The 52,124-nt window shown below is 63.4% G+C and carries 40 protein-coding genes and 2 tRNA genes; 20 read left to right on the top strand and 22 right to left on the bottom strand.

Annotation, left to right across the window (positions count from 1 at the left end):
* The 4 genes from VGP39_RS00915 to VGP39_RS00900 form a co-directional block, all read right to left on the bottom strand.
* Positions 1 to 525 (bottom strand): TRAP transporter small permease (locus VGP39_RS00915; RefSeq protein ID WP_327566227.1); only part of this gene is annotated, 525 nt, incomplete at its 3' end.
* Positions 522 to 1,544, bottom strand: coding sequence for a TRAP transporter substrate-binding protein DctP (dctP, locus tag VGP39_RS00910; protein ID WP_327566226.1), 1,023 nt, complete (start codon positions 1,542 to 1,544; stop codon positions 522 to 524). The genes VGP39_RS00915 and dctP, both read right to left, overlap by 4 nt.
* Before the next feature lie 801 nt (positions 1,545 to 2,345).
* Positions 2,346 to 2,690 (bottom strand): DUF6481 family protein, encoded by a 345-nt coding sequence (locus VGP39_RS00905; RefSeq protein ID WP_327566225.1) that lies wholly within the window; start codon positions 2,688 to 2,690, stop codon positions 2,346 to 2,348.
* Between the two features lie 50 nt (positions 2,691 to 2,740).
* Positions 2,741 to 3,088, bottom strand: coding sequence for a GrlR family regulatory protein (locus VGP39_RS00900; protein ID WP_327566230.1), 348 nt, complete (start codon positions 3,086 to 3,088; stop codon positions 2,741 to 2,743).
* Positions 3,089 to 3,221: 133 nt separating this feature from the next.
* Here VGP39_RS00900 and VGP39_RS00895 point away from each other — a divergent pair, with 133 nt between their 5' ends.
* On the top strand, positions 3,222 to 3,689 hold the full coding sequence (locus VGP39_RS00895) for an FKBP-type peptidyl-prolyl cis-trans isomerase (protein WP_327566224.1): 468 nt from the start codon (positions 3,222 to 3,224) through the stop codon (positions 3,687 to 3,689).
* Between the two features lie 58 nt (positions 3,690 to 3,747).
* On the opposite strand, the gene VGP39_RS00890 is transcribed toward VGP39_RS00895, so the two are convergent.
* From VGP39_RS00890 to VGP39_RS00860, 7 genes are all read right to left on the bottom strand, one after another.
* Positions 3,748 to 5,058: a hypothetical protein gene (locus VGP39_RS00890; protein ID WP_327566223.1), complete on the bottom strand. Its 1,311-nt coding sequence runs from the start codon at positions 5,056 to 5,058 to the stop codon at positions 3,748 to 3,750.
* 6 nt (positions 5,059 to 5,064) lie between these two features.
* Complete coding sequence (locus tag VGP39_RS00885) at positions 5,065 to 6,330, bottom strand: hypothetical protein (protein ID WP_327566222.1); 1,266 nt, start codon at positions 6,328 to 6,330, stop codon at positions 5,065 to 5,067.
* A gap of 364 nt (positions 6,331 to 6,694) precedes the next feature.
* Positions 6,695 to 7,096 (bottom strand): VOC family protein, encoded by a 402-nt coding sequence (locus VGP39_RS00880; protein WP_327566221.1) that lies wholly within the window; start codon positions 7,094 to 7,096, stop codon positions 6,695 to 6,697.
* A 20-nt stretch (positions 7,097 to 7,116) separates the two neighbouring features.
* Positions 7,117 to 8,265 carry an acyl-CoA dehydrogenase family protein gene (locus tag VGP39_RS00875; RefSeq protein ID WP_327566220.1) on the bottom strand — a complete coding sequence of 383 codons (1,149 nt, stop codon included), beginning with the start codon at positions 8,263 to 8,265 and terminating at the stop codon, positions 7,117 to 7,119.
* 86 nt (positions 8,266 to 8,351) lie between these two features.
* On the bottom strand, positions 8,352 to 9,725 hold the full coding sequence (locus tag VGP39_RS00870) for an MFS transporter (RefSeq protein ID WP_327566219.1): 1,374 nt from the start codon (positions 9,723 to 9,725) through the stop codon (positions 8,352 to 8,354).
* A 148-nt stretch (positions 9,726 to 9,873) separates the two neighbouring features.
* The gene (locus VGP39_RS00865; protein WP_327566218.1) at positions 9,874 to 10,092 is read right to left on the bottom strand and encodes a hypothetical protein; all 219 of its coding nucleotides are present in this window, start codon (positions 10,090 to 10,092) and stop codon (positions 9,874 to 9,876) included.
* Between the two features lie 325 nt (positions 10,093 to 10,417).
* Complete coding sequence (locus tag VGP39_RS00860; RefSeq protein WP_327566229.1) at positions 10,418 to 10,615, bottom strand: hypothetical protein; 198 nt, start codon at positions 10,613 to 10,615, stop codon at positions 10,418 to 10,420.
* Between the two features lie 238 nt (positions 10,616 to 10,853).
* Between VGP39_RS00860 and VGP39_RS00855 the strand changes: the two genes are divergently transcribed.
* A complete protein-coding gene (locus VGP39_RS00855) occupies positions 10,854 to 11,054 on the top strand; it encodes a hypothetical protein (protein WP_327566217.1) in 201 nt (66 codons plus the stop codon).
* Positions 11,055 to 11,128: 74 nt separating this feature from the next.
* Here VGP39_RS00855 and VGP39_RS00850 read toward each other — a convergent pair whose 3' ends face one another.
* On the bottom strand, positions 11,129 to 12,076 hold the full coding sequence (locus tag VGP39_RS00850) for a glycosyltransferase (protein WP_327566216.1): 948 nt from the start codon (positions 12,074 to 12,076) through the stop codon (positions 11,129 to 11,131).
* On the opposite strand from VGP39_RS00850, the gene VGP39_RS00845 reads away from it, so the two are divergent.
* Positions 12,065 to 13,324 carry a sulfotransferase gene (locus VGP39_RS00845; RefSeq protein WP_327566215.1) on the top strand — a complete coding sequence of 420 codons (1,260 nt, stop codon included), beginning with the start codon at positions 12,065 to 12,067 and terminating at the stop codon, positions 13,322 to 13,324. The two genes, VGP39_RS00850 and VGP39_RS00845, sit on opposite strands and share 12 nt — an antisense overlap.
* A gap of 39 nt (positions 13,325 to 13,363) precedes the next feature.
* On the opposite strand, the gene VGP39_RS00840 is transcribed toward VGP39_RS00845, so the two are convergent.
* Positions 13,364 to 13,440, bottom strand: a tRNA-Arg gene (locus VGP39_RS00840).
* A 284-nt stretch (positions 13,441 to 13,724) separates the two neighbouring features.
* Between VGP39_RS00840 and VGP39_RS00835 the strand changes: the two genes are divergently transcribed.
* The 6 genes from VGP39_RS00835 (at position 13,725) to VGP39_RS00810 (ending at position 24,920) form a co-directional block, all read left to right on the top strand.
* Positions 13,725 to 18,938, top strand: a complete 5,214-nt coding sequence (locus VGP39_RS00835; protein ID WP_327566214.1) for an alpha-2-macroglobulin — start codon at positions 13,725 to 13,727, stop codon at positions 18,936 to 18,938.
* 80 nt (positions 18,939 to 19,018) lie between these two features.
* Positions 19,019 to 21,133, top strand: coding sequence for a penicillin-binding protein 1C (gene pbpC / locus VGP39_RS00830; protein WP_327566213.1), 2,115 nt, complete (start codon positions 19,019 to 19,021; stop codon positions 21,131 to 21,133).
* A gap of 50 nt (positions 21,134 to 21,183) precedes the next feature.
* Complete coding sequence (locus VGP39_RS00825) at positions 21,184 to 22,929, top strand: glycosyltransferase family 39 protein (protein WP_327566228.1); 1,746 nt, start codon at positions 21,184 to 21,186, stop codon at positions 22,927 to 22,929.
* Positions 22,930 to 23,775, top strand: coding sequence for a phosphatase PAP2 family protein (locus tag VGP39_RS00820; RefSeq protein WP_327566212.1), 846 nt, complete (start codon positions 22,930 to 22,932; stop codon positions 23,773 to 23,775).
* A gap of 70 nt (positions 23,776 to 23,845) precedes the next feature.
* Positions 23,846 to 24,598, top strand: a complete 753-nt coding sequence (locus VGP39_RS00815; RefSeq protein ID WP_327566211.1) for a glycosyltransferase family 2 protein — start codon at positions 23,846 to 23,848, stop codon at positions 24,596 to 24,598.
* Positions 24,591 to 24,920: a lipid-A-disaccharide synthase N-terminal domain-containing protein gene (locus VGP39_RS00810; protein WP_327566210.1), complete on the top strand. Its 330-nt coding sequence runs from the start codon at positions 24,591 to 24,593 to the stop codon at positions 24,918 to 24,920. Before VGP39_RS00815 ends, VGP39_RS00810 begins: the two co-directional genes overlap by 8 nt.
* 166 nt (positions 24,921 to 25,086) lie before the next feature.
* On the opposite strand, the gene metC is transcribed toward VGP39_RS00810, so the two are convergent.
* Positions 25,087 to 26,295, bottom strand: a complete 1,209-nt coding sequence (metC, locus tag VGP39_RS00805) for a cystathionine beta-lyase (RefSeq protein WP_327566209.1) — start codon at positions 26,293 to 26,295, stop codon at positions 25,087 to 25,089.
* A gap of 332 nt (positions 26,296 to 26,627) precedes the next feature.
* Between metC and VGP39_RS00800 the strand changes: the two genes are divergently transcribed.
* Genes VGP39_RS00800 through VGP39_RS00785 form a run of 4 tightly spaced genes read left to right on the top strand, consistent with a single transcriptional unit; the run spans position 26,628 to position 31,159 of the window.
* On the top strand, positions 26,628 to 27,644 hold the full coding sequence (locus VGP39_RS00800) for an amino acid ABC transporter substrate-binding protein (protein ID WP_327566208.1): 1,017 nt from the start codon (positions 26,628 to 26,630) through the stop codon (positions 27,642 to 27,644).
* Between the two features lie 21 nt (positions 27,645 to 27,665).
* Positions 27,666 to 28,874, top strand: a complete 1,209-nt coding sequence (locus tag VGP39_RS00795; RefSeq protein WP_327566207.1) for an ABC transporter permease subunit — start codon at positions 27,666 to 27,668, stop codon at positions 28,872 to 28,874.
* Positions 28,871 to 30,406 (top strand): amino acid ABC transporter permease, encoded by a 1,536-nt coding sequence (locus VGP39_RS00790; protein ID WP_327566206.1) that lies wholly within the window; start codon positions 28,871 to 28,873, stop codon positions 30,404 to 30,406. The genes VGP39_RS00795 and VGP39_RS00790 overlap by 4 nt, the downstream gene beginning before the upstream one ends.
* Positions 30,407 to 30,418: 12 nt before the next feature.
* Positions 30,419 to 31,159, top strand: a complete 741-nt coding sequence (locus VGP39_RS00785; RefSeq protein WP_327566205.1) for an amino acid ABC transporter ATP-binding protein — start codon at positions 30,419 to 30,421, stop codon at positions 31,157 to 31,159.
* 140 nt (positions 31,160 to 31,299) lie between these two features.
* On the opposite strand, the gene VGP39_RS00780 is transcribed toward VGP39_RS00785, so the two are convergent.
* From VGP39_RS00780 to VGP39_RS00765, 4 genes are all read right to left on the bottom strand, one after another.
* Positions 31,300 to 32,337: a cysteine synthase A gene (locus tag VGP39_RS00780; RefSeq protein ID WP_327566204.1), complete on the bottom strand. Its 1,038-nt coding sequence runs from the start codon at positions 32,335 to 32,337 to the stop codon at positions 31,300 to 31,302.
* Between the two features lie 96 nt (positions 32,338 to 32,433).
* Entirely contained in the window at positions 32,434 to 33,663 is a 1,230-nt protein-coding gene (locus VGP39_RS00775) for a cyclopropane-fatty-acyl-phospholipid synthase family protein (protein ID WP_327566203.1), read from the bottom strand.
* Positions 33,664 to 33,717: 54 nt separating this feature from the next.
* Positions 33,718 to 34,623, bottom strand: a complete 906-nt coding sequence (locus tag VGP39_RS00770; protein ID WP_327566202.1) for a DUF1365 domain-containing protein — start codon at positions 34,621 to 34,623, stop codon at positions 33,718 to 33,720.
* Between the two features lie 2 nt (positions 34,624 to 34,625).
* The gene (locus VGP39_RS00765; protein ID WP_327566201.1) at positions 34,626 to 35,939 is read right to left on the bottom strand and encodes an NAD(P)/FAD-dependent oxidoreductase; all 1,314 of its coding nucleotides are present in this window, start codon (positions 35,937 to 35,939) and stop codon (positions 34,626 to 34,628) included.
* 271 nt (positions 35,940 to 36,210) lie between these two features.
* On the opposite strand from VGP39_RS00765, the gene VGP39_RS00760 reads away from it, so the two are divergent.
* The 6 genes from VGP39_RS00760 to VGP39_RS00735 all read left to right on the top strand — a co-directional run bounded on the left by VGP39_RS00760 (position 36,211) and on the right by VGP39_RS00735 (position 46,525).
* Positions 36,211 to 37,761: an efflux transporter outer membrane subunit gene (locus VGP39_RS00760; RefSeq protein ID WP_327566200.1), complete on the top strand. Its 1,551-nt coding sequence runs from the start codon at positions 36,211 to 36,213 to the stop codon at positions 37,759 to 37,761.
* Complete coding sequence (locus tag VGP39_RS00755; protein ID WP_327566199.1) at positions 37,751 to 39,145, top strand: efflux RND transporter periplasmic adaptor subunit; 1,395 nt, start codon at positions 37,751 to 37,753, stop codon at positions 39,143 to 39,145. The genes VGP39_RS00760 and VGP39_RS00755 overlap by 11 nt, the downstream gene beginning before the upstream one ends.
* Before the next feature lie 53 nt (positions 39,146 to 39,198).
* Positions 39,199 to 42,354 (top strand): efflux RND transporter permease subunit, encoded by a 3,156-nt coding sequence (locus VGP39_RS00750; protein ID WP_327566198.1) that lies wholly within the window; start codon positions 39,199 to 39,201, stop codon positions 42,352 to 42,354.
* The gene (locus tag VGP39_RS00745) at positions 42,354 to 45,458 is read left to right on the top strand and encodes an efflux RND transporter permease subunit (protein WP_327566197.1); all 3,105 of its coding nucleotides are present in this window, start codon (positions 42,354 to 42,356) and stop codon (positions 45,456 to 45,458) included. The genes VGP39_RS00750 and VGP39_RS00745 overlap by 1 nt, the downstream gene beginning before the upstream one ends.
* 204 nt (positions 45,459 to 45,662) lie before the next feature.
* On the top strand, positions 45,663 to 46,400 hold the full coding sequence (locus VGP39_RS00740; RefSeq protein ID WP_327566196.1) for a tRNA-uridine aminocarboxypropyltransferase: 738 nt from the start codon (positions 45,663 to 45,665) through the stop codon (positions 46,398 to 46,400).
* A gap of 51 nt (positions 46,401 to 46,451) precedes the next feature.
* A tRNA-Cys gene (locus VGP39_RS00735) sits at positions 46,452 to 46,525 on the top strand.
* Between the two features lie 58 nt (positions 46,526 to 46,583).
* Here the strand turns inward: VGP39_RS00735 and VGP39_RS00730 are convergent.
* Positions 46,584 to 46,796: a hypothetical protein gene (locus tag VGP39_RS00730; RefSeq protein ID WP_327566195.1), complete on the bottom strand. Its 213-nt coding sequence runs from the start codon at positions 46,794 to 46,796 to the stop codon at positions 46,584 to 46,586.
* A gap of 80 nt (positions 46,797 to 46,876) precedes the next feature.
* On the opposite strand from VGP39_RS00730, the gene VGP39_RS00725 reads away from it, so the two are divergent.
* The gene (locus VGP39_RS00725) at positions 46,877 to 47,107 is read left to right on the top strand and encodes a glyoxalase (RefSeq protein ID WP_327566194.1); all 231 of its coding nucleotides are present in this window, start codon (positions 46,877 to 46,879) and stop codon (positions 47,105 to 47,107) included.
* A 62-nt stretch (positions 47,108 to 47,169) separates the two neighbouring features.
* On the opposite strand, the gene VGP39_RS00720 is transcribed toward VGP39_RS00725, so the two are convergent.
* The 3 genes from VGP39_RS00720 to VGP39_RS00710 all read right to left on the bottom strand — a co-directional run.
* Positions 47,170 to 47,349, bottom strand: coding sequence for a hypothetical protein (locus VGP39_RS00720; RefSeq protein ID WP_327566193.1), 180 nt, complete (start codon positions 47,347 to 47,349; stop codon positions 47,170 to 47,172).
* Positions 47,350 to 47,520: 171 nt separating this feature from the next.
* Positions 47,521 to 50,436, bottom strand: a complete 2,916-nt coding sequence (locus VGP39_RS00715; RefSeq protein WP_327566192.1) for an AMMECR1 domain-containing protein — start codon at positions 50,434 to 50,436, stop codon at positions 47,521 to 47,523.
* Positions 50,436 to 52,124 (bottom strand): RiPP maturation radical SAM C-methyltransferase (locus VGP39_RS00710; protein ID WP_327566191.1); only part of this gene is annotated, 1,689 nt, incomplete at its 5' end. The genes VGP39_RS00715 and VGP39_RS00710, both read right to left, overlap by 1 nt.

Raw genomic sequence — 52,124 nt, 5'->3', positions numbered from 1 at the left:
CAGAAGCTGCAGGACTATTTGCACGCACAATAGCGTCATGCCTGATGCCATCAGGACGTAAGGAATCGCTAAGGGTGCCGACCACATCGAGTTCGTCACCTGGCCATCGACCCACGCTTCATGCGCCAGCGTCCAGGATTTCCAGGAGAAGAACGCGCAAAATACGAAACTGGCGACATCCACCAGCCAGAGGCGGATGCGGTTGACCAGCGGCGACAGCAACCCGACGAACGCCTCGATTCCGATGTGTCCGCGCTGCCCCTGAACATAGGCTGCGGTCATGAATGTGGCGCCGACCAGCAGAAACACCGCGGCTTCGTCCTGCCAGTAGTTTGGGCTGTGAAACAGAGCGCGGCTGAGGACGCTGTAGCTCAGGATCGCGCTCGCCGCGACCAGAGCTACCCCCGCGAGAATGACAATGATCCAGTTGCAAAAGGCGAGCGCGCGATCTAGCGCCGCCACGAGCATGTTGTCCGTGGCGGCGGCTGGTACGTCAGGCTGATCCGGAAGCGGACCATGCATCATGCGGAGACGTCGGTTGCGAGTTTCAGGAGATTGGCCGCGGCTGCGCTCTTGCCGGTGTAGTCCTTCCAGGCGGTATCGCGGGCGATGTCGCGCCACTTGCCGACCGTCGCCTGATCGAGCGCGCTGACCTTGGCGCCAGCCTTCTCATAGACCTTGGCGACCTCGATGTCGTCGTCCTGCGCGCCCTTCTTGCCGAAGGCTTCCATCTCGGCGCCGACGGCGACAAGGATGTCCTGCTGGTTCTTCGGCAGCTTGTCGAAGATCGCCTTCGACATCAAAAGCGGCTCGAACATGAACCAGTAGGAAGCGCCCGCACCCGAAGTCAGCGATTTTGCCACTTCCTCGAGCCGGAACGAGATCAGGCTGGTGGAGGAGGTGATGCCGGCGTCGCAGGCGCCGGTCTGCATCGCCGCGTAAAGTTCATTCGACGGCACTGACAGCACGGCCGCGCCGGCGCTCTGCAGCACCATGTCCATCTCGCGCGATCCGCCGCGGACCTTGAGGCCCTTGACGTCTTCCGGCGCGACAACCGGCCTCGAGCGGCTGGCGACGCCGCCGGCCTGCCATACCCAGGTGAGGATGACGATGCCCTTGTCGGCCAGGAAATCGGTCAGCGCCTTGCCGACCGGCTGGTTCTTCCAGCGCAGGCCCTGGTCGTAGGTCGAGACCAGCCCGGGCATCAGGCCGATATTGGTTTCCGGCAACTCGCCGCCGGCATAGGGCAGCGGGTACAGGCTGATATCGAGCGCGCCTTTGCGCATTGCGGAGAATTGCGCGTTGGTCTTGATCAGCGACGAGTTGGGATAGATTTCGGCGGCCAGCTCGCCGCCACTGCGCTTTGTGATCTCGGCGGCGAACACCCGGCACAACCGGTCGCGGAAATCGCCCTTGTCGATGGTCCCGCCCGGGAACTGGTGCGAGATTTTCAAGGTGGTCGCGGCATGCGCCGTTCCGGTTCCCAGGCGCAGGATAGCGGGGGCGGCGAGCGCGGACGCGATGACGTGTCGGCGTGTTATCATGGATGTCTCCCTTATGCTTTTCTCTATTGGGAATACGGGCGATGTCGATGCGGCATGTTAGCCCGTCGGCTCACGTATTTTCTCTCATCTGATAGTTTGAGGCAGTGCGGGGGGCGTGCATCATATTGTTGCACCGCACATGCACCGAGATTCGGGATGCGAATGCCGGACTAACATATTTTGTCCGAGCGAACCCAGCCCATCGCCCACGTCCTCTTCAACAACACGTCAACGCGTAGATTATTTCATGGGTCAGAAACGAAGCCCCTCGTCGCAGATTTCGTCTCCGATTCAAACAGCCACACTTCCACATTCTCGCGGCGCAAGGCGTCCGAGGTTTGCCAGTCCCTCGCGAACCCAAGCGAGGGGGTGGAGCGGCGGGAGGCGCCAGGGCACCAACGGGCACCCCTTGAGGCGGGATTAACGTACCCACCTCGCGCGGCAAGGCTACCGCGCGCGCCCAGTGACGTAGGGCGCAGCGCCTCCCGGCGCTCCACCGGCCACCGGCCTGTCGACCGTTCCGGGGCGCCCCGGTCCGGCCAGCTCTCGCTCTGTCCGCTCGGGATCGCTTCTAGAAAGCGCCCCTCATCGGACAGGACGGTTATGAGTCTATCATCCCTTAGGAACTTATCAATAGGAATTTCTAGGTCCTTTAAATAAAATTTCAGGCCCCGCCAAGCGCCAAGGCCCAATAAACACCGATCTCGATGCCGCATAGGCATCTATCCCTCGGCAGGCACCGTCGCTCAGGCGGACGGTCGTAGGTTATGGATCCCGGAGTTCGCGGGACGCGACCATGCACTACTTCCGCTTCTTACGGGCGGCGTAGCGGGCGTCGCGTGCGGCCTTGCGCTCGGCTTCCAGCGCCACTTCGCGGGCCGCGGCCTCTTGCTTTTCGCGGGCGGCGGCGGCCGCCGCTTCCTCGGCCAGGCGCGTTTCCTCGGCCTTCTTCGCAGCCTTCTCGGCATCGCGGGCGAGCCTGGCTTTGGCGCGCGCGGCGGCCTGCGCTTCGCGCTCGGCCTGACGTTGTTTCACCGCTGGATCGTCGGCGCCGGGCTGCGCGCGAAACTTGTCCAGAATATTCTTCCTGGCTTCCTGCGCCGCCTTCTGGCGGTCTGCGAAGCTGACTTCCTTGAATCCACTCATCTAGATGGGCCTTGCTGCTTTCGTTGTTCGTTGTGAGCCGCGAGATGCGTCTAATTATCCGCTAGCTTGCGCAATGTCGCGCGAAAACTGACGCTGCGGCTGCCGACCAGCGAGGTACCAAATACTTCCGCAGTGTCATCCACGAAGGTTCCGGAAAAGCCGGTGGTGACCTCGCGGCCGCCGAATACCGGCCGCGCGGCGCTCTCGCGATACGGCGTGTGCTGATTGGTAACCAATTCGCCCTTACACGCGCTTCCCTTGAAGGTATAGGAGCCAACCGACCAGAAGTAGGGATCGCCGCCCAGAATAACGCCATCCCGTGCGATAATCACCCCGCTGGCCCGGCCCTTTACGCCGTCGCGCATCTGGATATGAACCGAGTATAATCCGTTCTTCATGTGCGATATGACCGGCGGGAAGCGATTGGGTTCCTTTGGCGTGTCCAACTTGAAGTCTGCCGCAAAAAACAACGCTTGTATCGCGGTACGGAGCCTGAAAAAGACAATCGAGAAAACTCGACAAGGAGGAAAGATGCCGACCGCCCGACGTGCCAGCGCCTTGGCCGCATTTTCACTGATAGCGGCATTGCCCGCCGTCGTCCTGAACGCTCCCTTTCACGCCGCAACGGCCCAGACCGCAGGAAAACCCATGACCACAGCCTCAGGCTTGCAGATTACCGATAGCAAGGTCGGCACCGGCGCGACGCCGAAACCCGGCCAGACCTGCGTCATGCACTACACCGGCTGGCTCTATGAGAACGGCGTCAAGGGCAAGAAGTTCGACTCCTCGGTCGACCGCAACGAGCCGTTCGAATTCCCGATTGGCCAACGCAAGGTCATCGCCGGCTGGGACGAGGGTGTCGCGACCATGAAGGTCGGCGGCAAGCGCACTTTGATCATTCCGCCGCAGCTCGGTTATGGCGCGCGCGGCGCCGGCGGCGTGATCCCGCCCAACGCGACGCTGATGTTCGACGTCGAGCTGCTCGACGTGAAGGGGTGATACGCGCCGGTATCTGATCTAGCGCGGCCTTGCTCCGAATCTGCCGAACGTTGTCTTGCTAGGCGCGAGCCTTACGTGATCGTTTGTTGGCCACCTTGGCCCGGCGGCGACGCGGAGCAGCGGCGGCAACCAGTTGCGGCTGGCGAAAAATAGAGCTTCCCGGAAATTCGCCGGCTTCGGGAGCTTCCGGGCAAAAGAAAATTCCGGCCGCCTGTGCTTTGAGAAGCGATGCCATACCAGGCTGTGGCGCGGTCGTACTGCCGCCGAAATTTGAGTCTCCGAGCCAGTCAGGCATGGTCAGAGTGAACAGGACCCTGGTCGGCGTGTCCTGGAAACTGACGAAATTCAGTCCAAGCACGAGGTCGCTGCCAGCTAGTGGTGGCTCTACGAATTCATATCCCTGACGGAAAAACCTGTGAGAGTCCGGCGTTTCGAACCGATCGTCATGATCGTGATTTGCTCTCTGAACGTGACTGAAACGCATATCGTCGGTCACCAGCGGTGGTTCCCGGAACGGAGCGTTGGCGGGATCGGTCGGAGCTGAGGTTCCGGAGAACGGACAGCCATTCATGGTCGATGGATTTCCTGCCGCATCGACCGAAACAAGCGGGCATCCCGTGAGCTTGGAGCGCCCGACCACCAGCTCCTGCTGGGTTTGGGAAAGTTTCTGCCAGGCCGCCAGATCGACGGCCAATCTCACAAAGCAAAGGTAAGTGCCGCCTTCGGTCCACCGGTTTTCCGGAAGGCCCTGTCGCTTGACCGCAATCGCATGGAGCCTTGGCGTTCCGCTTCTCAGATTTGACACGCCGTCATGAAAGTCGATCCAGCTTCGCCCGTCTTCGCGATTAAAACCGGTAAAGCTGGCCGTCATTTCCAGAAGCGGCTGCGACGTCGTAGCACTAAGGGTTTTCTTCAGAAGCTTCCATGTTTCCACGATAACCCTGTTCACCGCCAAGGACGTATCGCCGATAGCCTGCACCATGATTTCTTCGGTGGCCGGGTTTCGGTCAAGGCCGGGCGCAAAGTTAATGGATGCACCTCCCAAAATGGGAGAAATTTCCGATCTTTGCGGGGGCCAAAACTGATTTTGCTCTGCAAGCTCGGAAGGAAGCCCATGATTGGCCCCGGGGATTTTAAACGCTTTAGGGCCGTACCCCCAAAGGATCGTCAGCCCCGACGCGGGTAGATCGATGCCGGGAAGATCGGCGATCCGGCCGCGCCGCAAATCGTCATGCACCTTCCACAAACGATCGAGTGCCGGCGCTATCTCGGCCACCGTTGCCCCTTGGGTCACCCGAAGAAACATGATGGCAAAGCACGGCCCTGGCGTGGCGCCCGAGTCCCAATAGATTCCTTCCTGGAGCGGCAACGTCGTTTACCTCAGCCGCAGCACGGGAGACAGGGTGTGCTCCGTTTCCCAATCCGCACGTGCCAGTGCTACTCCGGTGCATACGTCGGCCATCGTGCAGTCGAGCGGTTGCGCGGCAGGGATGTCGATCCATTGGGGATTTACGCTGGACGCGGGTTCGACCATGACGCCAGGTCCAACTTCGATGCCGCGGACCAATCTATATCCACCACTGACCGGCTGTTGCGTCGCCCCAATTCTTTCCATGATGTCATCAAGGAACGCCGGGCTATCGTCCGGTGGCCCGAACTCCAGCCTTTGCCACATGCCCGGGCCACCGCGCCTCCAGCGGATCCAGTCTTGCGGCACAGCCGCGCCGTTCCAGGTAAACGCTCCCGAGTTGAATCCCCTGATGTACATACCGAGAGGATCAGCGAGGGCCATACGGGAACTCTTGGCTGCATTCCCGTTTATCTGGCTGATAACCTGATTGTACGCACCTCTGGCTGCATGCGGATCGGCATTCCGGCAGGCTAGAAAGTCCGTCTGTTGAGAACGAAATATTTCGTAGTTCTCGGCCCTTCGCCGACCTTGCGGTCCGTTAACGGCATAGGGTCGGGCGCCAAACATCACAATATACACCAGGTCATCCAGGCCATTGATCGGCTGGCGCATGAAAAGGGCGTTCTCGCGATTCAGGCTGCCGATCGGATTAGCCGGCACGTTTGCATCCTTAAGATCGTCATGCTGGCCATTCCCCGCTACCTGCGTTGCGAAAGCAATCCTGCGTGTTGCCGGCGAAAGATGGGTGGGATCGGCATTGTTCGAGCCGTAAAGTTCGGCATAGCTGACGTCACGTCCCAATACGTCTTTGGCCATTGCGCGCAGCTGAACCGGATCCACCGATGCTACCGTGGTCCAGTATTCCGCAAGCTCGGTTGTCGCGGTAAAGCGCTTGGGTCTGACCTTGCCCGTTTGATCGGTTGCGTAGATAAGAGTGTATTCCAGATACTCGTTCTGAAACGAAGTTCGCCCCCGCTCACCCCAGTCGGACAGCCGCTGCGCCCAGGTCTCGTCAAGGCAAGTCCGGGGTTCAGCCGGAGCCCCCGACCATCTGACCGCGTCGGTGAAGGCGGCGTTGGTCAACTTGCCGGGGTCATCGATAAAATAGGGCTTGGAGTCGGCGAGACCGCGGCCCCAAAGATCGTCGAAATTAAACTTGATCTGCGCGTTCCACGCGTCAATCACAGCCTGGCTTGCTTGGTCAGCTTTTCCCGGAACGGAATAGGGCATGATTCAATCTCTTCATCGAAAAACTTCATGAAAAAGTGCGCGCGCCCCAACAAAATGGGCGTCCGGGCAGCATCGTCGAGGGCGACGCGAAAGTCAACTTTGCGGGGTAAGGTCGGCGGCTATTGGTGGTTGAGCGCGGCACAATTTCTGCGAAGCGGGGCCGGCTGCGTGCCCGCGGCGTTACTTAACGACGGGACCAATTTTTGACGTCCGAGCGGCGTGCACGGCTGCACGAAAAGCGGAATGGACCGGTCGGCCGATCCCAATATGGCGCCCACACCCGACAGCAGGGAGCGGGCATCATCCATGATGCCGACGAGGCTGATGGCAGAAACCTCTCGACGGAGCCTGACAGCTCGTCGTTTTACGACTTCGCGAAATTCAGCTCCACGCCGACGCCGTCGGGGTCGTAGAAAAAGAACTGCGTGTCGCCGGTGCGCGGCACAATGCTCTCGCGGAATTTTACGTCGTGCGACTGTAGCCGCTGGCGCACGCCGTCGGCGTCGGTGGCGGCGAAGGCGATATGGTCGAGGCGGCCGGTGTCCTCATATTTTTTCTCGGTGCCTCGCACCACGATGCCTTCGCGCGGCTTGCGGGTGCCCATCAGGTGCACGGTGGCGACGCCGCCGGAATAGAGCCAGTAGCCCGGAAAATCGAGCGGCGGACGCTCGCCGTTCTCCAGTCCCAGTACGTCGCAATAGAATTCCCTGGTGCGCTCCAGATCGGAGGGCTCGATGGTGTAATGCTGCAATCCGCCGAGGGGCATGGTGTTCTTCCTTTTTGTTTTCAGACGAAGGTGAGGTCGGCTTCGGCGCCCATCATCCAGGCGCCGACGGTTTCAAAATGCCGGAGCTGGCCCTGCAGCTGCTGGGTCACCGTGTGCATGTCGCGAAAGCGGCGCTCCAGCGGATGGCTCTCGAAGATCGCGGTGGCGCCCGCGGCATTCCAGGCGAAATCGACCGCCTCGCGCGCCTTGTGGATGGCGTGCGTGGACGCCATGCGGATGATGATGCGTTGTTTGACGGTGATCATCGAGCCTGCGGAAAGGTCCTTCCAGATCTCCGCCATCGATTGCAGCAAATAGGTCCGCGCGGCGCGCAGATTAACCTCTGCCACGGCAAGGTTGGTCTGCACCGCCGCATTGTCGCGCAATGGCCTGCTGGCGCCGCGTGGCACCTTGTTGCGCGCCACGTCGACAAAGCCGTCGAGCGCGCTGCGGGCGATGCCGCAGGCGACGCCGGCGAAGCCGACCTGGTAGCAGGTGCCGTTGCCCATGCGGTAGAGCGGGCCGCTCTCGCGGCACTCCTTGTCGAAGTCGCGGGTGATCGAGTGGTCCGCGCGGACGAAGAAGTCATTCAGCGCGAACTGGTCGCTCGCCGTGCCGCGCAGGCCGACCGTGTTCCAGATGTCGGTCCACTCCACGTCCTCGGTGCGCACCAGCATGGTGCGCTCCAGTTGTTCGCCGGTCGTGGCATCGCGTCTGGGCGAGCCATCGGCTCGATAGATCGGGCAGTGGGCGCCGAGCCAGGTCGCGTGGCGGCCGCCGGAGGCAAAAGCCCATACCCCGCTGACCCTGTAGCCGCCCTCGCATTCGATCGCCTTGACCTTCGGACCGGGACCCCAGGCGAGCACGGCGCGGGGATCGCTGCCGAAGATCGCCTGCGCCACCGGCAGGTCGAGATAGGCCGCCGACATGGCGCAGCCGCCGGCCTGGCTGAGGCACCAGGCGGTGGAGGCGTCCTCCTGGGCGATGGTTTCAATCACATGGAAGAAGGTGACGGGATCGGTCTCGATCCCGTCGGACGAGCGCGGCAGCAGCAGGCGGAACAGCCGCGCCGCGTGCAGGCGGTCGAGCAGGGCCGGCGGCAGCCGGCGGGACGCCTCGATCTCGTTCGAGGCGGCTGCTACCGCCGGACGGACGGCCTCGGCTCGCATGATAACGCTCCGGTCGCCCGCAAGCTCGGCAGAAGTCGGGGTCATCGCGTCCAAGGCAATCCTCGTCGAACGGGTGCAGCTATAAATCAGGCGGTGACGGCCAGTTCCTTGTCGATCTGCTCGATCGATTTGCCCCTGGTCTCGATTCCGAAGAAATAATACACCGCTCCGGCCATTAAAAACCAGCAGCCGAGATAGACGAACGCGGTCGGAATCTGCGGCAGGGGAACATCGGGCTTGAGATAATTGCCGGAGCCGACGATCAAGGCAAGGCCGACCGGCCCGATGATCTTGCCGATGCCGCCAAAACCATAGGCCGAACCCATGCCGGTGGTTCTGAGGTGCGAGGGCCAGACCTCCGCCGCATACGGCCCGACGATGGCAAAACCCCCGTCGGCGAAGAAGAAGGTCACGGCCAGCAGCAGCCAGAATGCAGACATGCCGAACAGCATCGCGTCGTAATTATAGCCCGCGATAATGGTCAGGACGCCGGCGCCGAAGCCGAGCAGGCCACCCGCGTTGCGCCGTCCCATCAGTTCCGAGAAGAACGAGAAGGAGAGCCGGCCGATGAAGCCGCAGACGGTGAGCAGGATCATCATCTTGGCGGCTTGCTGCGGCGTCACTTTCAGCAGCAGCACGAACAGCGACGGCGCCCACAGCGTGATGCCGTACACGCCGGTCTGCGCACCGGCATTGCCGAGCCAGGAAACAAGCAGGCTGCGCGGATATTTGAACAGGTCGAGCCAGTTGCTCTTGAGGATCGGGCCGGCATCGGCGGCGGTCGGCAGCGGCAGCGCGGCGGGCTGCATCTGCAGCGCCCAGGCCAGCGACTTGCGCGCCTCCTCATAGCGGCCCTGGCGGCACAGCCAGCGCGGCGATTCCGGCACCCAGATGCGCACCAGCAGCACCAGCAGCGCGGGCAGCACGCCGATCGCGAACAACAACCGCCACTGGTCGCTGCCCATGAAGGCGCCGAGCACCGCGCCGAGGCCGACGCCGAGCGGGATGACGCAGGTCACCAGGCCCCCAACCCAGCCGCGCTTGGAGGAGGGCATGAATTCCTGCACCAGCGGCAGGTCCACGCAATACAGCCCGCCGACGCCCACGCCGACGAAAAAGCGCATGATCGACAGATAGATCCAGCCATTGTCTGGTGTGAAATAGAGCAGGCCGGTAGCGATGGAGAAGTTCAGCACCGTGCCGATAAAGACCTTGCGGCGGCCGATGCGGTCGGCGAGCCAGCCCCAGACATAGGCGCCGATGATGGCGCCGATGCCCGAGCTCATCAGCACGACCGCCGACTCGCCGAAGGTGAGCTTCCACGGCCCGATCAGGAAGGCGAGCACGAAGCCGATCAGGAAGTAATCGAAAAATTCCAGGGCGTCGCCGATGATGGCCGCGGTGAGGATCTTGATCTGGTTGCCGGTCAGCCGCGTCTGCCGATCGAGTATCTCGAACATGGCGTTTTCCCGTGGCGCATGTTCGTTTTTGAGCGGGCGCCGCGCCTACGCCCCACCAGTGCCGGCAATGCTACGCCGCCGCCAGGGGGGAAGGAAGTGGCATGGTCATCGAGGCAGGCATGCGGCAGAGGTGGGCGGCGTCAGGGGGTTACGCCGCGGTAGACCACGCCGCCATGTCGTCCATCGAAGGGGCGATCGAAGGCGCCTGCTCGCCCTCCAGCTCGGCAAACCGCTCGAGCAGCAATCGCAGCCGCTGCGGAATCTCGGCGGATTCCTTCTCGATCAGGAACCGCAGCCGTTCTCCGATTTCATCGCAGATCGCGCGGCAATGTCCGCTGTCCAATAGTAAGGCTTCCCGGCTCGACATGACCCGTTCCTGTCTCCCAATGCCGGGCGACAATAAGCCTCAAATTTTAAGCAGCAGGCGGCGATTTCGCTCGAATTTTTCGCCGGGCCGTCACCAGACGTTAATCAGGCGGCTCCGGGAATCAGAACACCGCGGATGCCATCGAAGCAACCGCGTCGGCGCGAACGGGACTAAAGATGGCCGCCAAGGGGCCCGCAGCCGCCTGTCAGGTCAGGCAGGCGACGTAGACGATCGCGACACTGAGCACGGCGGCGATCGACCAGAAGGCCGGGTCAATTCCTGTATTCCCTACCTGATCGGTGTTCGTCGACATAGCGCGAACTCCTCAGCGCACGACCGAAGCGTCTGAACTTGTGACCGCCACCGGCTTGCCTGCCTTGACGACATGTGCGGTCTGGGCAGCGCCGTCGGAATTGGTCCGCGCCGAGATGCCGAAACCGGCCACCGCGATACCCGCCACCAGGGCGAGAACGACGATTTTGAGATGGGTCGAACGGTCTGCACTGTAAATGGAATGGTTCATTTGAAGCTCCCCGATCGCCTTTTTCGGCGTATCCTTGAGCGGAGAATGGCCTGCCGACCGTTTCAGGATGATTGCGTCGGGAACCGAAAATGGTTTCGTGGCTAAGGAGAATTGTTTCGTCCGGGGGCCGAAATGGCTTGAAGAGGAGCTTGTGACGGAACAAACCGGCGTTTTTCCGTAGGAGGCGGCCGATGCGGGGGTTAGGATTCTGCGCCGGGCCGCGACGAACATTGGAGCCATGCCGATGCCGAGCAATCTTTCGCCTTCAGAACTGGACGACCGAATCGCGGTGCTACGCGACAATATCCGGCAGTTGATCGAGCAGGCCGCCGGCGCCTCCGGCGGCCAAAACGAGGAACGCACCGCCGACCGGATCGCGCAGCAGACGGACGAGCTCGACAAGCTCGTTGCGGAGCGGGAGAAGTTGGGGCGGAAATAGTAGTCCGGCCGTTTGCGCAGTTGCCGCATCGTGCAAGGTCAGCGGACGCGGCCGGATTTGAACGGCTCAGCCCGTTACCCGGCGAATCCGAGCGCGGATTCCCAGCTCGCGAGCGACCGCGAAAGCTCATATTCCAGGACGCGTTCGCGCGCCGCCATCCCGAGTCGCCGCCGCAGCGGTGCGTCCGACAGCATCAGGCGCAACGCGGCCGCGAGCGCCACGGGATCGTCGACGGGTACGACGAGGCCGGTGACGCCCTGCTCAACCAGCTCCAGCAGCCCGGGCGTGCCATCGCTCACGATCACGGGGACACCGCAGCCCATGGCCTCCAGTAGCGCATTCGGCATGCCTTCGATGCGCGAGGGGAGCACGAACACCTGGGCGGTCTCGTAATGCGGCAGCGGATCTTTCACCAGGCCGCACCAGTCGATCCGCTCGGCGATTCCCAGCCTTGCCGCCTGCGCCCTGAGCGCCGCTTCGAGCTGTCCCTCACCCACGAGAGCAAGACGACATTCGCGATACTGTTCCGCACACAATGCAAATGCTTCCAGCAGGACATCCGGAGCCTTTTCCGGAACCAGGCGAGCCACGCTCAGCACCACCGGCGCCGTTGTGTTGTCGTACTCGCGAGCGCTTCCATGCCCGCGCTCGACCCACACCGGATTGGGAAGAAACGCAAGATTACCGGCGGCGACAAACCCACGCATGTGGCGCACCAGGGCGCGACTGTTCGCGGTTACCAGATGCGCTCGTTCATATAGTTTGGCAGTGAGCCCGCCCCAGAGCCAATTCCTGCGCATCGCCTTGGCGTCGCCGCGCTCCGAAACGACAACGCGCCGCCCAAGACCCTCGGCCGCCACGAGCGTGATCACATTGAGAGGCGTGCCCATTGACACGACAAGCGGCGCATTGACGCGCACCAGGATGCGCCGCAATGCGCGCACGTCGAGCGCGAACATGGCTGCGAGGTAGATCTTGAGCGGCGCCCGCAGCAGCAGCACGTAGAGCCCATGGCCGAACATACGCGCCGGCCGCCAGCTTGCGAGCCGCGACCGGCGCAGCTCCGCGAGAAACCGGTCGCGCAGAGCGAATGCGCGTCTCAGCCACGTCATGAGGCTGGACACGGCATCGCCCTGAAACACCACATGCTGGACGGAACCCTCGAGCGTGAAAAAACGCCGATCGTGGCGCGTGACGACGCATACCTTCCTGCCGCGCCTGCTCCATTCGTTGGAAAGTACCGAGACGACGCGCTGGATTCCACCGGCCCCGAGGCATTCACACACGAACACCAGATCCGCGCAAAGGCGCTCCGGCGTCTGCGTCGGGGGGTCTGCAATTGCGACCGCTTGCGTACTCGCCACGTAGGTTTCCTTGTCGACGGCTATCGAGCGCGGTACTATATGTTCGGCGATTGCATCACGGAAGCGTTTGCCGCCATGCCTTTACCGAATTTTTTGATTGTTGGCGCGCCGAAGTGCGGCACCACATCGCTTTACCAGTACTTGCGGCAGCATCCCGATGTGTACATGAGCCCGCTCAAGGAACCGCGCTACTTCCCTTGCTTCGGCGTATTGCCGGGAGAGCGCGTCGAGCGCAATCGTGCAGAGTACGAACGGCTTTTCGACGGCGCAAAGGCCGAGCGCGCCATCGGAGAAGCCTCGCCGAATTACCTGCACGCGCCGGAAGCGCCGGAGCGGATCGCGGCCGAACTGCCGAACGTGAAGGTAATCGTGTCGCTGCGCAATCCGGCTGACCGGGCGTATTCGAGTTATCTCGGGCGGGTGCGGCGCGGCGTCGAAAAACGGCCGATCGAAGCTGCGTTGCAGCCGGGCAATTATTACTTCGATACAAGCCTGTACCACGATGCTCTCGCGCGCTACTTCGCGACGTTCGGCAACAGCCGCGTCAAGGTCGTTTTGTTTGACGACCTCGCACGCGATACCGCCGCCGCGCTGCGCGATCTCTGCGCCTTCCTGGACATCGCTCCGAATGCGGCGATCGACACCCAGGCGCGGCACAACGTCGGCCTGATGCCGAAATGGCCCGCGCTAGACAGGATCGCGGTTCACGCCGCCACCGCAGCGCGCGATCTGCTCCCGGTCTCGATGCGCGGAACCGGCCTTGCGACGCGCTTGCGGCGTCTGTGGTTGCGACCACCGCCGCCGCTGCCGGCAGCCCTGCGCGCTTCGCTGTTGCACGCATTCGAGCCCGACATCCGCCGCACGGGAAAATTGATCGGCCGCGACCTGTCGGGGTGGCTTGCGTGAGCAGGGGAGGTGACGCGCTGGCTATCTGATTGAAATGATTGGCGATCCCAGCAGGATTCGAACCTGCAACCCACGGAGTAGAAATCCGTTACTCTATCCAGTTGAGCTATGGGACCGTGCTTGTCCTGATAGCACCGCCAATATGAAAAATCCGCTTCCCTGCCAAGCCTGAGCCGAACCAATTTGCTCTGGCGTGCGACAACGCTTGAGCGCGGGCTCTGTTGCTTTCGGTCTCGCCGTCCAACGACGCGCCGCCCCCGGCCGGCAGGTGGCCATGAACCAGTTACGGCTAACGTCGCATGCGACTTTTTCGCTATCCCATTCCCGGCCATCAGTCCGTCACCTTTTCGCGCATTTCTGTCCATCAAGCGGCGTTCGTCCGCCCCCCAAGGAGTCCATCATGATCGGTTTGGTTCGCGCCGCAGCACTTTGCGCAACGCTGGCGCTTGGCCTCATCTCGGCGCAGGCGGCGGATAAGGCCTTCAAACGCGACGATCTCGCCGATTCGGCCGTGAAGCTGGAAGCCCAGATCAAGAGCGAGGCAGGTCCCGTCGCAAAGTCGTCGGCGACACTGCGGACTGACGCCGACGCCGCCTTCAAACGCGGCGACTACCGGATCGGCCTTCAAATTCTTGTACAGATCGCCGCGGTGGCGCCGGAGGACAGCGCCAACTGGCTGCGGCTGGCCCGAACCATTTTCCAGATCCGCTCCGCCACCTCAAGCGAGCAGACTTTTCTGTATGAGCGCGCTTCCACCGCCGCCTACATCGCCTATCAGCGTGCCGGCAATGCGGGGGAGGAGGCGGACGCCCTAGCGGTGCTTGGCCGCGCGCTGTCCGACCGCAAGCTCTGGCGCCCGGCGCTGGATACGTTGCGGCTTTCGCTCGATATGAGGGAAGTCGCGGAGGTCCGCGGGGCTTACGAAAAGCTGCGTAACGACCATGGTTTTCGGCTGCTGGACTACACCATCGATTCGGATGCGGCCTCGCCCCGCGCGTGCTTCCAGTTCTCCGAGGATCTGGCCAAACGCACCGATTTCTCGCCGTTCCTGGCGCTCGCGGGCAGCGACAGGCCGGCGCTGTCGTCGGAAGAAAAGCAGCTCTGCGTCGAGGGCCTCAAGCACGGCGAGCGCTACAACATCAACCTGCGCGCGGGCCTGCCGTCGACGGTGAAGGAAAGCCTGCCGAAGTCAGCCGAGTTCAATATCTATGTGCGCGACCGAAAACCGTTCGTGCGTTTTACCGGGCGGGCCTATGTGCTGCCGCGCACCGGCCAGCGCGGTATTCCGCTGGTCAGCGTCAACACGCCTTCGGTGTCGGTGCAGGTGTTCCGGATCGGCGACCGCAACCTGATCAACACGGTCATCGACAGCGACTTCCAGAAGGCGCTGTCCAGCTACCAGCTCGGCGACCTCGGCAATGAGCGCGGCGCAAAAGTATGGTCCGGGGAGCTTGCGACCGCGACCACGCTCAATCAGGACGTCACGACCGCATTTCCGGTCGATTCTGCGCTCGGCGATTTGCAGCCCGGCGTCTATGTGATGACCGCCAAGGCCAAGGGGCCCGGTTCGGGCGGCGATGACGATGGCTCATTGGCGACGCAATGGTTCATCGTGTCCGACCTCGGCCTCACGGCGTTTTCGGGCAATGACGGCATCCACGTGTTCGTCAACTCGCTGGCCTCGACCGATGCGATCGCAAAAGCTGAAGTGCGGCTGGTGGCCCGCAACAACGAGATTCTGGCCACCCGCAAGACCGACGACTCCGGCCACGTGCTGTTCGAGGCAGGCCTCGCGCGCGGCGAGGGCGGTCTGTCGCCGGCGTTGCTGACGGTGGCCGGCGAAAAGGCCGACTACGCCTTCCTCAGCCTGAAATCCAGCGCCTTCGACCTCACCGACCGCGGCGTGTCCGGCCGCGCGGTGCCGGCGGGTGCCGACGCCTTCGTCTATGCCGAGCGCGGCGTCTATCGCTCTGGCGAGACGGTCTATCTCACCGCACTGTTGCGGGACGGGCAGGGCAATGCCGTGACCGGCGGGCCGCTGACACTGGTGATCGAGCGCCCCGACGGCGTCGAATTCCGCCGCGCCGTGCTGCCTGACCAGGGCGCGGGCGGCCGCAGCCTGACCTTGCCGCTGAATTCCGCGGTCCCGACCGGGACCTGGCGGGTGCGCGCCTTCACCGATCCCAAGGGCTCGTCGGTTGGCGAGACCACCTTCATGGTCGAGGACTATGTCGCGGATCGGATCGAGTTCGAATTATCCAGCAAGGACAATCAGATCAAAGCCGAGGCTCCTGTAGAACTTAAAGTCGACGGCCATTTCCTTTACGGCGCCCCGGCATCAGGTCTGCAGCTGGAAGGCGACATGCTGGTCGCACCGGCTTCGAGCCGGCCCGGCTTTGCCGGCTACCAGTTCGGCGTCGCTGACGAGGAGACCACCAGCAACGAGCGCACGCCGATCGAGAACCTGCCGGTAGCAGATGCGAATGGCGTCGCGACATTTCCGGTCAGTCTGGCAAAGCCGCCGTCCTCAACGCGGCCGCAGGAAGCCCAGTTCTTCATTCGCATGACGGAAGCCGGCGGCCGCGCGGTCGAGCGCAAGCTGGTGCTGCCGGTGGCGCCGGGGGCGGCCATGATCGGGGTGAAACCGATGTTCGGCGACAAGAACGTGGCGGAAGGCGACAAGGCCGACTTTGACGTCGTATTCGTCGCGCCCGACGGCAAGCCGCTTTCGCGGGGCGGGCTGCGCTACGAGCTGCTCAAGCTGGAATCCCGCTATCAATGGTATCGCCAGAGTTCCGCCTGGGAATACGAGCCGGTCAAATCCACCAAGCGCGTGGCCGATGGCGATCTTGCCATCGCCGCGGAAAAGCCGTCGCGGCTGACGCTGTCGCCGCAGCCCGGCCGCTATCGGCTCGACGTCAAATCGACTGAAGCCGACGGGCCGCTGACCTCGGTACAGTTCGATGTCGGCTGGTATTCCGATGGCAGCGCCGACACGCCCGATTTGCTGGAGACCTCGATCGACAAGCCGGAATACCAGTCCGGCGACACCATGGTGGTGTCGGTCAATGCGCGCACGGCCGGCAAGCTGACCATCAACGTCCTCGGCGACAGGCTGTTGACGACGCAGTCGACCGACATCAAGGAAGGCACCGCGCAGGTCAGGATTCCGGTCGGCAAGGACTGGGGCACCGGCGCTTATGTGGTGGCGACGCTGCGCCGGCCGCTGGATGCCGCGGCGCTTCGGATGCCCGGCCGGGCGATCGGCCTGAAATGGTTCGGCATCGACAAGAAGGCCCGCAGCCTCACCGTCGGCCTTTCGCCGCCGGCATTGGTGCGGCCGAACACCACTTTAAAGCTGCCGGTCAAGCTTGGCGGGCTTAATCCCGGCGAGGATGCAAAAATAGTCGTCGCCGCGGTCGATGTCGGCATTCTCAACCTGACCAATTACAAACCGCCGGCCCCTGACGATTATTATCTCGGCCAGCGCCGCATGACCTCGGAGATCCGCGACCTCTACGGGCAATTGATCGACGGCATGCAGGGCGCCCGCGGCCAGCTCAAGACCGGCGGCGATTCCGCCGGCGCCGAGCTGCAGGGCAGTCCGCCCGCGCAAAAACCGCTGGCGCTGTATTCCGGTATCGTCACCGCTGGCGCGGATGGTTCGGCCGAAATCAGCTTCGACATTCCGGAGTTCGCCGGCACCGCGCGGGTGATGGCGGTGGCATGGACCGCCACAAAACTCGGCCGCGCCACCACCGACGTCATTGTTCGCGATCCGGTGGTGCTGACGGCGACGCTGCCGCGCTTCCTGCTCAATGGCGACAAGGGCACCATAAGCATGGATCTTGACAACGTCGAGGGTGCGGCGGGTGACTACACCATCCATGTCAAGACCTCGGGACCTGTGAAGGTGACGGGCAATTCCGCCACCACGGTCAAGCTCGCCGCCAAGCAGCGCACTTCGATGGCGCTGGCGCTCGACGCCTCCGGCGGCGCCGGCACCGCGCAGCTCGACGTCGATATCAAGGGGCCGAACGGGCTGACGCTGGCGCGGCACTATGTGCTGGACGTCAAGGCCGCGACGCAAATCCTGGCGCGGCGCTCGATCCGCACGCTGGCGAAGGGCGAAAGCCTGATGCTGACGTCGGACATGTTCTCGGATCTCGTGCAGGGCACCGGCGCGGTGTCGATGTCGGTCAGCCTGTCCACGGCGCTGGACGCCGCGACCATCCTGAAGGCGCTGGACCGCTATCCCTATGGCTGCTCCGAGCAGATCGCCAGCCGTGCGATGCCGCTGCTCTATGTCAATGACCTCGCGGCCGGAGCGCATCTTGCCATGGACACGGCGGTCGACCAGCGCATCAAGGACGCCATCGACAAGCTGCTGGCGCGGCAAGGCTCGAACGGCTCGTTCGGGCTGTGGTCGGCGGGCGGCGATGACGCCTGGCTCGACGCTTATGTGACGGACTTCCTGACCCGCGCCCGTGAAAAGGGATTTGCGGTGCCGGACGTGCTGTTCCGCAACGCGCTGGATCGCATCCGCAACTCGGTGGTCAATGCCGACGAACCTGAAAAGAACGGCGGGCGCGATCTCGCCTATGGGCTCTACGTGCTCGCGCGCAACGGCACCGCCCCGGTCGGCGATCTCCGTTATCTCGCCGACACCAAGCTGAACAACCTCGCCACGCCCATTGCAAAATCGCAACTGGCGGCGGCGCTGGCGCTGGTCGGCGATCGAAGCCGGGCGGAGCGGGTCTATGCCGCGGCGCTGGAGAGCCTCGCGCCAAAACCGGTGCTGGAATTCGGCCGGGTCGACTACGGCTCGGCGTTGCGTGACGCCGCGGCCCTGGTCTCGCTTGGCAGCGAAGGCAATGCATCGAGCGCGACCATCACCCAGGCGGTGCAGCGCGTCGAGGCCGCGCGTGGGCTTACGCCCTACACCTCGACCCAGGAAAATGCCTGGCTGGTGCTGGCGTCGCGCGCGCTGTCCAAGGAAACGCTGGCGCTCGATGTCAACGGCAGTCCGGTGAAGACCGCGCTGTACCGCAGCTACACAGCCGCCGAGATGGCGGGCCAGCCGATCAGGATCGCCAACACCGGCGATACGCCGGTGCAGGCGGTGATTTCGGTGAGCGGTGCGCCGGTCACACCGGAGCCCGCGGCATCCAACGGCTTCAAGATCGAGCGCAATTACTTCACGCTCGACGGCAAGCCGGCCGACGTCGCGAAGGCGAAGCAGAACGACCGTTTTGCGGTGGTGCTGAAAGTCACCGAAGCCAAGCCGGAATTCGGGCACATCATGGTGTCGGATTATCTCCCGGCCGGTTTCGAGATCGACAACCCGCATCTGGTGTCGTCCGGCGACACCGGCACGCTGGACTGGATCGAAGACGGCGAGGAGCCGGAAAACACCGATTTCCGCGACGACCGCTTCACGGCTGCGATCGATCGCGGCAGCGACGACAAGGCGGTGTTCACCGTGGCGTATGTGGTGCGCGCGGTATCGCCGGGCAAATACGTGCTGCCGCAGGCCTATGTCGAGGACATGTACAACCCCTCGCGCTACGGCCGCACCACCACCGGCAATGTCGAGGTGCGCGCGGCGAAATGAGTGCACCACGCACCCGCACTTCCCCGTCATGCCCGGGCTTGTCCGGCGTATCCACGTCTACTCTTTGCAGCAGTAAAGACGTGGATGGCCGGGACAAGCCCGGCCATGACGGAGTTGGTGGTAGCCGGCCAATCAGAACATTTGCAATCGCGTTGGCCCTTGTTTGTATTTTGAGCATGAGCGCATTTGGTGCGTGGGTTTGGTCCCTCGGGCCGCTGCCGCTGGCGCAGGCGCAACAGGTCTCCACCAGCGTCGTCGATCGGAACGGCAAACTGCTGCGCGCTTATGCGATGGCCGATGGCCGCTGGCGGCTGCCGGTCGATGCACGGACCGGGGTCGATCCCCGATACCTGAAACTGCTGCTGGCCTATGAGGACCGTCGCTTTCGCTCGCATGCCGGGGTCGATCCGCTGGCGCTGGGCCGCGCGGCGCTGCTAGTGGTGACGCGTGGTCACATCGTCTCCGGCGGCTCCACCATCACCATGCAGCTCGCGCGATTGATGGAGCCGCGGCGCGAGCGCTCGATTTACGCCAAGTTGCGGCAGATGGTGCGCGCCATCGAGATCGAGCGGCAGTTGAGCAAGGACCAGATCCTCGATCTGTATCTGGCTCTGGCGCCGTTCGGCGGCAATCTCGAGGGCGTTCGCGCCGCCTCGCTCGGCTATTTCGGCAAGGAGCCGAAACGCTTGTCGCTGGCGGAGCAGGCGTTGCTGGTGGCGCTGCCGCAGTCACCGGAAACCCGCCGCCTCGATCGCCATCCGGAAACGGCGCGCGTTGCGCGCAACCGCGTGCTCGACCGGATGGTTGAAGAGGGCGTTGTCTCGCCTGACGATGCCGTGCAGGCCAAGGCCGTACCGGTGCCGCGGCTGCGCAAGCCGATGCCGATCCTGGCGCCGCATTCCGCCGATCAGGCCGTCGCCAATGTGAAGGATGCGCCGGTCATCGCGCTGACGCTGGATTCCAGCCTGCAGAAAGTTCTCGAGTCGCTGGCGCGTGACCGCGCACCAGCGTTGGGGCCGGATATTTCCGTCGCTATCGTCGCGGTGGACAACGACAGCGGCGATGTGCTGGCCCATGTCGGCTCGCCGGATTATTTCGACGAGCGGCGGGCGGGACAGGTGGACATGACGCGCGCGGTGCGCTCGCCGGGATCGACCCTAAAACCGTTCATCTACGGCCTCGCCTTCGAGGACGGTTTTGTGCATCCGGAAAGCCTGATCGACGACCGGCCGGTCCGGTTCGGCTCCTACGCGCCGGAAAATTTCGACATGACGTTTCAGGGGACGGTGCCGGTGCGCAAGGCGCTGCAACTGTCCCTTAACGTGCCGGCGATCGAACTAATGGACCGGGTCGGCGCCAGCCGGCTGTCGTCGCGGCTGAAGCAGGCCGGCGCCAATCTGGTGCTGCCGAAGGATGAAGTGCCGGGCCTCGCGATGGGGCTCGGCGGCGTCGGCGTCAGCCTGCAGGATCTCGTGCAACTCTACTCGGGCATCGCGCGCCTCGGCAGCACAAAACCGCTGCGCGAAATCGTGTGGAAGGACGACGTGCGCGAACCGCTGCGCCTGATGGATCAGGTCGCGGCCTGGCAGGTCGGCAATGTGCTGATCGGCACGCCGCCGCCAGAGAACGCCGCGCACAACCGGATCGCCTTCAAGACCGGCACCTCCTACGGCTATCGCGATGCGTGGTCGGTGGGCTTCGACGGACGCATGACGATCGGCGTCTGGGTTGGGCGTCCCGATGGCGCGCCGGTCCCGGGCCTGGTCGGCCGCACTGCCGCAGCGCCGATCCTGTTCGATGCCTTTGCCCGTACCGGAAAACTGCCGGCGCCGTTGCCCAAGGCACCGAAAGGTACGCTAGTAGCGAGCAATGCAAAGCTGCCGCTGCCGCTGCGCCGGTTCCGTCCCGCAGGCGAGCTGGTCCGGACCGGCGGCGAGCAGGCGCTGCGCATCCAGTTTCCGCTGGACGGCTCCCGGATCGACGCTGCGAGCATCGGCGAAATGCGGTTTTCCGCACTGCCGGTGAAGGTCGCCGGCGGCGTGTTGCCGATGACCATGCTGGTGAATGGCGTCTCCGTCGGCGAAATCGACGGCCGCCGCCAGCGTCTGATCGATCCGCCCGGGGCGGGTTTTGTCCGGCTGACCGTCCAGGACGCCACGGGTGCGGCGGACACAGTTGTGGTCAGAATTCAATAGCGACCGGCTAACCGGTTGTCGCCATGGCGGTTTCAGCGTATGCGGAACCGATGGTCGAGACCTATGCACGTCCGAGATTTGGAGAGCCGCGCGAGCCGAAGAGCCGGGGGATTCCGGCCAGCGTGCTTGTGAAGGTGCTCGACTTCGTCACTGCGAGCCATGCCCGCGCCATCGCGTTTCTCCTGGTCTGCGGATTGCTGTTCTTCCTGCCGGGATTCTTCAACATCCCGCCGATCGACCGCGACGAAACCCGGTTCGCACAGGCGACCAAGCAGATGGTCGAGACCGGGGACTTCGTCGATATCCGTTTCCAGGATGACGTGCGCTACAAGAAGCCGGTGGGCATCTACTGGCTGCAGTCCGCCGTCGTCCAGAGCGCAAGCAAGCTTGGCCTGCAGCGCGCCCAGGTCCGTATCTGGCTCTACCGCATTCCCTCGCTGATCGGCGCGATCGGCGCGGTGCTGATGACCTACTGGACGGCGCTCGCCTTCGTCACCCGGCGCGGGGCGGTGCTGGCCGGGCTCATCATGTGCAGTTCGGTCCTGCTTGGCGCCGAGGCGCGACTGGCAAAGACCGACGCCGTGCTGCTGCTGACGGTGATCGCGGCGATGGGTGCGATGGCACGGGTCTATTTGTCCTGGCAGCGCGGCGAGGATCCCGCGCATCCGCCGTGGACCTGGCCTGCGATTTTCTGGACGGCGCTGGCCGGCGGCATCCTGATCAAGGGACCGCTGATCCTGATGTTCGTCGGCCTGACCATGGCCACGCTGGCGATTCTCGACCGCACCGCGGTCTGGCTTTGGCGTCTGCGGCCGGTATGGGGCCTGACCTGGCTGCTGGTCCTGGTGCTGCCATGGTTCATCGCGATCTTCTGGCGCGCCGGGGAGACGTTCTTTGTGGACTCGCTCGGCGGCGACATGCTGAGCAAGCTCGCGGCGCAGGAGTCCCACGGCGCACCGCCTGGCACCTATCTGCTGCTGTTCTGGGTGACGTTCTGGCCCGGCGCACCGCTGGCGGGGCTGGCGGCGCCGGCGGTCTGGCGCGCAAGGCGCGAGCCGGGCGCGCAATACCTTCTCGCCTGGCTGATCCCGTCTTGGATCGTGTTCGAACTGGTGCTGACCAAGCTGCCGCACTACGTGCTGCCGCTCTATCCGGCGATCGCAATCCTGATCGTCGGCGCGCTGGAACGTCGCGTGCTGTCGCGATCGCCATGGCTGGTGCGGGGTGCGGCGTGGTGGTTCGCAATTCCTGCGATAACAGCGGTCTCCGTCATTGTCGGGGCGATCGTGCTGACGCGCCAACCCGCATTCCTGGCATGGCCTTTCCTGGCGGTGTCGCTGATCTTCGGGTTGTTCGCGTGGTGGCTCTATGACGACAACCGCGCCGAGCGCTCGCTGCTCAATGCTGCTGCCGCCGCATTGGTTCTGGGGATCGCGGTTTACGGCATCGTGGCGCCCTCGCTAAAGCCGCTGTTTCCCAGCGTTGAGATCGCGCGGGTGCTGCGTAATGTCGTCTGCGTCGGACCGAAAGCGGCTGCGGCCGGCTATCACGAGCCCAGCCTGGTGTTCATGACCGGCACCTCGACGCTGCTGACGGACGGCTCGGGCGCAGCCGATTTCCTCGGCCACGGCAGTTGCCGGTTCGCGCTGGTTGAAGGGCGTACGGAACGCGCCTTCGCGCAGCGCGCCGAAGCCATCGGGCTGCGCTACAATGTAGCGACACGGATCGAGGGCTACAATTTCTCGCAGGGCAAGGCGATTTCGGTGGCGGTGTTCCGCTCCGAGGGCACGGAATAGATGTCGGCGCAGACCGGCAGCGGCGTGCCGTCGAACTACGTCGTTCAGGTCTGCCGGTTTGGCTGGATTTCGCTGGCGCAACTGGTGCGCGCGCCTTCGCATTCGCGTCGCGCCGGTGCCGCACGCAGATGCGCGCGTCATTCGTTATGGCTCACGGCGAGCATTGGCGCGGCGATCATTGTGCTGATGTACCTGCTGGATGCGACGGAAATCGGCTGGATGCCGCCGCGCGGCACCGGCTGGCTCTGGCCCGTTCGCATCCTGACCGAATTTGGAAAATCGAAGTATGTGTTGTGGGCGCTGGCGGCGCTTCTGCTCGTGACCGCGCTTCTGTTTCCGCGCGCGCGGGGAACGCCGCGGTCGGTGCTGGTCGGTTTTGGCACCCGCATCCTTTTCATATTTTTTGCGGTGCTGCTGCCGGTTCTTGCAGGTGAGGTCTTGAAGGAGGTCGTGGGGAGAGGGCGGCCGTTCGTCGGCGGCGCGGCCAATGCCTTTAACTTCTCGCATTTTTCAGGCAGCGAAGCCTATGCGAGCTTTCCGTCGGGCCACGCCACTACTGCCTTTGCATTGGCTTTCGCTGTTTCAGCGGTGTGGCCGCATCTACGCAGCGTGATGCTGATCTACGCGGTGATCATCGCCGCGACCCGGCTCGTTCTGCTGGCGCATCACCCGAGCGACGTGGTCGCGGGAGCCCTGGTCGGCGTGATCGGCGCGATGTTCGTGCGCTACTGGTTTGCGGCCCGTCATCTTGCCTTCACGATCCGCCGCGACGGCGCGATCGAACCGCTTGCGGGACCCTCGCTGGGGCATCTCAAAAGGGTTGCCCGCGGCGCATTCGCGCCATAAGAAGCGGACGCCGCCGCGGGTCCGGGCCGCTGGTTCCGGCCGCCGATGTACTCAAGCCACGAGCCTTGATTTGCCATCCCCTGACGCAGCCGCTGTCGATGTTTCCATCGTCGTGCCCGTTCGCAACGAAGCCGGGAACGTGGCGCCGCTGATCGCCGAGATATCAGCCGCGCTCGATGGCCGCTGGCGTTACGAAATCATCTACGTCAACGACGGCTCGACCGATGCAACGCCGCAGCGTCTCGCCGAGATCATGAAGGCGCGTGCAAATCTGCGCCGGATCGATCATGCAATTTCATCCGGACAGTCCGCGGCGGTGCGCACCGGGGTTCGCGCCGCGTGTGGTGTCATCGTCGCGACGCTCGACGGCGACGGACAAAACGATCCGGCGTTTCTGCCGGAATTGATTGCGGCGATCCAAAACGGTGACGGCCGCATCGGCCTCGCCGCGGGTCAACGTATCGGGCGCAAGGCTACCGGGTTCAAGAAGATGCAGTCGCGCGTTGCCAATAGCGTGCGCAACGCCATCCTGCGCGACGGCACACGCGACACCGGCTGCGGCCTGAAGGCGTTCCGGCGCGATGTCTTCCTTATCATGCCGTATTTCGACGGGCTGCATCGTTTCCTGCCGGCGCTGGTGCGCCGTGAAGGATACGACATCGCCTATGTCGATGTGATTGACCGGCCACGGCACTCCGGCGTGTCCAATTACGGCTTCTTCGACCGGCTGTGGATCGGGATCATGGATCTGGTCGGCGTGTGGTGGCTGATCCGCCGCAAGAAACCGACGCCTGTAGCGACCGAGGTGACGTCTCATGGCTGATCTGTTCAACGCGCTCGCCAGCTATCTGCATGATGTCTTCGTCATCAAGTTCGATGGCTGGGTGATCCTGGGGTTTATCGCGCAAGGCTTCTTCACCATGCGCTTCGTGGTGCAGTGGATCGCATCCGAGCGCGCGCGCAAGAGCGTGATTCCGGTGGCGTTCTGGTTCTTCTCGATCGGCGGCGGCGTGCTGCTGCTGATCTACGCGCTGTACCGCCGGGACCCGGTGTTCATCGCAGGGCAGGCGCTCGGCCTGCTGGTCTACTTCCGCAACCTGTATTTCATCATCGTCAACGGACGGCAGTCGTCGTCCAGCGATTGAGACTTTGCTCAACGCTGGCGATCAATCCGTTTGTCCGCAAGGTCGCCATACAGCTACCATCGTCATCCTGAGGAGCCGCGCGCTGGCGCGGCGTCTCGAAGGATGATTGTTCAACTCGGTGCTCGCAGCCATCCTTCGAGGCTCGCCGTGAAGAACGGCGAACACCTCAGGATGACGACGCGACGGCGGCGTTGAACGCCGCAAAGCCGCGCTCGAGATCGGCCTTGAGGTCATCGACGTGTTCCAGCCCGATGTGCAGCCGCAGCGTCGGCCCGCCCGGCGACCATTTGGTGGCCGTGCGATAGTCGGAGCAGTCGAACGGGATGACGAGGCTTTCAAAACCGCCCCACGAATAGCCCATGCCGAACAGTTTTACGGTATCGAGCAGCGCATCGACGGCTTTTTGCGGCGCTGGTTTGAGCACGATGCTGAACAGGCCGGACGCGCCGGTAAAATCCCGCTTCCAGATCGCGTGTCCGGGATCGCTCTCCAGTCCGGGGTGCAGAACCCTGACAACCTCGGGCCGCGTTGCAAGCCAGCGCGCCATGTCGAGCGCCGACCGCTGATGCTGTTCGAGCCGTACGCTGAGCGTCCGCAAGCCGCGCAGCGCCAGAAACACGTCGTCCGGCCCGGCGCAGACGCCGAGCAGCCGTATCGTCTCTGAAATCAGCGGCCAGGCCTTGGCGTTGGCCGAGATGGTGCCGAACATGATGTCGGAATGCCCGCCGATATATTTGGTCGCGGCCTGGATGCTGATATCGACGCCCTGGTCCAGCGAGCGGTGAAACAGCGGCGTCGCCCAGGTGTTGTCGTCGATGACCAGCGCGCCCTTTTCGTGCGCAGCGGCAGCTATCGCAGGGACGTCCGGCATCTCGAAGGACTGCGATCCCGGCGCTTCGACGACCACCGCCCTGGTGTTCGTCTTGAACAAGCTGCCGATGCCGGCGCCAACGAAGGGATCGTAATACGTCGTCTCGACGCCGTAGCGGGCGAGCATCCCGTTGCTAAAATTCCGCGTCGGGCGGTAGGCGTTGTCGCAGACCAACAGATGATCGCCGGCCTTCAGCACCGCCAGCAGCGTCGTCGAAATCGCCGCCAGGCCGGAGGGGGCGAGGCCTACGCCCGCGCAGTTGGGGCCCTCGAGCGTCATCAGCGCATCCTGCAGCGCCCGCGTGGTCGGCGTTCCATGCCGCCCATACTGGAACTCGCTGCGATGCGCATGCAGATCCGCTGCGGTCGGATAGAGAACGGTAGAGCCATGGACCACCGGCGGATTGACAAAACCCTTTTGCGCCTTGGTATCGCGGCCGGAGGTCGCCAACGCGGTTTCCGGCTCAAGCCGTGGCGATTGCCCGTCATCTGCAGAGAAATTCATGCGTCCGCCGCCGCCAAAGACGTTTTGCCGCAGCCGCGACGTTTCGCGAACACCCGCCGGGAGGCGGGTTCGGCTCAACTTTGTAATAACAGGACACAGAAGACCCCCGTCAACCCCTTGACCCGGCTCTCCAACCGTTCTGTGATGCAGGCGAGCTATTCAGTCGCCGCACGTTGAGGGGCCTGCTGCGAACGTCGATCCATCGCCCAGCCGAATCGGTTGCCAGTCTGCTCCTCAGGCCGGCATCCAAAGGGGTGGCCGGATCGATGGGCTGGCCTTTATGCGCGCCCGCGACGACAATGCAAACGTCCCGACCCCTGAAAGGTTTTGCCATGAATCGCGTATCTCTCGCTCTTACCGTTGCTCTCGCCGCCGGTCTTTCAGCGCAGGCGGCCACCGCGCAAACCCTCAAGACGGTCAAGGACCGCGGCATGCTGTCCTGCGGCGTGAGCCAGGGCCTGCCCGGCTTCTCGGCGCCCGATGACAAAGGCAACTGGGCCGGCCTCGACGTCGACATCTGCCGCGCGATTGCGGCGGCGATCTTCAACGATCCGGCCAAGGTGAAGTTCGTGCCGCTCTCAGCCAAGGATCGCTTCACCGCGCTACAGTCCGGCGAAATCGACGTGCTGTCGCGCAACACCACCTGGACGCTGTCGCGCGACACCTCGCTCGGCGCCAATTTCACCGGCGTCACCTATTATGACGGCCAGGGTTTTCTGGTCAAAAAATCCCTGAAAGTGAATTCCGCGCTGGAACTGAACAGCGCCTCGGTCTGCGTGCAGACCGGCACCACGACCGAGCAGAATCTCGCCGACTACTTCAGGGGCAACAACATGAAGTACGAGGTGATCGCGTTCAGTTCGGCGGACGAAACCGTCAAGGCCTACGAATCGGGACGCTGTGACGTCTTCACCTCGGACGTGTCGCAGCTCTACGCCGAACGCCTCAAGGTTTCAAATCCAGCGGATCACGTCGTGCTTCCCGAGGTGATCTCGAAAGAGCCGCTCGGCCCGATGGTGCGCCATGGCGACGATCAGTGGTTCGATATCGTGAAGTGGACGTTGTTTGCCATGGTCAGCGCCGAGGAACTCGGCGTTACCCAGAAGAACGTCGACGAGATGGCCAAATCGGACAAGCCGGAGCTCAAGCGGGCGTTCGGCACCGACGGCAATCTCGGCGAACAACTCGGCCTCACCAAGGATTGGCTATCGCGGATCGTCAAGGCGGTCGGCAATTACGGCGAATCGTTCGAGCGCAATGTCGGCGCCGGCTCGAAACTTGGAATTGCCCGCGGGCTCAACCAGCTCTGGAACAAGGGCGGAATTCAGTACGCGCCGCCGATCCGCTGATCTCATGACCCGGTAGCGGCGATGGCCGTCGAAGCCCGCAAACCACCGCCGCAGTTTGTCGCCAGGCTGCGGCGTGCGCTCGGCGGGCGCGCCGGCTGGAGCGGATTCGGGCTCCAGATTCTGTTCGTCGCGGCGCTTGCCTGGATTGCCTATGAGATCGTCGCCAACGCCCGCGCCAATCTCGAAGCGCAACGGATCACGTCGGGCTTCGGGTTCTTGTCGAACACGGCGGGCTTTGACGTCAGTCAAAGCCTGATTCCATATTCCGGATCCGACACCTACACCCGCGTGTTTTTTGTCGGGCTGCTCAATACGCTGCTGGTGTCCGTCATCGGCATTTTTTTTGCCACCATTATCGGTTTTCTGGTCGGACTTGGGAGGCTGTCGCCGAACTGGCTGCTGTCGCGCGTGGCCGGCGCTTACGTCGAACTCGTCCGCAATCTGCCGCTGCTGTTCCAGATCCTTTTCTGGTACCTCGCGGTGCTGGCCACCTTGCCTAATCCGCGGCAGAGCATCTCGCTGTTCGGCAGCTTCTTTCTTTCCAACCGCGGCTTTGGGATCCCGAGGCCGGTCGGACAGGAGGGGCTAACAGCATTTGTCATCGCCATTTTAATTGCAATCGCGGCTTCGTTGCTGTTGCGCAGCTATGCCCGCCGGCTGCTGTTCCAGTCGGGCAAGCTCTTGAGGATCTGGCCCTATGTGCTGGGCCTGCTGATCGGGCTGCCGCTGTTGAGCGCGCTGATATTCGGCAAGCCGGTAACGTTCGAGGTTCCCGAACTCAAGGGGTTCAATTTTTCCGGCGGCTGGCGCGTGATCCCTGAATTCGTTGCGCTAACGGTGGCGCTGTCGACCTATACCGCGGCCTTCATCGCGGAAATCGTCCGCGCCGGTGTTTTGTCTGTCCACAAGGGACAGATGGAGGCGGGGTCCTCGCTCGGGCTGTCGCGCGGTTCGACTTTGCGATTGATCGTGGTGCCGCAGGCCTTGCGCGTCATTCTGCCGCCGCTCACCAACCAGTATCTCAACCTGACCAAGAACTCGTCGCTCGCGGTCGGAATCGGGTATCCCGAACTGTTCTCGGTGTTCGCGGGGACGACGCTGAGCCAGACCGGACAGGCGATCGAAATCATCGCCATCACCATGGGCGTCTATCTGCTGATCTCGCTCGTCACCAGCGCGATCATGAGCTTCTACGGGTGGCGGCTCAGCCGGAGCCTTGGCAACACATGAGCGATCTCGGCGCAACGACCGATCTGAATGTTTTCATTCGCAAGGAACTCGTTCCCGAGCGAGCCGCGCCGATCAAGACCACCGGCTTTGTCGGGTTTCTGCGCACGCGGCTGTTCAATTCGCCGACCAACATCCTGATCACCATCGTCAGCGCGCTGCTGCTGTGGTTCACGATCATTCCTTCCGTAAAATTCCTGCTGATCGACGCGGTATGGACCGGCAAGGACCGCAATGCGTGTCTTGCGGAGAATGCGGGGCATGCGGTCGGGGCGTGCTGGCCTTATATCCAGGCCAAGTTCACGCAGTTCATCTACGGATTCTATCCGGAGCAGGAGCGCTGGCGGGTCAATCTGACCTTCATTCTGGCCGTGATCCTGCTGCTGCCGCTGTTGATCCCGCGGCTGCCGGGAAAAGCTATCAATGCCGGCCTGTTCTTTATCGCGCTTCCGATCGTCGGCTTCTTCCTGCTGCATGGCGGCGGAATAAAAGGTTTCGGCATCAGCTGGACGGCGGATTTCCTGGCCGGCTTCAACAACAGCATCGGCGACGCCGGACGCAAGCTGGCCAGCGTTGGCGAAGCCAAAGCGGCCATCGGACCGGTGCTGGTGCTGCTCGGCAAGCTGATCGTTTTCCTGAGCACCGCCGTGTCGTTCGTGATTTGGCCGTTGACGTGGCTGCGCGACCAGATCCAGGCGGCGGGCAACCCGGTATGGGCGGATTTTGCGGCCACCGCGGCGATCGTCTCGATCGCGCTGTTTGTCCTCAACGGCGGCTTCCGCACCGGATGGCGCGCGCTCATTGTGAGCCTTGCGATCTTCGCCGGCATCGGCGTCGTCATCGCCGCGATGGGCCTCGACCGCGGCGGGTTGCCGATCGTCGATACGAGGCTATGGGGCGGCCTGCTGGTCACGCTGGTGGTGTCGGTCACCGGCATCGTCGCCTCGATGCCGATCGGCATCGCGCTGGCGCTGGGGCGGCGTTCGACCATCCCGCTGATCCGGACATTTTCAGTGGCGTTCATCGAGTTCTGGCGCGGCGTGCCGCTGATCACCGTGCTGTTCTTTGCGACTTACATGCTGCCGCTGTTCCTGCCCGCGGGGTTCACCGTGGATGGCCTGGTCCGGGCGCTGATCGGTATCGCGCTGTTCGCCGGCGCCTACCAGGCCGAGGTCATTCGTGGCGGTTTGCAGGCGATTCCGCGCGGGCAGGCGGAGGCTGCGAGCGCCCTCGGCCTGTCCTACTGGAAGACCACCGGGCTGATCGTGATGCCGCAGGCGCTGCGCCACGTCATTCCCGGCCTCGTCAACAGCTTCATCGCGCTGTTCAAGGACACCTCGCTGGTGTCGATCGTGGCGCTGTTCGATCTGCTCGGCAGTTTGCGCGCCTCGTTCGCCGATCCGAACTGGGCGACGCCCAGCACGCTGTTCACCGGCTTTGCCTTCACCGGCATGGTCTATTTCGTGTTCTGTTTTGGAATGTCGCGCTATTCACTGTTCGTCGAACGCCGGCTGAATGCCCACCGGCGCAACTGAGATCAACTGGCCATGACAACGAATTCCATCGTCAATGTCGCCGCCCTGAACAAGTGGTATGGCGATTTTCATGTGCTGCGCGACATCAATCTGGACGTCGCCAAGGGCGAGCGCATCGTGATCTGCGGCCCGTCGGGCTCCGGCAAATCGACGCTGATCCGCTGCATGAACGCGCTGGAGGAGTTTCAGGAAGGCGAGATTGTCATCGATGGCATCGAGCTTGGTCCGAACCTGCGGCGCGTCGATGAGGTGCGGCGTGAGGTAGGCATGGTGTTCCAGAGTTTTAACCTGTTCCCGCATTTGACCGTGCTGGAGAACTGCACGCTGGCGCCGATCTGGGTGCGCAACATCCCGAAAAAGGACGCCGAGGCGGCGGCGATGAAATTCCTGGAGCGCGTCAAGATTCCGCATCAGGCCAACAAGTATCCCGGCCAGATGTCCGGCGGCCAGCAGCAACGGGTCGCGATCGCGCGGGCGTTGACCATGAACCCGAAGGTGATGCTGTTCGACGAGCCGACTTCGGCGCTGGATCCGGAAATGGTCAAGGAGGTGCTGGACACCATGGTCAATCTTGCCAATGACGGCATGACCATGCTGGTGGTCACCCACGAAATGGGATTCGCCAAGGAAGTGGCGAACCGCGTGGTGTTCATGGATGCCGGGCAGATCATCGAGTCGAACACGCCGGCGAACTTCTTCGCCAATCCGCAACACGCGCGGACGCAGCTGTTCCTGAGCCAGATTTTAAGGTGAGCACCGGATGCGCCGTCATCCTGAGGTGTTCGCCGTTCTTGACGGCGAGCCTCGAAGGATGGGCAACAAGCGCAAGCGGCGATCCTTCGAGGCGCGCAAGAGCGCGCACCTCAGGATGACGTTGGTGAGTGCGGCAATAATCAAACCTTCTCGAACGGCACGTCGATCTTGGTCGTGTGCTCCAGCCATTCCGGCACCGGCAGGTTTTTCGAGCGCATGAAATCCGGATTGAACAGCTTCGACTGATAGCGCGTGCCGTAGTCGCACAGCACGGTCACGATAGTGTGGCCGGGCCCGAGCTCTTTTGCGAGGCGAATGGCGCCGGCGACGTTGATGCCGGTCGAGCCGCCGAGACAAAGCCCTTCGTGCTCGAGCAGATCGAAGATGATCGGCACCGCTTCCTCGTCGGGAATCTGGTAGGCGTCGTCGATCACAGCACCTTCGAGATTGGCGGTGACGCGGCCCTGGCCGATGCCTTCGGTAATCGAGGAGCCTTCGGATTTCAGCTTGCCGTGCTTGTAGAATTCATACAGCGCGGACCCCATCGGATCGGCCAGCACGATCCGGACTTTCGGATTCTTCGCCTTCAGACCCAGCGAGACTCCGGCAAGCGTGCCACCGGAGCCGACCGACGCCACAAAACCATCGACCTTGCCATCGGTCTGTTGCCAGATTTCCGGCGCCGTGGTTTCAACATGGGCGTCCCGGTTGGCGACGTTGTCGAACTGGTTGGCCCAGATCGCGCCGTTGGGCTCGGTCTTGGCGAGCTGTTCGGCGAGACGTCCCGACAGCTTTACGTAGTTGTTCGGATTGGCGTAGGGCACCGCGGGCACTTCGATCAGTTCGGCGCCGCATAGCCGCAGCATATCCTTCTTTTCCTGGCTTTGTGTTTCTGGAATCACGATCACCGTGCGAAAGCCGAGCGCGTTGGCAACCAGCGCCAGCCCAATTCCGGTGTTGCCGGCGGTGCCTTCGACAACCACGCCGCCCGGCCGAAGCGTGCCGCGTTGCACGGCGTCGCGAATGATGAAGAGCGCGGCACGGTCCTTCACCGACTGGCCGGGATTCATGAACTCGGCCTTGCCGAGAATGGTGCACCCGGTTTCCTCGGATGCGCGCTTCAGCTTGATGAGCGGCGTGTTGCCGATCGCTTCGACGACGTCTTTGTTGAATGTCATGAGGTGGGAATTCTGCCAGCGGGGGGAGATCAGGCGGCAACCCTAATAGAGGCGTGATAGCCGCACAAGTGAGCGCAACGCCGCTGCAAGCCACCGCTATTTCGATTTCGCGAACACCACCTGCCGCACGTCGATATTTCCCGACAGAAAACCCGCCTCGCAATAAGCGAGGTAGTATTCCCACAATCGCCGGAACCGGTCGTCGAAACCCAGCGGCATCAGGTTCGGCCATGCGGCGCGGAAATTATTTCGCCAGGTCGCGAGCGTCTTGGCATAATCTTGCCCAAACACGCGCTCGCGGATGACGGGAACGCCGAACCGCTCGCCCAGCGATTTCAATACCTCAGGCGACGGCAGCATTCCGCCCGGGAAAACATAGCGCTGGATGAAATCGACTTCCCGGCGATAGGTCTGGAAGAATTTGTCCTGAATGGTGATGGCCTGGATTCCCGCCAGCCCGCCGGGCAGCAGCCGGTCGCGCAGCTGGGAAAAATATTGCGGCCAGAACTGCTCGCCGACCGCCTCGATCATCTCGATTGACGCGATCCGGTCGTATTGGCCGCGTTCGTCCCGGTAGTCCTGAAATCTGATCTCGACCTTGTCGCCGAGGCCCGCGTCCTGCATTCGCTGCTGCGCGAAATCGCGCTGCTGCTTGCTGATCGTCAGCCCAACCACATTGGCGCCGTAGTTCTTGGCCGCGTATTCGGCAAAGCCACCCCAGCCGCATCCGATCTCCAGCACCTTCTGTCCGGGTTGCAGGTCGATGGCTTCGGCGAGCCGGCGGTATTTGTTGTGCTGCGCGGCGGTCAGGTCGGATGTGCCGTCCTCGAACAGAGCGGAGGAATAGGTCATGCTCGGGTCGAGCCACGCCGAGTAGAATGCGTTGCCGATGTCGTAATGCGCGTAGATATTGCGCCGCGCCTGCCGCCTGGTATTGCGGTTGAACCAGTGGCGGACGATCTGGACGAACCGCATCAGCGGATTGTCGCCGAGCATCGTCTGGATCAGGTCGTGGTTGACGCAGAACAGATACAGAAACTGGGTGAGGTCCGGCGTGTCCCATTCGCCTTGCAGATAGGCTTCGGCTATTCCGATATCGCCGCCGTTCACAAGCCGCGATGCAAATCCGTAATCGTAGATCGTCATCTCGGCCGCCGGTCCGGGTTCCATGCCGCCCAACCTGACCTTTCGGCCATCGGGCAGCTTGATATCGAGCGTGCCGCGGCGCAGTTTCGAGCCAAAGCCTAGTGCCAGCCGCACCAGTCGCGGCAGATCAGAAAGCTCCTGATCGACATTTTCGGGAGTGAGACAGATCAGGTCAGACATGACGACCCCCACTGAGCGATGTGTCGACGGCCGAGTCTATCCGAGATTCGACCTTCACTGCATCAGAGCGCCTTTCCGCAGACCGGGCTTTCGTCCGGTTCCGGACAACGCAGTCTCAGTATAATCGCTGCACTCAGGGGTCGCCAAGCCGGTTTTTATGCCGGCACCGGTTTGTGCGGCATTTGTCCGCGGCACCGGCCGGGCGCCCTTGAGCCAGAGCCGCAGCGCCTGCCAATGGATCGCTGCGACGATTTTGAAGGTGAGAAGCGGCAGCGAAAACAACGATTCCAGCAGCGCCGGCGTGGTCAAACCGCGGCGCCGGCCGTGGAAGGTGGCCGAGAGCAGGGGGCCTTCGTGGCCGGTCTCCAGGATGCGCAGTTTGACGCTTTCTGCCGGCGGCGCGACGCGGAAACGGTAGCGCATCGCCATCTCGATAAAGGGCGAGACGTAAAAAAGCTTGTCCTGCTGCTGGCGCAGGCCGGCTTCGCTGATCTCGCCTGGCTGCACCGGAAGCACGTAGCAATGCAGTTCGCCAAGGGTGTTGCGGACCTCGTAGATGATCAGGGCAAGTTCGCCCTGGGCGCGATAACAAAAGTAGACCGACAGCGGATTGAAGACGTAACCGAACAGCCTGGGGTAGCACAGCAACAGGACCCGGCCGCCGGTCAGATCGATTCCGCGCGCGGCAGCGCACCGCTGCGCATAGGCGCGCAAGGACGATCCATCGCGCTCGCCATGATCGGCTTCGTTGAAACTGTACAGCGCCGACCGGTTGACGGCGAATAGCGGCGATTGCCGGTCGGCCTCGCCCAGCCGGTCAAGATCGATCAGCAGGCTCATCACGCGATAGCTGAAGCGGTGGCCTATCGGCTTCAGCCGCGCATGCATGACATTGCCAAAATAAAGCACGGCGGCATCGGCCGTAACCGTCCGGGCGCGCTTGTCGGTATCGTTCGGCATCGCTATTCCGCGGCTTGCGCGAGTTCGGGCGGCGGCGCGCGCCACGGTACCGTCGCCCCCAGTGCCTCGGCGACCGCAAGGCCGGATCGCAGACCGTCCTCGTGAAAGCCGTACCCGGTCCAGGCGCCGCAGAACCAGGTACGGCGCCTGCCCTGAATCTCATGAAGCCGTTTTTGCGCGGCGAAAGCGGCTGCGTTGTATTGCGGATGATCGCAGATGTATTTGCCGAATGTCAGCGCCGGATCGGGCGCGAACGGCGGATTGAGGCTGACGAACAGCGGCATGTCGTCGGCGATCCCCTGCAGGCGGTTCATCCAGTAGGTCACGGCGACGTCGTTGATCACAGTCCCTTCGCGCCGCCAGCGCAGAAAATTCCAGGATGCCCAGGCGCGCCGGCGCCTCGGCATCAGGGCGATGTCGCGATGCAGATAGACGAGGTTGGGCGCGTAGCGGATGCCGCCGAGAACGGCGCGTTCCCGGTCGCCCGGGTCGGACAGCATCGCCAGCGCCTGATCGCTATGCGCAGCGATCACCACGTGATCGTAAGTGTCTCTTCCGCCATGGCTGTCATTGACCACGACGCCATGTGGGGCGCGTTGGATCGAGGTCACGGCGCAGCCAAGACGAAGCCGGTCCCGGAATGCCGAGGTCAGCTTTTCCACATAACGGCGGCTGCCACCCTTCACGGTGCGCCAGACCGGGCGGTCGTATTGCAGCAGGCGATGATTGACGAAGAACGCGACAAAATTCTCGGCGGGAAAATCCAGCATCTGGTCGGATGGTGCGGACCAGATCGCCGCGCCCATCGGCGCGAGGTAGTCGGTCAGCAGCCGCGGTGCGAATTTGCGATACGCAAAATATTCGCCCAAAGTGCGGCCGGCTAGTCTGCCGGCCGCATGGTCCTCGATGCTTTTGGTATTGAAAATCAGGATGTCGCGCAGCATCCACAGGTAAGACGGCGACAACAGGTTTTTCGGCTGGGCGAACAGGCCTTGCGCGGTATCGCGCCAGGTGTCGCCGCCGCCTTTCCATTCGAAACGGCCGGCATCCGCCGTGACCGCGAAGCTCATGCAGCTTGGCTCGGTGTCGACGCCGAGATGCGCAAACAGCGCCGTCAGGTCCGGATAATTCAGCTCGTTGTAGACGATGAATCCGATGTCGACGGCAAGCGGCCAGCCATCATAGTCGATAGTCACGGTGTGGCTGTGGCCGCCGGATCTGAACTCGCGATCGTAGACGGTGACCGGGTAACGCTTCGACAAGGCCCAGGCTGCGGCGTTGCCGGCGATTCCCGTTCCAATAACCGCAACGCGCATTCCAAAGCCCCTGGCATCCGTTCACCTCCGAGCTACGACGCCGCTATCTCGAAAGTTTCAGCTGTTGGCGGGGCAGGCCGCCACGAGCAGGCCGAAGGCACATGAAATCTTCGTAAGACTCCGCCATCGCCGAATCGCGCCGAGTTCGACAAAGCCCAATAAAATAGCCCGGATCGGCAAATTTCGACGGCCCTGCACGCAGCCTTAACCGGTGCAGCTTGCGGGGACAGTTGCCGAACAGGACTGTCCGCACCTGGTTCGTACAGCTACAATGGCGGCCGGTTCCATTGGAAGCATCACCCCGGTGACTACGTTGCAAGTTGCGTCGGCAAAGCCTGGTTTAGTGCGTTCGGCGAACCTGCTCGTGGCGTTCATCCTCGTCGCGGCCTCGGCGGGCTGTATTCTGACCAAGGACCTTCCCGATCCCGCGCTGGAGATTCCGGACCGCTACAAAGCTGCGCGACTGTCCAGGCTCGATGCCCCGCCAACCCTGGATTGGTGGCGCGGGTTCCGGTCGTCCGAATTGACCACGCTGATGGAAGAAGCACAGACGGTCAATCTCGACATCGCGGCGGCTACGTCGCGAATCCGTCAGGCCGATGCGCAGGCGCGGATCACCGGTGCTGCGTTGCTGCCGACCCTGAACTTCAACGGCCAGGAAGCCTATTCCCGCACCTCGGGCTCCAGCGCCAGCGGGTTGTCGATCGGCGGCCGCGAAGTGGTCAACTACACGGCCTCGCTCAGCTCCGCCTATGAAATCGATTTCTGGGGCAAGAACCGCGATGCCGCGCTGGCGGCCGAAGAAATCTCCACGGCTAATCGTTTCGACCGCGACGTGGTGGCGCTGACGACGCTCGCCGCCGTCGCCAACGCTTATTTCCAGGTCTTGGCCTCGCAGGATCGGCTTCGCACCGCCAGCAGCAACATTGCCAGCGCCACGCGAATTCTCGACGCCATCAAAGCGCGCTTCAAGGCCGGAACCGGCACCGATCTCGACGTAGCCCAGCAGGAAGCCGTACTCGCCAACCAGAGAGCCTTGGTTCCGCCACTGCGGCAAACGCTCGCGCAGAACGTCAACGCGCTGGCGACGCTGGTGGCGCGACCGCCGGAAAGCGTGAAAGTCAGCGGCGGCTCGCTCAACCTGATCGTGCCGCCGCGGGTGACGCCCGGGCTGCCGTCGGAATTGCTGACGCAAAGGCCGGATATTCGCCGCCAGGAGGCGCAGCTTGCCTCCGCCACCGCCAATGTCGGCAGCGCGCGCGCGCAGTTTTTCCCGAGCATCCAGCTCACCGGGCAGGGCGGCTATCAGAGTTCGTCGCTGGCGTCGCTGTTTCAGCCGCATGCGGCGTTTTTCAACGCGGTCGGCAGCCTGACCCAGCCGATTTTCGACGGCGGCCGGATTCTCGGTAATTTTGAGTTCACCAAGGCGAGACAAGACGAACTGCTGCAGACCTACCGCAAGACGGTGGTCCAGGCCTTTGCCGACGTCGACAATGCGCTGGTGGCGATTCGGCAGACCACGGAAAAGCTGCGGCTGCAGCGCGAGGTGCTGGCAGCTTCGAAGCGGGCGTTTCAGCTCTCCGAACAGCAGCTACGGGCGGGCACCGCCGACATCGTGACTGTGCTAAATACCCAATTGACGCTATTTCAGGCGGAAGATTCGCTGTGGCAGGCGCAACTGGCCCGGCTGCTGGCGATCGTCAGCCTGTATCAGGCGCTGGGGGGCGGCTGGGAGCCCTTGGAGCCGAAGCTCCTGGGGCCAAGAATCCTGGGGCCAAGAATCCTGGGACCAAGATTGGAAAGACCGGTCAATGCTCTTTAAGCCGGATTTGAACGAAACCGCGAAAGCAGCCGGCGGCAGCGTTGCCCGCGTGGCCGGTCGCGCGCGCCGGCGTACGGTTTCTATTTTCATCACGCTGCTGATTCTTGGCGGCCTCGGCTATATCGGCTGGACGTCGTTTCAGCAGAAGCAGCAGCAGGCGGCCAACCGGGTCCGCCCCGATCTGGCGGTGCCGGTGCTGGCTGCGACGCCGCGCATCCAGGACGTGCCGGTGTATCTCGAGGGCGTCGGTTCTGTTCGCGCGCTGAACAATGTCCTGGTTCGCGCGCAAGTCGATGGCAAGTTGATCGCCGTCAACTTCACCGAAGGGCAGGAGGTCAAAAAAGGCGATATTCTCGGCGAGATCGACCCGGTGATCTATAAGGCGCAGCTAGACCAGGCGGTCGCCAAGAAGGCGCAGGACGAAGCCCAGCTTGCCAACATGCGTCTCGATTTGACGCGCTATCAGCAGCTTGCCGCCTCCAATGCCGGCTCGAAGCAGCAGGCCGACACGCAGCGCGCCGTCGTCGCGCAGCAGGAGGCGCTGGTCAACGCCGATCAGGCCATGATCGACAATGCCCAGGCAACCCTGGGCTATACCAAGATCATCGCTCCGCTATCCGGCCGCGCCGGCCTGCGCCAGGTCGATCAGGGCAACATCATCCGCGCGTCCGATGCCACTGGTCTGGTGATCATCACGCAGCTGCAGCCGATTACCGTTCAGTTCAGCCTTCCGCAGCAGCAGATCGTGCGGGTCAATGCCGCTTCCGCAAAGGGCGCACTTTCGGTCGACGTGTTCGGCAATGACGGGGCCACGGTGGCGGACACCGGCACGTTGAAGGGAATCGATAACCAGGTCGATCCGACCACCGGAACCCTGAAGCTCAAGGCCGAATTTCCCAATGCCAATTTTCAATTGTGGCCGGGTCAATTCGTCAACGTGCGGCTCAAGGTTGAAACGCTGCCGAAGGCACTGGTGATACCGGCGTCGGCGGCGCAGCGGGGACCGGCCGGAACATTCAGTTATGTCATCGACAACGACGACACCGTGACGGCCAAACCGATCACGGTGATCCAGCAGAACGAGACTGACGCCGTGATCGGCAGCGGGCTCACGCCATCCGATCGGGTGGTGACGACCGGCTTTGCCAACCTGTCCGACGGCGCCAAAGTCATTGTCGGCAAGGACGAGCAAACGCCGTCGGCCGATCTCGCGCCGCGCAAACGGCAGGGCAGGGGCGCGCAGGGCGGCCAGGGCAAGGAAGGTCAGAGCGAGCGTCGCGGCAAGAAGGCCGAGAGCGGGCAAGGCGAGGGCGATCAAAAGGGTCAAACCGGACCGGCGCAGGGGAGCGACAAGTCAGGCAGCGGAGCGAAGGCGCAGCCATGATTCACACATCGAGCGCGTGACGTCATGACCGTCGCAGCAATGGACACGCAGCCATGAGCGTTTCGGAACCATTCATCCGCCGGCCGATCGCGACCTCGCTGCTCGGGATCGCGCTGCTGATCGGCGGGGCGCTCGGCTATTGGGCGCTGCCGGTCTCGGCGCTGCCGCAGGTCGATTTCCCGACCGTGCAGGTGACGACGCAGTTGCCGGGCGCCAGCCCGGACGTGATCGCCTCGCTGATAACAGCGCCGCTGGAGCGCCAACTGGGGCAAATTCCATCTTTATCGTCGATGACATCGACCTCCTCGTTCGGCGTCAGCCAGATCTCGCTGCAGTTCGACCTCAACCGCGACATCGACGGCGCCACCCAGGACGTGCAGGCGGCGATCAATGCCGCGGCGGGAATCCTGCCGAAGAATCTGCCGTATCCGCCGACCTACGCCAAGGTGAACCCGGCGGACGCGCCGGTCATGACCCTGGCGCTGACGTCGGAGACGATTTCGCTGCGCGCCATGAGCGACATCGCCGACACCTTGCTGGCGCAACGCCTGAGCCAGATTTCCGGCGTGGGACGCGTGTCGATACTGGGCGGCCTCAAGCCGGCGGTTCGCGTGCAGGCAGACCTGGCGCGGCTCGCGGCCTATGGCATTGCGATGGAAGACCTGCGCAACGCCATCGCCGGCGCAAACGTCTCGGGGCCGAAAGGATCGCTCGACGGTGCGCAACAGGCCTACACCATCGCCGCCAACGACCAGATCGCCGCGGCGGAAGCCTATAAGCCCATTATCATCGCCTACCGCAATGGATCGCCCGTGACCATTGGCGACGTCGCGAAAATCGTCGACGGGCTTGAGAACGACCGCACCGGCGGATGGTACAACGGCACGCCGGCTGTCATCATCGACATCCAGCGCCAGCCCGGCGCCAACGTCATCGAAGTCGTCCGCCAGATCCGCGAGGAAATCCCGAAAGTTCAGCGGGCGATTCCGGCCGGCGTCAAACTGACCATCGTCAGCGACCGCACCGTGACCATCCGTGCCTCCGTCAACGACGTGCAGTTCACGCTGATCCTGAGCGTCGTGCTGGTGACGCTGGTGGTGCTGCTGTTTTTGCGGTCGATGCGCGCGACGCTGATCGCCGGCGTGGCGCTGCCGCTGTCGCTGATCACCAGCTTCGGGATCATGTATTTTTCCGGCTTCAGCCTCGACAATTTGTCGCTGATGGCGCTGACCATCGGCACCGGCTTCGTGGTCGACGACGCCATCGTGATGATCGAGAACATCGTTCGCCACATGGAAAACGGCGAAAGCGCGATGGAGGCTTCGCTCAAGGGCGCCAGCGAAATCGGTTTTACCGTGATCTCGCTCACCGTGTCGCTGATCGCGGTGTTCATTCCATTGCTGTTCATGTCCGGCCTGGTGGGGCGGATGTTCCGCGAATTCGCGCTGACGCTGACCATCGCGGTGGTGACGTCGGCCATTGTCTCCCTGACGCTGACGCCGATGATGTGTTCGCGGCTGCTCAAGCATGCCGGCGAGGAGATCGCGGTTCCCGGGCTGGCCGCGGTCAGCCGCGGTATCGATCGCATGGTCGCGTTCTATCATCGCACGTTGATGTGGGTGCTGCGGCATCAGCGCGCGACGCTGGTCGTTACATTGGCAACCATCGCCGCGACGGTTGCCCTGTATATCGTGGCGCCGAAGGGCTTTCTGCCGCTGCAGGACACCGCGTCGATCACCGCGGTGACCGAAGCCGGACCCGACGTATCCTTTGCGGAGATGCAACGCCGGCAGACCGAGGCCGCGGACGCGATCAGGGCTGACCCCGATGTCACCGGCGTGGTGTCCGTGATCGGCGCGGGCTCGGTCAATCCGACCACCAATGTCGGCCGCCTGGTGATGACGCTGCGGCCACGCGGCGAACGCCGCGACGATATCTCGGTCGTGGTCGCACGATTGAAAGAACGGGTGGCGCCGATCCCGGGCATGACGGTTTATTTCCAGCCGGTGCAGGACGTCCAGATCAGCACCCGGTCGAGCCGCTCGCAATACCAGTACACGCTGACCGGCACCGATTCCGCACAGGTGGTGCTGTGGGCGGGCAAACTGGTCGCGGAATTGCGGCGCGATCCGCTGTTCCGTGACGTGTCATCGGAGGCGCAGGAGGGCGGCCTGCGCGCCGCGCTCGACGTCAACCGTCAGCGCGCCGGCCAGCTTGGTGTCAGCATCCAGGCCGTGAATGACACGCTGAACGATGCGTTCGCGCAGCGGCAGATTTCGACGATCTACGGGCAGGCCAACCAGTATCGGGTCGTGCTGGAGGCGTTGCCGGAGTATCAGCGCGATCCTTCCATCCTCTCAAAGCTCTATGTCCCCGGCGCCGCCAGCGCACTTCCCGGCGTCGCGGCCGGGCAGGTGCCGATATCAGCGGTTGCCACCCTGACGCGAACCACCGCGCCGCTGGCGATCTCGCATCAGGCGCAGTTTCCCGCGGTATCGCTGAGCTTCAACCTGGCGCCGGGTGCGGCGCTTGGCGACGCAGTGGAGGCGGTCAAGACCATCGAAACCGGGATCGGAATGCCCGGCAGCATCGTCGGACTGTTCGCCGGCGACGCCGCCGAATTCTCCAAATCGCTGGCCGGGCAGCCGTGGCTGATCCTCGCAGCCCTGGTCACCATCTACATCGTGCTGGGCGTGCTCTACGAAAGCTACATTCATCCGATCACCATTCTTTCGACGCTGCCGTCGGCGGGAGTCGGCGCCATTCTCGCGCTGATGCTGTTCGGACAGGACCTGTCTGTCATCGGCCTGATCGGCATCATCCTGCTGATGGGCATCGTCAAGAAGAACGCGATCATGATGATCGACTTTGCGCTGGAGGCCGAGCGGCATCAGGGCATGTCGCCGTACGACGCCATCGTGCAGGCCTGCCTGCTTCGGTTCCGCCCGATCATGATGACCACGCTGGCCGCGCTGTTCGGCGCGCTGCCGCTGGCGGTGGAAAGCGGCACCGGCGCCGAGCTGCGGTTTCCGCTGGGCATTTCGATCATCGGCGGCCTGCTGCTCAGCCAGCTGCTGACGCTCTATACGACGCCGGTGATCTATCTGGCGCTCGACCGGCTGAACCGGCGGATCGAGAAAGCGGTGCCGCCGGTTGGACCCGAGTTGCCGTCGCCGCCAATCGCGGGAGCGACCGAGGGGATGCAGTAATGCTGTCGATCTCCGAGCCATTCATCCGTCGGCCGGTCGGCACCACGCTGCTGGCGATCGGGCTGTTTCTGGTCGGCGCCGTTGCCTACAACTTCCTTCCCGTCGCGGCGGTGCCGAATGTCGACTTCCCGATGATCCGGGTTTCGGCAACGCGCCCCGGCGCGGACCCGACGGTGATGGCCGGGACGGTCGCCGCGCCGCTGGAACGCCGGCTCGGACAGATCGCGGGCATCAACCAGATCACATCAACGAGTTCGCTGGGCTCGACCAGCATCCAGCTGCAATTCAACATCGGCCGCGACATCGATCGCGCAGCGCGCGATGTCCAGGCCGCGATCAATGCCTCGCTGGCGGATTTGCCGAGCGACCTGCCGTCACTGCCGAGATTCCGCAAAGCCAATCCGGCCGCCGCCCCGGTGTTCGTGCTGGCGTTGACCTCGAAGACGATTTCGCCGAGCGCCATTTATGATGTTGCGGACACCGTGGTCGCGCAGCGGATTTCGCAGGTGCCCGGCGTCGGCGAGGTGACGGTCACGGGAGCCGACCAGCCCGCCGTGCGCATTGCGCTCAACCCGGTCGCGCTCTCCAATGCCGGCATCGCGACCGACGATGTCAGGACCGCCGTCATCGGTGCCAACGCGCTGGGTCCGGTCGGCATTTTCAACGGCGCCCGCCAGAGCGAGACCCTGTCGGTCAACAAGCAGATGCGGACCGCGGCCGAGTTCCGCGACATCCTGGTCAAGAGCAGGAACGGCAGCTTCGTCCGGCTCTCCGACGTGGCCGAGGTCGAGGACTCCGTCCGCAACAGCCGGTCGATCGCATGGTTCAACAAGCAGCCGGCGGTGCTGATCCAGATCACCAAGCAGGGCGACGCCAACGTCATCGACATGGTCGACCGCGTCAAGGCTTTGATACCCGAACTGAAGCAGTGGATTCCGGGCGGCGTCGAGATTTCAACCTTGACCGACCGCACCGGCACGATCAGGGCCAGCGTCGAGGATATGCAGCTCACGCTGCTTGCCACCGCATTCCTGGTCATGCTGGTGGTGTTCGTATTCCTGCGCCGGATCACCCCGACTATCGCCGCCGGCGTCTCCGTGCCGCTGGCGCTGGCCGGCACCTGCGCCGGGATGTGGCTCGCGGGATTCTCGATCGACAACCTGTCGCTGATGGCGCTGGCGATCTCGATCGGCTTTGTGGTCGACGACGCCATCGTCATGATCGAGAACATGTACCGCAATCTCGAACAAGGGATGCGGCCGTATCGGGCGGCACTCGAGGGCGCGCGGCAGATCGGCTTCACGGTGCTGTCGATCAGCCTGTCGCTGATCGCAGCCTTCACGCCGCTGATTTTCATGGACGGCATCGTCGGCCGGCTGCTGCGGGAATTCTCGCTGACGCTGACTTTCGCCATCGTGGTGTCTACGGTGGTGTCGCTGACCATTACGCCTATGATCTGCGCGCATTACATCAAGGAAACCACCTCCAGCAGTGCCACATGGTTCGACCGCCTCGTCGAAGGCTCGCTGTCCCGCGTCGTCGCATTTTACGAGCGGACGCTGCGCTTCGTCCTTGATTTCCCGTTTTTGACGCTGCTGGTGTTCTTTGCGACGATCGCCCTGACGGTGACGCTCTATGTCAAGACGCCGAAGGGATATTTCCCGGTTGACGACAGCGGTTTCGTGATCGGTTCGACGCGCGCCTCGGCCGACACCTCGTTCCAGACCATGCTCGGGCTGCAGCAGCGGCTGGCCGATATCGTGATGGCCGATCCGGCGGTGGCGGGGGTCGGATCGTCGCTCGGCGGGGCCGGGGGCCCCGGCGGCGGGGGATCCAATCGCGGGGTCATGTTCATCAGCCTCAAGCCGCCCGCGCAGCGCGGGGCGACCACGGCGCAGGTGATCGACCGGCTGCGCAAGGATCTCTACCAGGTCGCCGGCATCCGGCTGTTCATGTTTGCCGCCCAGGATATTCGCACCGGCGGACGGCAAAGCGATTCCGACTACCAGTACACCTTGTTGAGCACCGACCTCGATCTCTTACAGAAGTGGGCGCCGCTGGTGGCCAAGCGCATGGAGACCGTCGAAGGCATCACCGACATCTCCAGCGACCGCGACCCCGGCGGGCTGCAGCTGACATTGGCGATCGACCGGCAAAAAGCCTCGAGCCTTGGCGTGCGGGTCCAGGACATCGACAACGCCCTCAATAATGCGTTTTCGCAGCGGCAGATCTCGATCATCTACACCCAGCGCAACCAGTACATGGTGGTGCTGGAGATCGATCCGAAATTCCAGAGCGACCCGTCCAATCTCGAACGCATCTTCGTCGCCGGCGCCAATGGCACGCAGGTGCCGCTCTCGGCGGTGGTTCGCTATCAGCGCGGGCTGTCGCCGCTGGCGGTCTATCACTCGCAGTCGTTTCCCTCGACCACGGTTTCCTTCAATCTTCTTCCCGACGTTGCACTGGAGGTCGCCACGTCAAATATCCAGCGCGCGGTCGATGAGCTGCACATGCCGGAAGGCATTCGCGGCAGTTTCGACGGCAATGCCGGTGATTTCAACAGGACCGCAGGAAGGCAGCCGCTGCTGATCCTCGGCGCGCTGGTGGCGATGTATATCGTGCTCGGCGTGCTCTATGAGAGCCTCGCCCATCCGCTGACCATCATTTCCACGCTGCCGTCGGCGGGCCTCGGCGCGCTGCTGGCGTTGCAGGTCACCAATACGCCGCTCACCGTCATCGCCTTCGTCGGCATCATTCTGTTGATCGGCATCGTCAAGAAGAACGGCATCATGATGGTGGATTTTGCGCTAGATGCCGAGCGCCATCGCGGGCTGTCGTCGGCCGAGGCGATTTTCGAGGCGTGCAGCGTGCGGTTTCGCCCCATCCTGATGACGACCATGGCGGCGTTGTTCGCCGGCATTCCATTGGTCATCGCCACCGGCCCCGGCACCGAACTGCGCCGGCCGCTCGGCATCACCATCATCGGCGGACTATTGGTCTCGCAGATCCTGACCCTGTACACGACGCCGGTGATATATCTCTTGATCGACCGGCTGCGGCGGCGGCGGTCCAGGCCGGCGCCCGTCGCCGCACCGGCGGAATAGCACCTGCCAACCGCGCACACCGACGTCATCCTGAGGTGCTCGCCGTCCTTGACGGCGAGCCTCGAAGGATGGGCCACAGGGGCAAGCGGCCATCCTTCGAGACGCGCGCAAGTGCGCGCTCCTCAGGATGACGGCATTTGTGGCGTGGCGCATGTTTCATTTCCTGACTGTTGAAGGCCGGGCCTGCAAAGCGTATAGCGAGCCATGTCAAAACACCTCGAGCCGGCCGCCGGCAACGCCGCGCCGCAGGCGATCCCGGATTGCCCGGACTGCGACAAGCCGCTGCCGCTCTGCATCTGCGACAGCATCACGCCGATCGAGAGTCGCATTTCGCTCTTGATCCTGCAGCATCCGCAGGAGCAGGACAGGGCGCTCGGCACCGCGCGGCTGACCGCGCAGCATTTCAAGAACGCAGTGTTGAAGATCGGGCTGTCCTGGCCGAGCCTGTCCAAGGCGCTGGGGCGGCAGGTAGCTGATCCCCAGCGCTGGGCGGTGCTTTATCTCGGCTCCGCCAAAGTCGCCGAGCTTGACACCGACCGCGAGGTCGTCGCCCTCAACCGCAAGGGCGAGGTCGAGGACAATCAGCGCGCGATTCTGAAGGACATCGAAGGCATCGTCCTGCTTGACGGCACCTGGAGCCAAGCGAAGGCGCTGTGGTGGCGCAATGCGTGGATGCTAAAGTGCCAGCGCGTCATCCTCGGTCCGGCGCGGCCATCGCGCTACGGCAAGCTGCGCCGCGAGCCGCGCCGCGACGGATTGTCGACCATCGAGGCCGCGGCGATGCTGCTGGCTGCCCTCGAAAAACGCCCCGACATCGAGGCGACGCTGAGCGCCAGTTTTGAGCGGATGCTGGCGAAGTACCGGGAGGCGCAGGCGGTGCTGCCGGAACTCGCACCAAAACCCCGGCCGAAACGCGATTACCGCCGCCGCAAGCGGGCCTGAGCGGCCTCGGTTGCCTATCGTGGCTCCGGCGTATATGAGGTTCGCCCATGGGGCCACGTGGCGGAGTGGTTACGCAACGGTCTGCAAAACCGTGTACACCAGTTCAATTCTGGTCGTGGCCTCCAGCCATCCCATTGAAAAACCCTTGAAATCGGTTTGGCTCAAAGCGGCTTGCCGCCGCTTTCATTTCGGTTTTGCGTTCAGCCCGAGCTGCACCAGGCGGCGGATGGCTTCGGGGCGATCGAGTTTGACATCCTGACGGGCGATCCACTCGTCAATTGATAGCATTTCGTATTCGGTCCAATCAGGGTTCGGGTCGGCTGCCAGGGCCTTTTGTGCCATCCCTCGTGCAGCGGCTACGGAAGCTGTGATTTTGGCCAGGGTGCTCTCTTTCATCGTCTTCGCCTTGTTGGGGGTTTTTCGCCCGAAATTTTGGTGGCGGTGGCAAATCTACGGATCGTCGCGCTGCCTCGCCGGTGCTGGATCAGCAAGCGCTGCGCGTTCGCCGATTGGATCATGTCCTGCTGGCTATGGCTGCCGGCGGGGAGGCCGAGGCTCGAAAATTCTACCAAGGTATTCTCGGAATTCCAGAGGCGGTCAAACCACTCGAACTTGCCCCGCGCGGTGGCCTTTGGCTTGAAGATGGTGAACTAAAGGTTCACCTCGGCGTCGAGCAGAATTCTGCGCAGGCGCGAGAGCTTTTCTAAATCAGATCAGTTGCTTGAACTTATTATTTGAGAAATCAAAATAGCCAACGAGTGGTTCGAAATCAGCAGGACCCCGACCAGCCCTGGGGAAAGGGGACGAACGGCCAGGCCAGCTGATTGTCGTTCGCAGCCAGCGGCGGCGCGTCGAAGACCGGCGGCAGGTGCGAAAAATCCGGCGGCGGAGCGGGCACCATGGCCGTCCGGACGGCGTCCAGCAATCGGTCGAATTCGACTTCGCTCATGGGTGTTCTCCCTCGTTCAGGAGCCACCTTGTCAAAAACCTTTTGTTTGCGGGTTGAAGGGATCGTTCAAATTGTATCGATCGGCCGGTGGGGCCGGGCGTGGTTACCGATTGCTTGATGGTGTGTGAGATCGGGCGAGGCGGGCGAAATGATCGCGTCCGGTGGCGCTCGCTAACCGGCTTCGGCCGCTTCGCGAATTCCGATCAACGCAGCAAGATAATGCTGCACGAAGTCGATGCATATTTCGCTGGCTCGCGCGCTTCGCCGCAGCCCGCCGATTGCCATTGCCGGGTTGGGAAGCAGGGACGCATCGCGGGACTGGATGATCAAACCGTCCAGGAATTGCAGCCCGCGCCGGCACGAGTCGATGTAGTCGCGATGGCGCTCCTGGTTTCCCGTTAGCCGCGCGAGGCAGGCCGCGGCGGCCAGGCCCTCCAGATACAGCGCGGTCGTATAGCCCGGCGTGTCGGACTGATGATCGTTCAGGAACGCGCCGGACTTTTGCTGCTGGAAGCCGAGGATCCAGTCGGCGACGTCGAAAGCCAGATCGGCGAAGCACGGATCGGGCTTGATCCGCCAACAGGCGAGGCACGCCTGCGCCAGCCATGAGACCTGCCCGAAATGCGGCCGGGCGCGAAACCGGTGCCGGTAATAGCGAAACGCCCGCGTGAACTTTACGTCGTCGAGTGACGTCAGTCCGGCCTGCGCCGCGGTGGCGAGCGCCAGCAATACCTGGCCCGGGAAGTAATCCTGATAGGCGTCCGATGCCGCGGCTTGATCCGCATGCGTGTGGACGCGGCCATGCGCATCGATGCGCGACCAAAGCGTCGCCGCAAGCCGCGGGACCCACCGCTTGCGGAGCTTCTGGTCCGAAATTTTGCATAGCGCGAGAACGAGCAGGGCGTTTTCGGCGACCGAACGATCGTTGTCGGCGTAACTGAGCCACAGTCCGTCAGCGGTTTCCTCGACGGCGTCCAACAGGAATTTCATCGTGCGGAGGGCGGCCTTGCCGGCCGATTCATCGGTTGTCCCGGAGGCCCGTGCCAGCACCCACGCGGCATGGGCAAGCCGTGGCAGATCGACGCTCTCATAGAGTTGATCCAGTAACGGCTCGTAGCGGGTGAAGAACGTGCCGTCCGGACGCTGGTGCCGCAACAAATAAGCGATGGCGAGCGGAGCAAGCCGCCCCAACAATGCCGGCAATCCGGCCGGGGCAGCTTCGGGCGCGAAACTTCCTTCGACAGGTCGCTCGCCCGCCTGATCCGCAAGCCACGCCGCACACGCGAACCGGGTCCACCGGTACGGCGGCTTGGTGATCGCGGCCTTGCGCAGCAGTTCCTCGACGAAGGCAACGGGATAAAGGCTGTAACGGCTGGCGACCGAAGGCAAATAAAGTGCAAACCGTTTCTTCTGCTCGACCATCAGCGCGTGCTCGCCATAGCGGATGCGGCGGATGATGTCCTCGATGGAATGAAGCCCAAGCTCGAGGCGGTCGTACAGCAGCGCGACGGTGACGGATACCGCCTCCGGCGACGTCACGTCCGCCGGAGCTTCGAAGCGCGTATCGCCCAGCGCGGCCTCCACCAGCGTCGCCACATCCTCGTCGAGCCGGCGCAGCACGGCGCCGAAACATCCGCGCAGCCGCCCACCCAGATAGACGCTGACGTAAAGCTGATCGGTATCGGAGGGCAACAGGTCATCGCGAAGCGGCGCCGTGCACAGTTCGCTGCCGAACAGCCTGGCGACGGCGAGATCGCGCGCACGTGCGGCCACCATGCCGCCGCGGTCGGCTCGCGTCAGCGGATGGGCCGCGGCGAAGGGAACGCCGGTCGGCTGCCAGCTCACGCCGGGCTCCGCCGCCTTGATGACGTCGTGACGAAGGATCGCGTGCGGCTCGAACGAAATCAGCCCGGCATTGGTCGTGCGCGCGTGCTGATACTGATCCCACTCATTCAGGATGCCGGGCATGCGCGGCAGCGCGCCGCCCATCCAGCCCGGCCGTTCCAGGCTGCGCACCACGATCCCGTAGCGGTCGTTGTCGAGCGCGCCGACCGGACACTGTTCCATCGCGGTAAAGAACGTGACGGCGATCGCGCTATCGTCGAGCAAGGCAAGCGCCTTGTTCTTCGGCAGGGTTTCGGCCGTCTTGAGCGCTGCCCACAGCACCGCTTCGCTCGCCGGCCAGGCTTTCTCGCCGGGGAAATTCCAGTATCCGTCACGCGCGTGGCGGACGTGAATGTCCTGGAGGGAGCGCAGGCTTACCCAGGCGCCGCCTCCAGCCGGATAATCGCTGTCGAGCGCCTGCGGCGGGCGCGGCAGTTTTCCGGAGGTGAGGTATTCGCGCATGGCGATGCGCGCCAGTTTGGCCGGATGCAGCTTCTCCGGGGCGCGCGCCTTACTCCATCGGATTTGCGGAAAAATCTTGGTCGGATTGCCGATCGGCTTCGGCTCGTCATCCATGTGATAGATGAAGTCACTCCAGATGTCGGTTACCGCCTCGACGTGGTAGCCCTGCTCCTGCATGCGCGCAAAGCCGCCGTGCCAGCCGAACCGGACCAGGAAGATTCCGCCCTCGACGCGAATGCCGGCGGCGCGCAGCGTATCGCAGGCAAGCTGCATGGAGGTGCCGGAGCTGATGGAGTCGTCGATTACGATGGTGGGTTCGTCTTTATCGATCGGACCTTCGATCAGCTTCAGTGAGCCGTGCTTCTTGCGCTGCTGGCGCACCAGCAGCCCGTGATAGCGGCCGCCCGACTGCATGATGACGGAATTCAGGATCGGCACGGCGGTCAGTCCGAGGGTTGCGATCTGCCGGCCCTCGAAACGCTTGAGCAGTTCGAGCACGCAGCGTCCGGCCAGCTCCGCGCCGCGCGGCGTCAGCGTGACCTGCAGCGAATTCAGCATCCAGCGCGCCGTCGATCCGTCGCGCGACAGGATCGGCTGTGTCGGCGATTCGTAGAGGATGGCATCCTTGCGCATCATGCCGAGGAGTTCGTCGCGGTCCGCATGAAACGCAGCCGGCAGGCGCGCCAGGCTGTCCGACCACGCCTCCGCCACGAAAAAATCGCCGATGCGGTCGCGCCGCATCAGACGTAGGAATTCTTCGGAAGCGCGAGACTGAGATATTGGTCGTCCAGCCGGATCATGAGATCTCGCTCGCGAAATTCAGCCAAAGCCGGCGCCAGCCAGTCGGTTTCGCCGAACTCGGTCCGGATTGCGTGTTCGGTCTTCGCATCCATGCAGAACTCATAGAGCGCGGCGTGGCCGTCGGAATAGTCGAACTGCCGCGGCGTGCCGTTGCGCGCGTCCTCGATGAAGATCGACGCGCATGACTTTCGGTACTGCAGCGTCGGCCGTTCGCCGTTGCGCCAGCGCTCCTGCCAGCCGCCGACGGCGCGGAAAATGTCGTCATATTCGTGTTCCGGCAGCATGCCGGGACCGTCGTGATCGAAATAATACGAGATCCTGTCCAGGTTGAAGCGTCCGCGCGGGAAAATGTAGCGATAGCAATCGGCCGGACGCAGGCGGCCGACGCCATGCTTGTCCGGATCGGTGAACATCGGCGAGCCGCGGTCGGCGCGGGCCCTCGCGATCGCGTAAGGCGGCTGGAGATGCGGAATCTTGTCGATCACGTCGCATTGCTGGCGATAATCGTCCGCCGTCTCGCCGGCGAAGCCGACCAGTATGTTGTAGAGATTGTTGATGCCGTAATAGGTGCACCACTTCATCAGTTCCAGGTTGCGCATCCCGGTCGAGTGCTTCTTCATCAGTTTGAGCACGTGCGTCGAGAAGCTCTCGATACCGGGTTGCACCGAAACCAGTCCGCCGCTGCGCATTCTGGCAAGCTGATCGCGTTTGAAATGCGGACGGATTTCGTAATGCAGGCGAATGTCGCTTTTGGCCTCCGCAAGCCGCCCGAACAGCTGCTCGGTATATTCCGGCGCCATGATGTTATCGATGGCGTTGAAGTCGAGGCGCCCGTAGCGGCGCGAGAGCGTCTCCAGCATGTCCATCACCTGCTGCGGCTCCTTGGCGCGGAATTCCATTCCCGCCCGGTTCAGGCCGCAGAACGTGCAGTGGTGTTTTACGCCCCACCAGCAGCCGCGCGCGGTTTCGATCGGAAGCAGCACCTCGCCATGCGGACTATATTGGGCGTATCCGCTCTCGCCCCTCGCGTAAAAATATTCTTCGAATTCCGGCACCGGCGTGACGTTGAGGTCGCGCAGGTTGGCCGCGCGCCCGCCGAACACCACCCGCCCGCCGTCGCGTGACATCAGGCCGGGAAACCCGCTCACGGGCTTTTCCTCGAGAATGCCCTGGATTATTTTCGGCAGTGAAATCTCGGCGTCGCCGCAAAAGACGTAATCGACTTGCGGGCAGCCGCGCACCACCTCTTCGGCGATGTCGTCCTCGAGGGCGGCGCCGCCGAAAATGATCGGCAGCGACGGATGGCGCGCTTTCAACGCGCGCGCCAGCGCGACGCTGGCCAGCAGCTGCTGAAACACCAGCGAAAAGCCGACCACCCCGAAGCGGCTCCAATCGACACTGTCCACGCAGAAGTCGATAAATCGCGGAGCCGCGTCATCGCGAAGGCGCCTGAGATCGTCGAGCGAGCAGTCGGCGAGCTTGCAGATGGTGCGGAAATTACGTTCGAAGACCTCGAAATATTCGGGGTCTTCTTCGTGCTCGCCGAACGCGGCCTTGGTCCATATCCATTCGCCGATCAGGCTCGGCCAGACCTCGGCGAGCACTTCGTTCATCTGCCAGCCGACATG

The sequence above is a fragment of the Bradyrhizobium sp. genome, from assembly GCF_036009065.1.
Lineage (GTDB): Bacteria > Pseudomonadota > Alphaproteobacteria > Rhizobiales > Xanthobacteraceae > Bradyrhizobium.
Note: the sequence above shows the minus strand (reverse complement) of the source record. Positions and strands in the feature narration are given on the sequence as shown.

Excerpts from the sequence above, each read along its gene's own strand:
- dctP (WP_327566226.1), bottom strand. The coding sequence starts at position 1,544 with ATGATAACACGCCGACACGTCATCGCGTCCGCGCTCGCCGCCCCCGCT.
- VGP39_RS00905 (WP_327566225.1), bottom strand. The coding sequence starts at position 2,690 with ATGAGTGGATTCAAGGAAGTCAGCTTCGCAGACCGCCAGAAGGCGGCG.
- VGP39_RS00900 (WP_327566230.1), bottom strand. The coding sequence starts at position 3,088 with ATGAAGAACGGATTATACTCGGTTCATATCCAGATGCGCGACGGCGTA.
- VGP39_RS00895 (WP_327566224.1), top strand. The coding sequence starts at position 3,222 with ATGCCGACCGCCCGACGTGCCAGCGCCTTGGCCGCATTTTCACTGATA.
- VGP39_RS00885 (WP_327566222.1), bottom strand. The coding sequence starts at position 6,330 with ATGCCCTATTCCGTTCCGGGAAAAGCTGACCAAGCAAGCCAGGCTGTG.
- VGP39_RS00880 (WP_327566221.1), bottom strand. The coding sequence starts at position 7,096 with ATGCCCCTCGGCGGATTGCAGCATTACACCATCGAGCCCTCCGATCTG.
- VGP39_RS00875 (WP_327566220.1), bottom strand. The coding sequence starts at position 8,265 with ATGCGAGCCGAGGCCGTCCGTCCGGCGGTAGCAGCCGCCTCGAACGAG.
- VGP39_RS00870 (WP_327566219.1), bottom strand. The coding sequence starts at position 9,725 with ATGTTCGAGATACTCGATCGGCAGACGCGGCTGACCGGCAACCAGATC.
- VGP39_RS00865 (WP_327566218.1), bottom strand. The coding sequence starts at position 10,092 with ATGTCGAGCCGGGAAGCCTTACTATTGGACAGCGGACATTGCCGCGCG.
- VGP39_RS00860 (WP_327566229.1), bottom strand. The coding sequence starts at position 10,615 with ATGAACCATTCCATTTACAGTGCAGACCGTTCGACCCATCTCAAAATC.
- VGP39_RS00855 (WP_327566217.1), top strand. The coding sequence starts at position 10,854 with ATGCCGATGCCGAGCAATCTTTCGCCTTCAGAACTGGACGACCGAATC.
- VGP39_RS00845 (WP_327566215.1), top strand. The coding sequence starts at position 12,065 with ATGGCCGAACATACGCGCCGGCCGCCAGCTTGCGAGCCGCGACCGGCG.
- VGP39_RS00850 (WP_327566216.1), bottom strand. The coding sequence starts at position 12,076 with ATGTTCGGCCATGGGCTCTACGTGCTGCTGCTGCGGGCGCCGCTCAAG.
- VGP39_RS00835 (WP_327566214.1), top strand. The coding sequence starts at position 13,725 with ATGATCGGTTTGGTTCGCGCCGCAGCACTTTGCGCAACGCTGGCGCTT.
- VGP39_RS00825 (WP_327566228.1), top strand. The coding sequence starts at position 21,184 with ATGGTCGAGACCTATGCACGTCCGAGATTTGGAGAGCCGCGCGAGCCG.
- VGP39_RS00820 (WP_327566212.1), top strand. The coding sequence starts at position 22,930 with ATGTCGGCGCAGACCGGCAGCGGCGTGCCGTCGAACTACGTCGTTCAG.
- VGP39_RS00810 (WP_327566210.1), top strand. The coding sequence starts at position 24,591 with ATGGCTGATCTGTTCAACGCGCTCGCCAGCTATCTGCATGATGTCTTC.
- metC (WP_327566209.1), bottom strand. The coding sequence starts at position 26,295 with ATGAATTTCTCTGCAGATGACGGGCAATCGCCACGGCTTGAGCCGGAA.
- VGP39_RS00800 (WP_327566208.1), top strand. The coding sequence starts at position 26,628 with ATGAATCGCGTATCTCTCGCTCTTACCGTTGCTCTCGCCGCCGGTCTT.
- VGP39_RS00795 (WP_327566207.1), top strand. The coding sequence starts at position 27,666 with ATGGCCGTCGAAGCCCGCAAACCACCGCCGCAGTTTGTCGCCAGGCTG.
- VGP39_RS00790 (WP_327566206.1), top strand. The coding sequence starts at position 28,871 with ATGAGCGATCTCGGCGCAACGACCGATCTGAATGTTTTCATTCGCAAG.
- VGP39_RS00785 (WP_327566205.1), top strand. The coding sequence starts at position 30,419 with ATGACAACGAATTCCATCGTCAATGTCGCCGCCCTGAACAAGTGGTAT.
- VGP39_RS00780 (WP_327566204.1), bottom strand. The coding sequence starts at position 32,337 with ATGACATTCAACAAAGACGTCGTCGAAGCGATCGGCAACACGCCGCTC.
- VGP39_RS00775 (WP_327566203.1), bottom strand. The coding sequence starts at position 33,663 with ATGTCTGACCTGATCTGTCTCACTCCCGAAAATGTCGATCAGGAGCTT.
- VGP39_RS00770 (WP_327566202.1), bottom strand. The coding sequence starts at position 34,623 with ATGCCGAACGATACCGACAAGCGCGCCCGGACGGTTACGGCCGATGCC.
- VGP39_RS00765 (WP_327566201.1), bottom strand. The coding sequence starts at position 35,939 with ATGCGCGTTGCGGTTATTGGAACGGGAATCGCCGGCAACGCCGCAGCC.
- VGP39_RS00760 (WP_327566200.1), top strand. The coding sequence starts at position 36,211 with ATGGCGGCCGGTTCCATTGGAAGCATCACCCCGGTGACTACGTTGCAA.
- VGP39_RS00755 (WP_327566199.1), top strand. The coding sequence starts at position 37,751 with ATGCTCTTTAAGCCGGATTTGAACGAAACCGCGAAAGCAGCCGGCGGC.
- VGP39_RS00750 (WP_327566198.1), top strand. The coding sequence starts at position 39,199 with ATGAGCGTTTCGGAACCATTCATCCGCCGGCCGATCGCGACCTCGCTG.
- VGP39_RS00745 (WP_327566197.1), top strand. The coding sequence starts at position 42,354 with ATGCTGTCGATCTCCGAGCCATTCATCCGTCGGCCGGTCGGCACCACG.
- VGP39_RS00740 (WP_327566196.1), top strand. The coding sequence starts at position 45,663 with ATGTCAAAACACCTCGAGCCGGCCGCCGGCAACGCCGCGCCGCAGGCG.
- VGP39_RS00730 (WP_327566195.1), bottom strand. The coding sequence starts at position 46,796 with ATGAAAGAGAGCACCCTGGCCAAAATCACAGCTTCCGTAGCCGCTGCA.
- VGP39_RS00720 (WP_327566193.1), bottom strand. The coding sequence starts at position 47,349 with ATGAGCGAAGTCGAATTCGACCGATTGCTGGACGCCGTCCGGACGGCC.
- VGP39_RS00715 (WP_327566192.1), bottom strand. The coding sequence starts at position 50,436 with ATGCGGCGCGACCGCATCGGCGATTTTTTCGTGGCGGAGGCGTGGTCG.